The 55,789-nt window shown below is 69.1% G+C and carries 55 protein-coding genes (2 of these 55 cut by a window edge); 23 read left to right on the top strand and 32 right to left on the bottom strand.

The genetic code is table 11. The features are described 5' to 3' along the window. On the bottom strand, nt 1-34 hold the 5' portion of the coding sequence (gene smpB / locus EBE87_RS08330) for an SsrA-binding protein SmpB (RefSeq protein WP_120638029.1). It extends 464 nt beyond the left edge of the window; only the first 34 of its 498 coding nucleotides appear in the window; its start codon is at nt 32-34; its stop codon lies beyond the left edge, outside the window. A 7-nt stretch (nt 35-41) separates the two neighbouring features. Further along, nucleotides 42-920, bottom strand: a complete 879-nt coding sequence (dapA, locus tag EBE87_RS08335; protein ID WP_120638030.1) for a 4-hydroxy-tetrahydrodipicolinate synthase — start codon at nt 918-920, stop codon at nt 42-44. 179 nt (nt 921-1,099) lie between these two features. Between dapA and EBE87_RS08340 the strand changes: the two genes are divergently transcribed. The 7 genes from EBE87_RS08340 (at nt 1,100) to EBE87_RS08370 (ending at nt 8,210) form a co-directional block, all read left to right on the top strand. Next, on the top strand, nt 1,100-3,136 hold the full coding sequence (locus EBE87_RS08340; RefSeq protein ID WP_120638031.1) for a lytic transglycosylase domain-containing protein: 2,037 nt from the start codon (nt 1,100-1,102) through the stop codon (nt 3,134-3,136). Continuing rightward, nucleotides 3,133-3,630, top strand: a complete 498-nt coding sequence (locus EBE87_RS08345) for a phosphatidylglycerophosphatase A family protein (protein WP_120638046.1) — start codon at nt 3,133-3,135, stop codon at nt 3,628-3,630. Before EBE87_RS08340 ends, EBE87_RS08345 begins: the two co-directional genes overlap by 4 nt. A gap of 2 nt (nt 3,631-3,632) precedes the next feature. Further along, nucleotides 3,633-4,145, top strand: coding sequence for a CinA family protein (locus EBE87_RS08350; RefSeq protein WP_120638032.1), 513 nt, complete (start codon nt 3,633-3,635; stop codon nt 4,143-4,145). Between the two features lie 23 nt (nt 4,146-4,168). Further along, a complete protein-coding gene (gene secG / locus EBE87_RS08355) occupies nt 4,169-4,555 on the top strand; it encodes a preprotein translocase subunit SecG (protein ID WP_120638033.1) in 387 nt (128 codons plus the stop codon). A 167-nt stretch (nt 4,556-4,722) separates the two neighbouring features. Continuing rightward, entirely contained in the window at nt 4,723-6,351 is a 1,629-nt protein-coding gene (locus EBE87_RS08360; protein ID WP_120638034.1) for a CTP synthase, read from the top strand. A 138-nt stretch (nt 6,352-6,489) separates the two neighbouring features. After that, nucleotides 6,490-7,767, top strand: coding sequence for a phosphopyruvate hydratase (eno, locus tag EBE87_RS08365; protein ID WP_120638035.1), 1,278 nt, complete (start codon nt 6,490-6,492; stop codon nt 7,765-7,767). 119 nt (nt 7,768-7,886) lie between these two features. Continuing rightward, on the top strand, nt 7,887-8,210 hold the full coding sequence (locus tag EBE87_RS08370; RefSeq protein WP_120638036.1) for an FtsB family cell division protein: 324 nt from the start codon (nt 7,887-7,889) through the stop codon (nt 8,208-8,210). Here EBE87_RS08370 and EBE87_RS08375 read toward each other — a convergent pair. Further along, complete coding sequence (locus EBE87_RS08375; RefSeq protein ID WP_120638037.1) at nt 8,207-9,082, bottom strand: LysR substrate-binding domain-containing protein; 876 nt, start codon at nt 9,080-9,082, stop codon at nt 8,207-8,209. The genes EBE87_RS08370 and EBE87_RS08375 overlap by 4 nt on opposite strands. A gap of 101 nt (nt 9,083-9,183) precedes the next feature. Between EBE87_RS08375 and EBE87_RS08380 the strand changes: the two genes are divergently transcribed. Continuing rightward, a complete protein-coding gene (locus EBE87_RS08380) occupies nt 9,184-10,230 on the top strand; it encodes a YeiH family protein (protein ID WP_120638038.1) in 1,047 nt (348 codons plus the stop codon). Between the two features lie 109 nt (nt 10,231-10,339). Here EBE87_RS08380 and EBE87_RS08385 read toward each other — a convergent pair whose 3' ends face one another. After that, the gene (locus EBE87_RS08385; RefSeq protein WP_120638039.1) at nt 10,340-11,500 is read right to left on the bottom strand and encodes an amidohydrolase; all 1,161 of its coding nucleotides are present in this window, start codon (nt 11,498-11,500) and stop codon (nt 10,340-10,342) included. A 25-nt stretch (nt 11,501-11,525) separates the two neighbouring features. Here EBE87_RS08385 and EBE87_RS08390 point away from each other — a divergent pair, with 25 nt between their 5' ends. The 4 genes from EBE87_RS08390 (at nt 11,526) to EBE87_RS08405 (ending at nt 18,462) form a co-directional block, all read left to right on the top strand. After that, nucleotides 11,526-13,397, top strand: a complete 1,872-nt coding sequence (locus tag EBE87_RS08390) for an autotransporter assembly complex protein TamA (protein WP_120638040.1) — start codon at nt 11,526-11,528, stop codon at nt 13,395-13,397. Further along, nucleotides 13,397-17,185, top strand: a complete 3,789-nt coding sequence (locus EBE87_RS08395) for a translocation/assembly module TamB domain-containing protein (protein WP_147426037.1) — start codon at nt 13,397-13,399, stop codon at nt 17,183-17,185. The genes EBE87_RS08390 and EBE87_RS08395 overlap by 1 nt, the downstream gene beginning before the upstream one ends. 190 nt (nt 17,186-17,375) lie before the next feature. Beyond that, the gene (locus EBE87_RS08400) at nt 17,376-17,564 is read left to right on the top strand and encodes a hypothetical protein (RefSeq protein ID WP_120638042.1); all 189 of its coding nucleotides are present in this window, start codon (nt 17,376-17,378) and stop codon (nt 17,562-17,564) included. A gap of 28 nt (nt 17,565-17,592) precedes the next feature. Continuing rightward, nucleotides 17,593-18,462 (top strand): DMT family transporter, encoded by an 870-nt coding sequence (locus EBE87_RS08405; protein ID WP_233553174.1) that lies wholly within the window; start codon nt 17,593-17,595, stop codon nt 18,460-18,462. Nucleotides 18,463-18,483: 21 nt separating this feature from the next. Here EBE87_RS08405 and EBE87_RS29360 read toward each other — a convergent pair whose 3' ends face one another. From EBE87_RS29360 to minC, 4 genes are all read right to left on the bottom strand, one after another. After that, on the bottom strand, nt 18,484-19,077 hold the full coding sequence (locus tag EBE87_RS29360) for a hypothetical protein (protein WP_199707313.1): 594 nt from the start codon (nt 19,075-19,077) through the stop codon (nt 18,484-18,486). 214 nt (nt 19,078-19,291) lie between these two features. Then, complete coding sequence (gene minE / locus EBE87_RS08415) at nt 19,292-19,582, bottom strand: cell division topological specificity factor MinE (RefSeq protein ID WP_456316271.1); 291 nt, start codon at nt 19,580-19,582, stop codon at nt 19,292-19,294. Then, nucleotides 19,579-20,397: a septum site-determining protein MinD gene (gene minD / locus EBE87_RS08420; RefSeq protein WP_120638044.1), complete on the bottom strand. Its 819-nt coding sequence runs from the start codon at nt 20,395-20,397 to the stop codon at nt 19,579-19,581. The genes minE and minD overlap by 4 nt, the downstream gene beginning before the upstream one ends. Before the next feature lie 35 nt (nt 20,398-20,432). Next, nucleotides 20,433-21,206, bottom strand: coding sequence for a septum site-determining protein MinC (minC, locus tag EBE87_RS08425; RefSeq protein WP_122139949.1), 774 nt, complete (start codon nt 21,204-21,206; stop codon nt 20,433-20,435). Nucleotides 21,207-21,410: 204 nt separating this feature from the next. Here minC and EBE87_RS08430 point away from each other — a divergent pair, with 204 nt between their 5' ends. After that, entirely contained in the window at nt 21,411-21,857 is a 447-nt protein-coding gene (locus tag EBE87_RS08430) for an acyl-CoA thioesterase (RefSeq protein ID WP_120640821.1), read from the top strand. Between the two features lie 143 nt (nt 21,858-22,000). Continuing rightward, nucleotides 22,001-22,798 carry an alpha/beta hydrolase family protein gene (locus EBE87_RS08435; protein ID WP_120640820.1) on the top strand — a complete coding sequence of 266 codons (798 nt, stop codon included), beginning with the start codon at nt 22,001-22,003 and terminating at the stop codon, nt 22,796-22,798. On the opposite strand, the gene gloA is transcribed toward EBE87_RS08435, so the two are convergent. The 21 genes from gloA to EBE87_RS08540 all read right to left on the bottom strand — a co-directional run bounded on the left by gloA (nt 22,795) and on the right by EBE87_RS08540 (nt 45,432). Further along, nucleotides 22,795-23,190, bottom strand: a complete 396-nt coding sequence (gloA, locus tag EBE87_RS08440) for a lactoylglutathione lyase (protein ID WP_120640819.1) — start codon at nt 23,188-23,190, stop codon at nt 22,795-22,797. The genes EBE87_RS08435 and gloA overlap by 4 nt on opposite strands. Then, a complete protein-coding gene (locus EBE87_RS08445; protein ID WP_120640818.1) occupies nt 23,187-24,101 on the bottom strand; it encodes an LpxI family protein in 915 nt (304 codons plus the stop codon). Before EBE87_RS08445 ends, gloA begins: the two co-directional genes overlap by 4 nt. 5 nt (nt 24,102-24,106) lie before the next feature. Continuing rightward, nucleotides 24,107-24,958, bottom strand: coding sequence for an acyl-ACP--UDP-N-acetylglucosamine O-acyltransferase (gene lpxA / locus EBE87_RS08450; RefSeq protein ID WP_233553460.1), 852 nt, complete (start codon nt 24,956-24,958; stop codon nt 24,107-24,109). 16 nt (nt 24,959-24,974) lie between these two features. After that, the gene (gene fabZ / locus EBE87_RS08455) at nt 24,975-25,463 is read right to left on the bottom strand and encodes a 3-hydroxyacyl-ACP dehydratase FabZ (RefSeq protein WP_120640817.1); all 489 of its coding nucleotides are present in this window, start codon (nt 25,461-25,463) and stop codon (nt 24,975-24,977) included. A 5-nt stretch (nt 25,464-25,468) separates the two neighbouring features. Then, a complete protein-coding gene (gene lpxD, locus EBE87_RS08460) occupies nt 25,469-26,536 on the bottom strand; it encodes a UDP-3-O-(3-hydroxymyristoyl)glucosamine N-acyltransferase (RefSeq protein ID WP_120640816.1) in 1,068 nt (355 codons plus the stop codon). A gap of 8 nt (nt 26,537-26,544) precedes the next feature. Continuing rightward, nucleotides 26,545-27,327, bottom strand: a complete 783-nt coding sequence (locus EBE87_RS08465; RefSeq protein WP_122139950.1) for an OmpH family outer membrane protein — start codon at nt 27,325-27,327, stop codon at nt 26,545-26,547. Between the two features lie 122 nt (nt 27,328-27,449). Then, nucleotides 27,450-29,795, bottom strand: coding sequence for an outer membrane protein assembly factor BamA (gene bamA / locus EBE87_RS08470; RefSeq protein WP_199707996.1), 2,346 nt, complete (start codon nt 29,793-29,795; stop codon nt 27,450-27,452). A 167-nt stretch (nt 29,796-29,962) separates the two neighbouring features. Next, nucleotides 29,963-31,063 (bottom strand): RIP metalloprotease RseP, encoded by a 1,101-nt coding sequence (rseP, locus tag EBE87_RS08475; RefSeq protein ID WP_120640946.1) that lies wholly within the window; start codon nt 31,061-31,063, stop codon nt 29,963-29,965. Between the two features lie 44 nt (nt 31,064-31,107). Continuing rightward, a complete protein-coding gene (gene dxr, locus EBE87_RS08480) occupies nt 31,108-32,271 on the bottom strand; it encodes a 1-deoxy-D-xylulose-5-phosphate reductoisomerase (RefSeq protein ID WP_122139951.1) in 1,164 nt (387 codons plus the stop codon). Next, the gene (locus EBE87_RS08485; protein WP_120638913.1) at nt 32,268-33,128 is read right to left on the bottom strand and encodes a phosphatidate cytidylyltransferase; all 861 of its coding nucleotides are present in this window, start codon (nt 33,126-33,128) and stop codon (nt 32,268-32,270) included. Before EBE87_RS08485 ends, dxr begins: the two co-directional genes overlap by 4 nt. 3 nt (nt 33,129-33,131) lie before the next feature. Beyond that, complete coding sequence (uppS, locus tag EBE87_RS08490) at nt 33,132-33,878, bottom strand: polyprenyl diphosphate synthase (protein ID WP_120638912.1); 747 nt, start codon at nt 33,876-33,878, stop codon at nt 33,132-33,134. 43 nt (nt 33,879-33,921) lie between these two features. Beyond that, the gene (frr, locus tag EBE87_RS08495; RefSeq protein WP_120638911.1) at nt 33,922-34,494 is read right to left on the bottom strand and encodes a ribosome recycling factor; all 573 of its coding nucleotides are present in this window, start codon (nt 34,492-34,494) and stop codon (nt 33,922-33,924) included. Nucleotides 34,495-34,540: 46 nt separating this feature from the next. Then, nucleotides 34,541-35,260 (bottom strand): UMP kinase, encoded by a 720-nt coding sequence (pyrH, locus tag EBE87_RS08500; protein WP_120638910.1) that lies wholly within the window; start codon nt 35,258-35,260, stop codon nt 34,541-34,543. A 154-nt stretch (nt 35,261-35,414) separates the two neighbouring features. Continuing rightward, entirely contained in the window at nt 35,415-36,326 is a 912-nt protein-coding gene (tsf, locus tag EBE87_RS08505; protein WP_120638909.1) for a translation elongation factor Ts, read from the bottom strand. A gap of 26 nt (nt 36,327-36,352) precedes the next feature. Continuing rightward, nucleotides 36,353-37,204: a 30S ribosomal protein S2 gene (gene rpsB / locus EBE87_RS08510; protein ID WP_120638908.1), complete on the bottom strand. Its 852-nt coding sequence runs from the start codon at nt 37,202-37,204 to the stop codon at nt 36,353-36,355. A gap of 197 nt (nt 37,205-37,401) precedes the next feature. Further along, complete coding sequence (locus tag EBE87_RS08515; protein ID WP_120638907.1) at nt 37,402-38,058, bottom strand: DsbA family protein; 657 nt, start codon at nt 38,056-38,058, stop codon at nt 37,402-37,404. A 1-nt stretch (nt 38,059) separates the two neighbouring features. Beyond that, nucleotides 38,060-41,485, bottom strand: coding sequence for a DNA polymerase III subunit alpha (gene dnaE, locus EBE87_RS08520; RefSeq protein WP_120638906.1), 3,426 nt, complete (start codon nt 41,483-41,485; stop codon nt 38,060-38,062). A gap of 39 nt (nt 41,486-41,524) precedes the next feature. Beyond that, entirely contained in the window at nt 41,525-42,208 is a 684-nt protein-coding gene (locus tag EBE87_RS08525; protein WP_120638905.1) for an ABC transporter ATP-binding protein, read from the bottom strand. Then, complete coding sequence (locus tag EBE87_RS08530; RefSeq protein ID WP_120638904.1) at nt 42,201-43,454, bottom strand: lipoprotein-releasing ABC transporter permease subunit; 1,254 nt, start codon at nt 43,452-43,454, stop codon at nt 42,201-42,203. The genes EBE87_RS08525 and EBE87_RS08530 overlap by 8 nt, the downstream gene beginning before the upstream one ends. 7 nt (nt 43,455-43,461) lie before the next feature. Next, nucleotides 43,462-44,778 (bottom strand): proline--tRNA ligase, encoded by a 1,317-nt coding sequence (proS, locus tag EBE87_RS08535; RefSeq protein ID WP_120638903.1) that lies wholly within the window; start codon nt 44,776-44,778, stop codon nt 43,462-43,464. A 390-nt stretch (nt 44,779-45,168) separates the two neighbouring features. After that, complete coding sequence (locus EBE87_RS08540; RefSeq protein WP_120638902.1) at nt 45,169-45,432, bottom strand: DUF1467 family protein; 264 nt, start codon at nt 45,430-45,432, stop codon at nt 45,169-45,171. Between the two features lie 154 nt (nt 45,433-45,586). Between EBE87_RS08540 and EBE87_RS08545 the strand changes: the two genes are divergently transcribed. Beyond that, entirely contained in the window at nt 45,587-45,826 is a 240-nt protein-coding gene (locus EBE87_RS08545; protein ID WP_147426093.1) for a hypothetical protein, read from the top strand. On the opposite strand, the gene EBE87_RS08550 is transcribed toward EBE87_RS08545, so the two are convergent. Both EBE87_RS08550 and EBE87_RS08555 read right to left on the bottom strand, forming a co-directional pair. Beyond that, nucleotides 45,823-46,068, bottom strand: a complete 246-nt coding sequence (locus tag EBE87_RS08550) for an LpxL/LpxP family acyltransferase (RefSeq protein ID WP_120638900.1) — start codon at nt 46,066-46,068, stop codon at nt 45,823-45,825. The two genes, EBE87_RS08545 and EBE87_RS08550, sit on opposite strands and share 4 nt — an antisense overlap. Nucleotides 46,069-46,080: 12 nt before the next feature. Then, entirely contained in the window at nt 46,081-46,374 is a 294-nt protein-coding gene (locus tag EBE87_RS08555; protein ID WP_147426092.1) for a lysophospholipid acyltransferase family protein, read from the bottom strand. A 139-nt stretch (nt 46,375-46,513) separates the two neighbouring features. Here EBE87_RS08555 and EBE87_RS08560 point away from each other — a divergent pair, with 139 nt between their 5' ends. From EBE87_RS08560 to EBE87_RS08575, 4 genes are all read left to right on the top strand, one after another. Next, nucleotides 46,514-49,033, top strand: coding sequence for a ligase-associated DNA damage response DEXH box helicase (locus tag EBE87_RS08560; RefSeq protein WP_120638898.1), 2,520 nt, complete (start codon nt 46,514-46,516; stop codon nt 49,031-49,033). 16 nt (nt 49,034-49,049) lie between these two features. After that, nucleotides 49,050-49,589, top strand: coding sequence for a DUF1003 domain-containing protein (locus EBE87_RS08565; protein WP_120638897.1), 540 nt, complete (start codon nt 49,050-49,052; stop codon nt 49,587-49,589). A 60-nt stretch (nt 49,590-49,649) separates the two neighbouring features. After that, complete coding sequence (gene pdeM, locus EBE87_RS08570; protein ID WP_120638896.1) at nt 49,650-50,375, top strand: ligase-associated DNA damage response endonuclease PdeM; 726 nt, start codon at nt 49,650-49,652, stop codon at nt 50,373-50,375. 145 nt (nt 50,376-50,520) lie between these two features. After that, nucleotides 50,521-51,270, top strand: coding sequence for a metallophosphoesterase (locus tag EBE87_RS08575; protein WP_120638895.1), 750 nt, complete (start codon nt 50,521-50,523; stop codon nt 51,268-51,270). Between the two features lie 4 nt (nt 51,271-51,274). On the opposite strand, the gene EBE87_RS08580 is transcribed toward EBE87_RS08575, so the two are convergent. Further along, nucleotides 51,275-52,054 (bottom strand): FadR/GntR family transcriptional regulator, encoded by a 780-nt coding sequence (locus EBE87_RS08580; RefSeq protein WP_120638894.1) that lies wholly within the window; start codon nt 52,052-52,054, stop codon nt 51,275-51,277. Nucleotides 52,055-52,139: 85 nt separating this feature from the next. On the opposite strand from EBE87_RS08580, the gene EBE87_RS08585 reads away from it, so the two are divergent. The 4 genes from EBE87_RS08585 to EBE87_RS08600 form a co-directional block, all read left to right on the top strand. Continuing rightward, nucleotides 52,140-53,336: an alpha-hydroxy acid oxidase gene (locus tag EBE87_RS08585; protein ID WP_120638893.1), complete on the top strand. Its 1,197-nt coding sequence runs from the start codon at nt 52,140-52,142 to the stop codon at nt 53,334-53,336. A gap of 105 nt (nt 53,337-53,441) precedes the next feature. Further along, the gene (locus EBE87_RS08590; RefSeq protein WP_120640163.1) at nt 53,442-53,978 is read left to right on the top strand and encodes a SixA phosphatase family protein; all 537 of its coding nucleotides are present in this window, start codon (nt 53,442-53,444) and stop codon (nt 53,976-53,978) included. 10 nt (nt 53,979-53,988) lie between these two features. Further along, nucleotides 53,989-55,512, top strand: coding sequence for a CYTH and CHAD domain-containing protein (locus tag EBE87_RS08595; protein WP_120640162.1), 1,524 nt, complete (start codon nt 53,989-53,991; stop codon nt 55,510-55,512). Nucleotides 55,513-55,576: 64 nt separating this feature from the next. Continuing rightward, nucleotides 55,577-55,789, top strand: partial view of a thermonuclease family protein gene (locus EBE87_RS08600; protein WP_158601006.1) — the 5' end (the start) only. The gene runs 345 nt beyond the window's last position; the window shows 213 of its 558 coding nt (coding positions 1-213); the start codon lies at nt 55,577-55,579; its stop codon lies beyond the right edge, outside the window.

Raw genomic sequence — 55,789 nt, forward strand, 5'->3', positions numbered from 1 at the left:
GCGAGGATTTCTTCTTTTTGTCCTTGGCGGCCATTACGCTCTCAGTTCAGCAGCCCGGCGGAGACCATGGCGGCCTTCACGCGGGCACGGGTGGATTCCGCCACCGGCGCCATGGGCAGGCGGCAGAAGGCGGAGGACTTCGCCAGCAGGCTGGCGGCGTACTTCACCGGCCCGGGCGAGGTCTCGCAGAACATCGCGTCGTGCACCGGCAGCAGCCGGTCCTGAATGGCCATGGCCTCGGCAAAGTTTCCGGCGGCCCAGGCGGCATGCATCTCGGCGCAGAGGCGCGGCGCGATATTGGCCGTCACGCTGATGCAGCCATGGCCGCCGGCGGCCAGGAAGGCGAGCGCCGTATGGTCCTCGCCCGAGAGCTGGCAGAAGTCGGGGCCGATGGCGGCGCGGGTATGCAGCGGGCGCGCCAGGTTGGCCGTCGCGTCCTTCACGCCCACGATGTTGGGGTGCTTCGCCAGCCGCGCCATCGTCTCCACCGACATGTCCACGACCGAGCGGCCGGGGATGTTGTAGACCACGATCGGCAGGTCCACCGCATCGGCGATGGCGGTGAAGTGCAGGAACATGCCTTCCTGCGTCGGCTTGTTGTAGTAGGGCGTGACGATCAGCGCCGCATCGGCGCCGGCTTCCTTGGCGTGGCGCGTCAGCTCGATGGCCTCATCGGTGCTGTTGCTGCCGGTGCCGGCGATCACCGGCACGCGGCCGGCCGTGGCCTCGACGCAGAGTTCCACCACGCGGCGGTGCTCGTCATGTGAGAGGGTCGGGCTTTCGCCCGTGGTGCCGACGGGAATCAGGCCCTGGGTGCCTTCGGCGATCTGCCATTCGCAGAGTTCCTGGAAGGCTTTCGCATCCAGCGACCCGTCCTCGGCCATCGGCGTGATCAGCGCGACGAGGGATCCCTTGAACATCGGAGCGGCTTTCCTTCCGGGAGAGGCATTGGGTTCCGCCGGCAGTGCTGCCGGCGTCAGAGGCGCGAAGCTAGGCGCGGCGAGGCTCCGGGACAAGCGTTGCGGGAATGTTTCACCGCCCTTGGCAACCCGATGTCTTCGCGACAAGTGGGGTTTGATCGGCTAGGGTCCGCTCCGCCATGCGCCGCCCTTGCCCTGCTCCCGCTCGACGCCCCACCCGCGCCCTGCTGCTGGCGCCCCTGCTCTTCGGCCTGGCATTGCCGGCCGCCGCACAGCCCTGGGCCAATGAAAGCGCCCGCGCCGCCGGGCGCTCCGCCATCGCGGCGGCCAATGCCGGGCGCTGGCCGGATGCCGCGGCCCTGGCGGTGACGGCGGACCCGCTGGCGGCCAAGCTGGTGCAATGGATGCGCCTGCAGGTGCGCGGCATGGCCACGACGGAGGAGATCGCCGCCTTCCTCTCCGCCAACCCGGACTGGCCGATGCGCGCCACGCTGCTGGCCCGCGCCGAGGAACTGCTGCCCCTGATGCCCAGCGACGCGCTGGTGCTGCGACTTTATGAGCATGAGACACCGCGCAGCCTGGGCGCCGCGCAGGCACTGGCCGATGCCCGCCAGCGCCAGGGCGCCGACCCCCTGCCCATCCTGCGGCAGGCATGGCGAGAAGCCTCGGCGGAAGCGCCGGACGAAGCCGTCTTCCTGGCCCGCAACGCCGCCATCCTGACCCCCGATGACCACCGCTTCCGGTTCGAGCGCCTGGCCTGGGCCCGGCAGTTCGCCGCCGCCGCCCGGCTGCTGCCCATGCTGCCCGCCGAGGCCCAGGCCACCGCCAGCCAGCGCCTGGCCCTGGCCGCCGAGCGTCCGGGTGCCGAGGCGGGGTTGCCTGCCCGCCCCACCGACATCGGCATGGCCGCCGAATGGGCCCGCTTCCTGCGGCGCCAGGACCGCGATGCCGAGGCCGCCGCCGTCTGGCAGGCCGCCGAGCCGTTGCAGGAGAACCTGACGCCCCAGGCCGCCAGCGCCATCTGGACGGAGCGGCCGGTGCTGGCCCGCAAGCTGCTGCGGCTGGGCAACCCGCAGGCCGCCTGGCGCGTCGCCGCCCGGCACGGCCAGCCTGCCGATACCGCCGGGCTGCACGATGCCGAATTCCTGGCCGGCTTCATTGCCCTGCGAAGGCTGAACGACCCGGCGCTGGCCGCCCGCCACTTCGCCGTGCTGGGGCAGGACAGCAGCAGCGTCATCACCCGCACCCGTGCCCATTACTGGCGCGGCCGGGCCGCCGCCGCGCTGGGCCGCGCCACCGAGGCGCGCGACCACTATCTGGAAGCCGCCGCCCTGCCCACCGGCTTCTATGGTCAGCTTGGTGCCCTGGCGTTGGGGGAAACGGCGCCGCAGCTTTCCGCCCGCATCACCGCCGTGGTGCCGGCCACCCCCAGCGCCGCCGCCGCTTCCGCCTTCCTGGACAAGGAGCTGGCACGGGCGGTGGTGACCCTGGCGGACCTGGGCGATACCAACCGCGCCCGCACCTTCCTGCTGCGGATCGAGGATCTGGCGCCCGACCCCGCCACCCAGGTGCTGACGGCGCGGCTGGCCAATTCCATCGGGCGGCCGGACCACGCGGTCTGGGTCGCCCGCCGCTCCGGCATCGATGGCGTGATGCTGCTGCCGGAGGGCTACCCAACGCCCTACCCCGTCACCAGCACCGGTCTGGCCGAGCCCGCCTTCATCAACGCCATCAGCCGGCAGGAAAGCAATTTCGACCCCGCCGCCGTCTCCCCCGCCAATGCACGCGGGCTGATGCAATTGCTGCCAGGCACGGCGGCGCAGGTGGCGCGGCAGATGGGCGTGCCGACCCAGGTGGCCTGGCTGACCACGCAGCCGCAGCACAATATCATGCTGGGCTCGCAGTATCTGGCGGACCAGATCGCGCGCTTCGGCAACCTCGCCATGGCGGCGGCGGCCTTTAACGCCGGGCCGCGCCGGGTGGAGGAATGGCTGGTCACCTATGGCGACCCGCGCCTCGGCCCCACCGCCGATGGCGGCGACATGATCGACTGGATCGAGCAGATCCCCTTCAACGAAACGCGCAACTACGTGCAGCGGGTGGTGGAGAATGCCGTCATCTACCGGGCGCTGGACCCCGGCACGGCGGCCCTGGACCATCCGCTGAAGCCATGGCTGCCTTCGGGCAGCCTGATGCCGGCAACGGCGGCACGATGAGCAAGCATGCCGAGCTTCCGGCGAATTTGCCGGAAGCCGCTCCCTCCGCCATTCCTGCCGGCCTGCCGCGCTTCATCGCCAGCATGGGCGGGATAGGCTTCCTGCGCCCGGCGCCGGGCACCTGGGGCTCGGCCCTGGTGCTGCCGGTGGCGCTGGCGGGGTGGGAGGCAAGCCTCGCGCTGGGGCTGCTGCTGTCGCTGCTGGGCTGGTGGGCCCTGGTCCGGCTGCCGGAAGCGCGGCAGGACCCAAGCTGGGTGGTGGTGGATGAAGGCGCCGGGCAGTCCATCGCCCTGGCGGCACTGCCGGCGGCGGGCGTCACGGGCGTGCTGCTGGCCTTCCTGCTGTTCCGTGCCTTCGATATCCTGAAGCCCGGCCCGGTGGGCTGGGCCGACCGCCGCAAGGGCGCCGCCGGCGTCATGCTGGACGACATCATCGCCGGCGCCCTGGCCGCCGCCCTGCTGCTGGCCGCCCGCTGGATGGGAGTGACCCTGTAGCCATGCTGCCCCCCGAGATTCTGGAACAGGCCGAGCTGCTGCTGCAGATCCTGCAATCGCGCGGCATCACCCTGGCCACCGCCGAATCCTGCACCGGCGGGCTGGTGGCGGCGGCGGTCACGGCCGTCCCCGGTTCCTCCGCCACGCTGCTGGGCGGCTATGTCACCTATTCCAACGAAGCCAAGGCGAAGTCGGTGGGCGTGGACCCGGCGCTGATCGCCCGCCTCGGCGCCGTCAGCGGCGAGGTGGCGGCGGCCATGGCCGAAGGCGCGGCGCGCGAGTCGGGCGCCACTATGGGCATCTCCACTACCGGCATCGCCGGGCCTGGCGGGGGCACCGATACCAAGCCTGTCGGGCTGGTCTATATCGGCTTGGCCATGGCCGGGCGCCCGACGCGGGTGGAGCGCCATGTCTTCCCCGGAGACCGCACGGCGGTGCGGGCGGCGACGGTCGCCACCGCTTTCCGCATGGCGGCCGAAGAAGCCGCTGTTACTTCCCCTGGCAAAACGCACTGATCGCGGCTAGAAGCGGCCCCGCCATGATGACAGTCCTGCTGGTCCTGCACCTTATCGTCACCCTCGCGCTGATCGGCGTTGTGCTGCTGCAGCGCAGCGAGGGCGGCGGGCTCGGCATTGGCTCCTCCGGGGGCATGGGCTCGTTCATGACCGGGCGCGGCACGGCCAACCTGCTGACCCGCACCACCGGCGTGCTGGCCACGCTGTTCATGGTGCTGGCGCTGGCCATGGCGCTGCTGGGCCGCGGCCAGTCCCGCCCCGGCTCCATCCTGGACCTGCCGCCCGGCCCCGCCATCCCCTCGGTGCCGACCAGCCAGGCGCCGGGCCCGAACCCCAGCACCACGCAGCAGCCGACGACGACCCCGGCCCAGCCGGCGGCTCCGGCGCAGCCTTCGGTGCCGACGAACTGACATCGCCGCAGGCGGCGAGGTTTCCGGGCGCGGGAGGCGATGCCTCCGGCGCCCTTTTTGTGTGAGCAAGGCGCAGCGGGACCCGGGAGCCCGATGCGGCGCAGCAGAGCAGCGTTGCCGTTCTAGCGGGTTCCCGTGACCCCTGCGGCTTGGTAGAAAGGTGGCCCATGACGCGGTTCGTTTTCATCACCGGCGGCGTGGTTTCCTCCCTCGGCAAAGGTATCGCGGCGGCCAGCCTCGCTGCCCTGTTGCAGGCCCGGGGCCACAAGGTCCGCCTGCGCAAGCTCGACCCCTATCTCAACGTCGATCCGGGCACGATGTCCCCGTATCAGCACGGTGAGGTCTTCGTCACCGACGACGGCGCCGAGGCCGATCTGGACCTCGGCCACTATGAGCGCTTCACCGGCGTGCATGCGACCAAGGGGGACAGCTACACCTCCGGCCGCATCTATGCCGAGGTGATCGCGAAGGAGCGCCGGGGCGACTATCTCGGCGGCACCGTGCAGGTCATCCCGCACATCACCGATGCCATCAAGGAAGCCGCCACGGCCGACACGGACGGGCTGGACTTCGTGCTGATCGAGGTCGGCGGCACTGTGGGCGACATCGAGTCCCTGCCCTTCCTGGAAGCCCTGCGCCAGTTGCACAACGAGCTGGGCCCGCAGCGCAGCCTCTTCATGCACCTGACGCTGGTGCCCTACATCCCCTCGGCCGGCGAGCTGAAGACCAAGCCGACGCAGCACAGCGTCAAGGAGCTGCTGGGCCTGGGCATCCAGCCGCAGATCCTGCTCTGCCGCTGCGACCGCCCGATTCCCGAGAACGAGCGCCGCAAGATCGCGCTGTTCTGCAACGTGCGGCCCGAGAGCGTGATCCCGGCCCTGGATGCCAGCAGCATCTACGCGGTGCCGCTGCAGTACCACCAGGAAGGCCTGGACCGTGAAGTGCTGCGCCACTTCGGCATGTCGGTCTATGGCGAGCCGAAGCTGGACCGCTGGAACCGCATCGTCCATCGCCTGACCAACCCCGAGGGCGAGGTGAACATCGCCATCGTGGGCAAGTACATCTCGCTGCTCGATGCCTATAAGTCGCTGGCGGAAGCCCTGGTGCATGGCGGCATCCAGCACGGGGTGAAGGTTAACCTGAAATGGGTGGACAGCCAGGTCTTCGAGACGCCCAACGCGGTGGACCGCCTGGCGGGCATCCACGGCATCCTGGTGCCCGGCGGCTTCGGCGAGCGTGGCGCCGAGGGCAAGATCGAGGCCGTGCGCTTCGCCCGCGAGCACAAGGTGCCCTTCCTGGGCATCTGCTTCGGCATGCAGATGGCGGTGATCGAGGCGGCGCGGAACCTGGTGGGGCTGGAGAAGGCCTCCTCCACCGAGTTCGGCCCCTGCGAGGAGCCGGTGGTCGGCCTGATGACCGAGTGGCTGCGCGGCAACGAGCGTGAGAAGCGCGGGGCGGAGGGCGACCTGGGTGGCACCATGCGCCTGGGTTCCTACCCGGCCACGCTGGCCGAGGGATCGCTGGTGCAGCGGGTCTATGGCACCTCGGAGATCATGGAGCGCCACCGCCACCGCTACGAGGTGAATATCGGCTACCGCGAGCGGCTGGAGGAAGCCGGCCTGAAGTTCTCCGGCCTGTCGCCGGACGGGCTGCTGCCGGAAATCGTGGAATATCCCGATCACCCCTGGTTCATCGGCGTGCAGTACCACCCTGAGCTGAAGTCCAAGCCCTTCGATCCGCACCCGCTCTTCGCCGGCTTCGTCGGTGCCGCGGTGAAGCAGGCGCTGCTGGTCTAAGGGCCGATATCCGCGCAAAGGCGGCCAAGGGGCCGGGGGATTTGATCTCCCGGCCCTTTCTCTTGCCCGGCCTGCCCTTGCCCTTGCGGCGATACCGCCTTATCCGCCGGGTACTTCCACCATGAAGGAATCGCCGGAATGACCGCCATTGCCGACATCATCGCGCGCGAAGTGCTTGATTCGCGCGGAAACCCCACTGTCGAGGTCGATGTCGTGCTGGATTCCGGCGCGGTGGGCCGCGCCGCCGTGCCCTCCGGCGCCTCCACGGGCGCCCATGAGGCGGTGGAACTGCGGGACGGCGACAAGGCCCGCTTCCATGGCAAGGGCGTGCAGAAGGCCATCGCCAATGTCGAGGGCGAGATCTTTGACGCGCTTTCCGGCATGGACGCGACCGAGCAGGTCAAGATCGACGAGACGATGATCGAGCTGGACGGGACGCCCAACAAATCCCGCCTGGGCGCCAATGCCATCCTGGCCGTGTCGCTGGCGACCGCCAAGGCGGCCGCGAACCACTACGACACCCCGCTCTACCGCTATGTCGGCGGCGTCTTCGCCCGCACCCTGCCGGTGCCGATGATGAACATCATCAACGGCGGCCAGCATGCCGATAACCCGATCGACATCCAGGAATTCATGATCATGCCGGTGGCCGCCGGCACGATGGCCGATGCCATCCGCATCGGCTCCGAGGTCTTCGCCAGCCTGAAGAAGGCGTTGCACGACGCCGGCCACAACACGAATGTCGGCGACGAGGGCGGCTTCGCCCCCGACCTGAAGTCGGCCGAGGAAGCGCTGAACTTCATCTCCAAGGCCTGCGAGGCCGCCGGCCACCGCGTGGGCGAGGACGTGATGTTCGCGCTGGACTGCGCCTCCACCGAGTTCTTCAAGAACGGCGTCTATGACATGGAGGGCGAGGGCAAGAAGCTCGACGCCGGTGGCATGGTCGATTACCTGGCCGGCCTCTGCTCCAAGTTCCCCATCATCTCCATCGAGGACGGCTGCGCCGAGGATGACTGGGACGGCTGGAAGCTGCTGACCGACAAGCTCGGCGGCAAGGTGCAGCTGGTGGGCGACGATCTCTTCGTCACCAACCCCGAGCGCCTGCGCCAGGGCATCGAGAAGAAGACCGCCAATTCCATCCTGGTGAAGGTCAACCAGATCGGCTCCCTGACCGAGACGCTGGAAGCGGTCGAGATGGCGCACCGCGCCGGCTACACCGCCGTGATGTCCCACCGCTCGGGCGAGACCGAGGACTACACCATCGCGGACCTCGCGGTGGCCACCAACTGCGGCCAGATCAAGACCGGCTCGCTCTCCCGCTCCGATCGCCTGGCCAAGTACAACCAGCTGATCCGCATCGAGCAGCAGCTTGGCCCGGCAGCCCGTTACGCCGGCCGCACCATCCTGCGGCGCTGAAGCAACAGCCGGGCGCAATTCTGTTGCGCCCGGCACTCCTGCCTTGCGCCCGCCGCAGGGCTGATTTTTACCTGACATCGTGAACGGCCATTCAGAATCGGCCGTGAAAGAGGATGCCGATGCGGGCGATCAAGCGAGTGCTGAGCGTGCTCTTCGTTCCGGCGGTTTTTGCCGGGCTGTGCTGGCATTTCGCCTGGTATGCGGTGCATGGGCCGCGCGTCGGCTCGCTGGCGCGGGAAGCCAAGGCGGCCGAGATCGCTTCGGCCAAGATCGACCTGGCCAAGGCCGAGGCGCAGCGCGACAGCATGGAACGCCGCGTCGCTGGCCTGCGTGGCGACCTGATCGACCGGGACCAGCTGGATGAACGCGCCCGCGCCCTGCTGAACATGGTCGGCAAGGACGAGTTCGTCGCCCCCTACGGCCCCGGCAAGCAGCTTTTCTAGCCCGCCAGTTCCAGCAGTGCCCGCGCGGCGCTGCTGGCATAGCGCTCCCGGTGCCGCAGCGCCTTGAAGCTGCGCGGCGGCAGTGACACCCCTGCCCTCGCCAGCAGCCCTGCGGCCAGATGCGGCGCCGCCGCGCGCTCCGACACCACCGCCGCGCCGCCGCCGCCTTCCACCGCCGCCAGCACTGCCTCGTTGGAGGGCAGTTCCAGCGCAACCTCCACATCGTCCAGCGACAGGCCGAGGCGCGGCAGCAGCACCTCGAAGGCCGCACGGGTGCCGGAGCCGGGCTCACGCATGATCCAGGCGGTTTCGGTCAGCCGGGCATGCGGCACAGGCTCGCCAGAACCCCAGGAATGGTTCAGCCCCACCACCACGATCAACTGGTCCGCCGCCAGTGGGATCTGGATCAGCGCCGGTTCCTCCACCTCGCCTTCCACGAAGCCCAATTCGGTGGAGCCATCCATCAGCGCCTGCACCACGCTGGTGGTATTGCCGGCGGTGACGCGCACCTGCACCCCCGGATGGCTGGCGCGGAAGCGCACCAGCAGCGGCGGCAACCAGTAGCTGGCCACGGTCTGGCTGGCCTGCACCGCCAGCGTGCCGCGCCGGGCGCCGCCCAGTTCCGACAGCACCAGTTCCGCCGCCTGGGCACGGGCCAGTACCCGCTCCGCCTCCGTGCGGAAGATGCGCCCGGCCTCGGTGAGTTCGATCCGCCGACCGACCCGGTGGAAGAGCGAGATGCCATGCCGGTTCTCCAGCGCCCGGATGGCGGCGCTGACGGCTGATTGCGTGAGGTTCAGGGCCTCGGCGGCGCGGGTGACATGCTCACGCTCCGCCACCGCCACGAAGATGCGGAGCTGATCCAGGGTCATGCGCCATCAATCGAATTTTTCGAACGGAATGACAAGAACATCCCGTTGGATTGATAAGTCTCCCTGGCCCAGAAGGTCCCTGAAACGAAACGGTTACCTGCATGTCCTCCGCTGCTACGCGTCCCCGGGACGTCTCCCTCCCCTGGCTCGACAAATCCCGAGAGTTGCTGCCCGGCCTGCTGCTCTGCGCCGCTGTGGTGCTGGTGGCGGAGCTTCTGCAAGCCGCCGAGGTCGCGCTCTTTGGCCGCGCATGGCTGGAAAGCCTGGTGCTGGCCATTCTGATCGGTACGGTCGTGCGCAGCGTCTGGACGCCGCCGAAGCGCTTCAATGCGGGCATCGCCTTCAGCGCCAAGATGCTGCTGGAGATCGCGGTTATGCTGCTCGGCGCCTCGCTCAGCCTGCGGGCGATGCTGGCCGCCGGGCCGGTGCTGTTGCTGGGCATCGCCGCGGTGGTGGCCGTGTCCCTGGCCTTTTCCTTCGGCATCGGCCGCATGCTGGGGCTGCCGACCAAGATGGCCGTGCTGGTGGCCTGCGGCAATTCCATCTGCGGCAATTCGGCCATCGCCGCCGCCGCGCCGGTGATCGGGGCGGATGCCAAGGATGTCGCCTCTTCTATCGCTTTCACTGCGGTGCTGGGCGTGCTGGTGGTGCTGTTGCTGCCGCTGCTGATGCCGCTGCTGGGGCTCAATGAGCTGCAATACGGCGTGCTCGCCGGCCTAACTGTTTATGCCGTGCCGCAGGTCCTGGCTGCCACGGCCCCCGTCGCGGCCCTGAGCGTGCAGATTGGCACCCTGGTGAAGTTGGTGCGGGTGCTGATGCTCGGACCTGTGGTGCTGGGGCTGTCGCTGGTGGCGGGCCGCACGGGTGGCAAAAAGCCGCCGCTGTCGCGGCTGGTGCCATGGTTCATCCTGGGCTTTCTGGCCCTGGCCGGGCTGCGGGCCGCCGGCCTGCTGCCGGAAGCGGCGCTGGGCCCGATCTCCACGATGGCTGGCGTGCTCACGGTACTTTCCATGGCGGCGCTGGGGCTTGGTGTCGATGTGCGGGTGGTGGCCCGGGCCGGCGCGCGCGTGACGGCGACGGTCGTGCTTTCCCTGCTGGCGCTGGGCGCCGCGGCGCTGGGGCTGATCCACCTGCTGCCGCCTGTTTGACGGAACCAGAGCGCCGAGGGGCGGTTATTCCGCCCCTCGGCGCGCAACCGAAGCCGGGGCGCGCGGTTCTGGCTTTATGCTGGCCCTCACCCCTCGCGCCCCAGCCTCCTCAATCCTCCTTCGCCAGGGCGCGGCGGGCGGTCTCGGCCAGGAAGCCGCTGGCCACCGGCAGGACCTCGTCATTGAAGTCGTAATGCGGGTTGTGCAGTTCCCGCCCGCCATCGGCCGGACCATTGCCGATCCAGACAAAGGCGCCGGGCACATGGTGCATGAAGTGCGAGAAGTCCTCGCCCGTCATGGCCGGCGCCATGTCGCGCCGCACTGCCGTCACCGCGCCGGCCGCCGCCGCGGCCATGTCGGCCTCGGCCTTGTGGTTCACGGTTACCGGCACGCCACCCTGGATGCTGGCTTCCGCCTGCACGCCGAAGGTGGCCGAGATGCCTTCCGCCACGCGCTTCAGCCCGTCCCGGATCTGCTGTCCCACCTCCTCGCGGATGTAGCGCATGCTGCCCTGGATCAGCACGCGGGCGGCGATCTGGTTCTGCGCCTCGCCGCCATGGATGGTGGTCAGGCTGACCACGCCGGTATCCATCGGGTCCAGCGCACGGGCGACAATGGCCTGGCAGGCCACGATGGCATGCCCCGCCGCGACAATCGGGTCCCGCGCCAGATGCGGCAGCGCGGCGTGGCCGGCATGACCTTCGATGGCGATCTGGAAGCGGTTGCCAGCGGCCATCACCGCGCCGTCATGCACCGCCACGGTGCCGGTGGCCAGGCCGGGCCAGTTGTGCCAGCCGAAGATGCGGTCCATCGGGAAGCGGCTGAAGAGGCCGTCGCGGATCATGGCCTGGGCGCCACCGCCACCTTCCTCGGCCGGCTGGAAGACCAGCCGCACGGTGCCGGTCCAGCTTTCATCCCGCAGCAGCTCGGCCGCAGCACCCAGCAGGGCGGTGGTGTGGCCGTCATGGCCGCAGGCATGCATCACGCCCGGCACGGTGGAGCGCCAGGGCAGGTCCTTGGCCTCGGCGGCTTCCTCGATCGGCAGGGCATCCATGTCGCCGCGCAGGCCGACGCTGCGGTTGCTGCCGGGGCGGTGCAGCGTGGCCACCACGCCATGGCCGCCGATGCCCTCGTCGATGTCGGTGACACCCAGCTCGCGCAGCTTTTCCACCACGAAGGCGGCGGTGCCACCTTCATTGAGGGTCAATCCGGGGTTGGCGTGGAGATGCCTGCGCCAACGCGTCAATGTTTCGGCAAATACGGAGTCCATGTGCTAGGGCATAGCCCGTAAGCCCATGCGTCTCAAATACAGCCTCCTCCTCCTGGGCCTGGCCGCCCCCGTTGTCACGATCATTCCGGCTTCCGCGCCCGGCCAGGAGACACCACCAGCCCAGGCCCCGGCGCCTGCTGACGCGGTGCGCAGCTATGAGGTCAGCTTCAACAACACCGGCGACGAAGCCCTGAACGCCGCCCTGCGCCGCGCCTCGGCCCTGCAAAATCTGCGGGAAAGCGTGACGGTGGATGCGGATGGGCTGATCGCCCGCGCCATCGGCGATGCCGGCAATCTGCGCGATGCCATGCGATCGGAAGGCTATTACGCCGGCAGCAGCAGCGTCACCCTGGCTGGCGAGCCCCCGGATGCGCCGGGCCTGGCGCAGCGGCTGGCCGCCATGCCGGGCCCGGTGCCCGTGGTGGTGCGGGTGGAGAAAGGGCCGCAATACCACCTTGCCCCCGTGATGCTGCGGGCCGAGCCGGCCGGCGCCTCCCTGGCCGATGCCGGAGAGGTGCCCTTGAAGCCCGGCGAGCCTGCCCGCGCCCAGCCCATCATCGATGCTCAGAACACCTTGGGCAGCCGGCTGCGTGACGCCGGCCATCCCTTCGCCGCCATTACCCGCCGGGTGGTGGTGGACCACGACACGCGCGAGATGGAGGTGACCTTCAACATCACCCCCGGCCCCGTGGCGCAGTTCGGCATGCCTGAGGTCACCGGGCAGAGCCAGGTGAAGGACAGGCTGCTGGCCAAAGTGGTGCGTCCCCTAGCCGGCAAGACCTACAGCCAGGAAGAGCTGAACAAGACCCGCAAGAACCTGATGGACCTGGGCGTCTTCTCGACCGTGCGCGCCCGGGCGGCGGAGCGGCTGGATGAAGGCGGCACCCTGCCCGTCACCTTCACGGTGGTGGAGCGGCCGCGCCGCGCCTTTAGCTTCGGCGCCGCTTATGAGACCCGCTACGGCCCCACCTTCGATGCTTCCTGGGAACACCGGAACCTCTTCGGCGGTGCCGAGAAGTTCCGCCTGGAGGCCGAGATCAACCGCCTTGGCACCGGGGACGGCGTGGGCAACACCGGCGGCAAGGTGGAAGTCAGCCTGACGCAGCCCTGGTTCCTGGGCATCAACCAGACCATCACCTACGACATCGCCGTGCTGCGGGAGAGGCTGAAGGCCTATGACCGTGATGCCTTCGTCGCCTCCATCCTGCTGGAGCGGCCGGTCAGCGAGCATCTGACCCTCTCCTATGGCCCGCTGGCCGAGATCAGCCGCGTGAAGCAGGACGGTGCCACCACCAATTACCAGCTGCTGGGCGCGCTCGGGCAGGTGCGGTGGGAGGATGTGGACAACCTGCTGAACCCCACCCGCGGGCTGCGCGTCACTGCCCTGGCCAGCCCGATCTACAATTTCACGGATAGCGAACTCTTCACTCGCACCCGGCTGCAGGCCAGCACCTATATCGACATGTCCGGCGACAAGGGCAGCATCCTGGCGCTGCGCGGCGTGGTGGGCAGCATCCTGGGCGCCAACAACAACAGCGTGCCGCCCGACAAGCGCTTCTATTCCGGCGGCGGCGGCTCGGTGCGCGGCTACGACTACCAGTCCATTGGCCCCCGCACGCGCAACGACGAGCCGCGCGGCGGACTCTCGCTGGTCGAGGCCAGCGTGGAACTGCGGCAACGGATCAGCGGCGCCTGGGGCATAGCGGCCTTCGTGGATGCCGGCTCGGTGGGCTCGGACCCCACGCCCAAATTCAATAATTTCAAGGTCGGCGCCGGCCTTGGCGTGCGTTACCAGACGATCATTGGGCCCATCCGGGCGGATGTTGCCATCCCCCTGAACAAGGAACCGGGGGATAGCGCCTTCGGCCTCTATATCGGTATCGGGCAGGCTTTCTGATGAAGCGCGTATTGAAGTGGGTCGGCGGCGTTCTGGCCGTCCTGATCCTGTTGCCGATTCTGCTGGTGGGCGGCGTGCTGCTGGGCGCCAATACAGCACCCGGCCAGCGGGCCATCGCCGGGCTGGCGGCGCGCTTCGTCCCCGGCCTGGCCATCGAGGGGCTGAACGGCCCCATTCCCGACAGCCCAGGCTTCGACCGCCTGACCATGGCCGATGCCAAGGGCCCCTGGCTGGTGGTCGAGAATGCCAAGATCAACCTGGACCTGCTGGCCCTGCTGCACCGGGAGCTGCTGATCGAGCGCGTGGCCGCCAGCCGCGTGGCGCTGCTGCGCCTGCCGGAATCCGAGCCCAAGCCGCCCGAGCCGCCGCCCACCGAGCCAACCTCGCTGATCCCGACCCCACCGGCCCTGCCCGTGGCGGTGCGCCTGCGCGCCCTGGACATCGCGCGCATCGAGATCCCGCGTGAGCTGGTTTCCGCCACCGTCGAGGAATCCGGCCCGCCCGAAGGCTTCGCGCTGAAGGCGGAGGGTGATGCCAGCCTGGTGGCGCAGGCCCTGGCGGCGCGGCTGCGGCTGGAGCGGATCGGCAAGCCGGGCGAGCTGACGCTGGAAGCAGGGCTGGACCCCAAGGCGGACCTGAAGCTGAACCTGCGGGTGCAGGAGCCGCCGGGCGGCGTGCTGGCCACCGCCATCAAGGCGCCGGACCAGCCTACCGACCTGAACCTGACGCTGGATGGCCCGGCCAGCGGCGCCGCCCTGCGCGCCGAGGGCACGGTGGGCGATGCCGCCCGCTTCGCCGCCCATGGCACCATCGGCATGAACCCGGACAATTCCGCCCGCATCGCGCTGGAAGGCGACGCCGCGCTGCCGACGGTGCTGCCGCCCCCCATCGCCCAGGCCGAATTCGCGCTGGATGCCAGCCAGACCTCCGCTGGCGGCCTGAACCTGGCAAGGCTCTGGCTGCGCGCCCCGGGCGGCGAGGTCAGCGCCCAGGGCAGCCTGGAGCTGCTGAATGTCGAGGGGCATATCAACAACTCCGCCAGCCTCGGCCCGCTGGTGCCGGAGGTGCTGGGCTGGGAGGCCATCGCGCTGAACGGCAGCATCGCCAACGGGCAGGATTTCAAGCTGCGCGTGGTGCCGCAGGGCCTGCGCCTGCCCGCCCCGGCCGATGCCGCGCTGGGCCCGGCACCAGTGGTGGACTATGCCGGCACCATCTCCCGGATCGACAGCCTGACGGTGGACGGGGCGGCGACGCGGCTGGAAGCCTCCGGCACCTTCGGCGACCAGCTCGACCTCGCGCTGCATCTGGTTGTGCCGGAAGCTTCCCGCATCAGCCCCGAAGTGGCGGGGCCGCTGGACCTGCGCGCCACGGCCAAGGGGCCGATGGCCGATCCGGCAGTCACGGCGCATCTGACCAGCCCTGGCCTGACCGTCGCCGGCCGCCGCCTGGAGGCGCCGGACCTGCAGGTGGAAAGCCCGGCTGTGATGGGCCTGACCGGCAGCGCGCGGCTCAACGCACGCGCCGAGGGCCTGCCCGTGACCCTGGCCCTGCGCGCCGCTGCGGAAGGCACGCTGATCCGTTTGCAGGAAGCGCGCGGCCAGTTCGGCCCAGTGGATATCGCGGCCGACGGCACCTTCGACACCGCCACCACGCTCTTCGACGGCACCGCCTCCGCGAAGTCCGAGAATCTGGCGCCGCTGAGCGCCCTGGCCGGGCAGCCAGTGGCGGGCAAGCTGGATATCGGCGCCAAGCTGGTGCCGCAGGATGGCCGCCAGGGCATCGACGCCCATGCGCGGGTGCAGCAGCTTCAGGCCGCCGGCCAGACCATCGCTGCCGAGCTGACCCTGCGCGGCACCGATGCGGCCCTGGACTTCGCCGCCAAGGCCAGCCTGCCGCAGGCGAATGTGGATGGGCGCGGCCGCTTCTCCCGCGGCGACAACGGCATGCGCTTCGACCTCGCGGCGCTGGACGTGGCGCAGGGGCAGTACGGCATCCGCCTCGCCGCCCCCGGCAGCATCCTGCTGCCGCCCGGCGGCGCGGTGGAAATTCCCGGCCTGCGGCTGGCGGCCCGGCCCGCCGGCAATATCACCGTCTCCGGCCGCTGGGGGCCGGAACGCGCGGACCTGCGGCTGGCGCTGGCCGCCCTGCCCGTCTCGGTGGCCAATCTCTTTGTGCCGGAGCCGCAGTTCGGCGGCACGGTGGTGGGCGATGTGCGCGTCACCGGCCCGACCTCGGCACCCGAGGTGAATGCCGTCATCAACGGCACCGGCCTGACCGTCACCGCCCCCTGGTCGCGCGGCTGGCCTGCCGCCACGCTGCGGGTGGAGGCCACGCGCAACGGCGCCGGTGCCATCCGCGCCAATGCCAGCCTGCGCGCCGGAAGCCTGGCCAATGTCACTGCTGAAGCGAACCTGCCGCAGGGGCCTGGCACGGATGCGCCGCTCTCCGCCACCATCAAGGGCAATGCCGATCTCGCGACCGCCCTGGCGCCCACGCTGGGCGGCGGCGCCAATCAGGTGAATGGCCGCATCGTGATGGATGCCAGCGCCAGTGGCACGCTGGGCGCCCCGCAGCTTGGCGGCACGGTGGACCTCACCAACGGCACGGTGCGGAACCAGCTCTACGGGCTGCGCCTGACCAACATCACCGCCCGGCTGCGCGCCCAGGGTGAGCGCATCCTGCTGGAGCGGCTGAACGCCCGCGCCGGCCGGGGCAGCATCAATGCCCAGGGCTTTGTGGACCCCTTCACCGCCGGCATCCCTATCGAGATCTCCGTCACCGCCCGCAACGCCGAGCCGCTGCAAAGCGAGCTGGTGACGCTGCTGACCGATGCCGACCTGCGCTTCACCGGCCCCTTGCAGGTGTCTCCCGCCCTGGCCGGCACCATCCGGCTGCGCCGCGTCGTCATCAATATCGCGCAGCAGCTTCCCGGCGGCGGCGTCCCCACGCTGGGCGACGTGCAGGAACGTGGCGGTCCTAATTCCCGCCCGGCCACGCGCGTTACGCCGCGCCGCAACGTGGCACCGCCGGCGCCGAACCTGAAGGCCACCCCCGCCGCGCCCATCGCGCTGAACCTGCAGGTGCAGGCGCCGCAATCCATCCTGGTGCGCGGACGCGGGCTGGATGCCGAATTGGGCGGCACTGTTCATATCGGCGGCACGGTGGCCGATCCGGCGCCGGACGGCACCTTCAACCTGCGGCGCGGCACCTTTCAGCTGCTGGACCGGCAGCTGACCTTCAGCAACGGCGCCCTGGTCTTCGACGGTGCCGGGCTGCTGCCCTCGCTGGACTTCACCGCCACGACCACGGTGCAGAACGTGACCATCACCGTCACCATCAGCGGCCAGCCCAACGCGCCGAAGGTGGAGTTCACCTCCTTCCCCGAGCTGCCGCAGGACGAGGTGCTGGCGCGGCTGCTCTTTGGCCGCTCGGCGGACAAGCTCTCCCCCTTCGAGGTGGCGCAGCTGGCAGCCAGCCTGGCCGGCACGGCGGGCGTGCTGCCGGGCGGCGGCGGCCAGGGCTTCCTTGGCCGGCTGGCGAACCGGCTGGGGCTGGACCGCCTCGGCATCGGCAATACCAACGACACCGGTACCGGCGATGTGAACTCCTCCTCGCTGGAAGCTGGCGGCTATGTCGGCAACGGTGTCTATGTTGGCGTCGAGCAGGGGCTGGAGGGCGGACCGCGCGTCGGCGTCGAGGTTCAAGTGACGCCGCGGCTGAAGCTGGAAAGCAGCACGGGCAGCGAGGCGGGGGAGCGCATGGGGCTTTCCTACGAATTTGAATATTAAACCAGGGTCTCGACTTCTGCCGCCATCTGCCTGAAAAAAGGCGATGGCGGGCCTGAGCCGTGCCGGCTCCGGCTCTCCGCCGGCGCATGGCCATCCGTCGCCCTTTCCTCAGATTCGGTAGCCTCCGCCGCACCCATGCGGCCGGAAGGCCGCGCGGCTGGGGAGTGAACAGTTGAGGATTTCACACACCATGCGTGCCTTCGACGGCCAGATGTCCGGCAATCGCCCCATCCAGCGCTCCACAGAGGAGAAGAAGAAGCAGCTGCGCGACCTGAAGGAGGCTCTGGCGGCCCTGAAGCCGCATGCCGCCCCCAGCCTGCGCGAATCCCTGACCGCCAAGATCAAGGCCCTGGAGACCGAGCTGACTCCGCGTCGCTGAAGTTTCGTTGCTACCAGGGCAGCCCGCCGTGCAGCGCCCCGCCGTCTCGCCTATCGCCGCCGCTTCGCTGCACGGCATGGGGATCATGTCCATCGCCACGCTCTGTGGCGCTGGCGTCAATACCTGCTACCGGCTGGCCATTCAGGATGGCATGCCGGTTTCCATGGTGACCTGCGCGCGCGGGCTGATGACCCTGGGCTTCCTGATGCCCTGGTTCCTGCGCGCCAGGCCCTCCGCCCTGGCGACGCGGCGGCCCTGGCTGCATCTGGGCCGCTGCGCTGCGGGCACCGTGACCTTCCTGCTGCAATTGCTGGCCATTGCCTGGCTGCCACTGGCGGATGCGGTGGCGCTGATCAGCGCGCGCCCGCTCTGGGTGCTGCCGCTGGCGGCGCTGCTGCTGCATGAGAAGGTTCGGCGCTCCCGCGTGCTGGTCACCTTGGTCGGCTTTCTGGGCGTGCTGCTGATCGCCCGGCCGGAAGGCGAGTTGTCGCTGGGCACACCCGCCGCGCTGGCGGCCGGGCTGGGGGCCGGGCTGGTGCTGATCACCTTCCGCGCCCTGGCGGCGACCGAGCCGGCGCCACGCGTCATCGCGTGGTACGCCATCGCTTCCGTGCTGTTCTGGGGACCGGTGACGCTTTGGAGCTGGCAGGCGCCCAGCCTCTTCGCGGTGGCCATGGTGGTGATGGGCACCGCCTTCGCGATGGTCATCGACCTTTGCGCCTCCGCCGCCGCGAGGCGGGCGGAGGTGGGGCTGCTGGCACCCATCGAATACCTGCAGATCCCGGCCAGCGCCGTGATCGGCTGGCTGCTCTTCGCGGAGCAGCCAGGATGGGCGTTGCTGGCGGGTGGCCTCATCATGATGGGCGCCACGCTCTATCTGGTGCGGCGCGGCGGCTGACGGGCCTGACTGGCTGTCAGGTCAGCGCATGTTGCCGATGATGCTGGCCCGGCTTTCCTGCATTTTCTTGACGAAGTTCGTCATGACGTCGAAGGCTTCGTTGCGCTTGTTCGACAGCGACTGCAGGCGGAGCATGTCCATCTGCTGTGAGTTACTCAGACTGTGGATATGCCCTTTGGTGGACACGATGGCAGCGTCAATTTCGCCCTTTTCCACCCGGCCATCTTTCAGAATGTCCTCACCGCGGGACAGGCCCTTCAGGATCTCGCCCACGGTGGACTCCCGATCGCCAACCGAGACCTTGGTTTCCAACGCGATGGACGTGTGGGCACTTGCATCGCTCCCGAACTTCGAAGCGACCGCGTTCAGTTGGCCCAGTTCGCCGTTCGCATGGGCGACGGCGTCGTTCCTGGCCTGAACGCCTTCGATCTGCGCCTGAAGCTGGGAATCCAGGAGTCGCACGCGCTCGCTCTGCACAGTCATCAGCGCCGTTTCAAGATCCATGTTTTGCAAATTCATCTGGTTCACGCCAGTGAGACCGGTTGTCCCATTGCCGCCGGAAACCTGATTCAGATCCTCTTCGGAAAGCTGGGTCAACTTCGTGTTGTCGCTCATGGTCGTCCCTTCGAAGAAAGCAGAAATGCTGGCCTTCGAGAGCGAGGGATCAGGCGTTCCGCGAGCTATCCATAGCGGCCAGTGCGGCCGCATGCGCTTCCAGCGGCCGTTCTGACCTTAAGCGTAACTATAATCTGGCCGCAACATAGTCTCGCTTGCCAAGGCTGGGCCCCAGCAGTCATCCGGACCGGCGGGACGGGCCGGCCGGTGACGTTCAGGATGCCGCCTGCCGGCGTGGCTCCACCTTCGGGCCGGGCAGTTCCACCTCGATGGCCAGGGTGGACATGTCGCCCCCCCGGTCGAGCGAGACGTTCACCGCCTTGGCGTCGATCGCCACATACTTGGAGATCACCTCCAGCAGGTCCTTCTGCAGCTTAGGCAGGAAATCCTCGCCCGTGCGGCTGATGCGCTCATGCGCCAGGACGATCTGCAGCCGCTCCTTGGCCGCGCCGGCCGTCGGCGGGGGCTTGCGATTGCCTCGGAAGACGTCGAGCCAGCTCATCATGCCGCCCTTCCACCAAAGAGCCGGGACAGGAAGCCCTTCTTCTCGGGGTCGATGAAGCGGTGCGGCCGGTCCTGCCCCAGGAAGCGTGCCACCGCGTCGGAATAGGCCATGCCGGCGTTGGAATTCTCGTCCAGGATGACGGGATTGCCGGTGTTGGAAGCCTTCAGCACGCTCTCGCTTTCCGGGACCACGCCCAGCAGCGGAATGGCCAGGATCTCCCGGATGTCCTCCAGCTTCAGCATCTCGCCGCGCTCGACGCGGGCGGGATCGTAGCGGGTGACGAGCAGGTGCTCCTTCACCGGGTCCCGCTTCTCCTCGGCGCGCTTGGACTTGCTCTGCAGCACGCCCAGGATGCGGTCGGAGTCGCGGACGGAGGAGACTTCAGGGTTGGTCACGACCACCGCCTGGTCGGCGAAATAGAGCGCCAGCAGCGCGCCCTTCTCGATGCCGGCGGGGCTGTCGCAAAGGATGTAGTCGAAATCCTTGCTCAGCTCGTCGATGACGGTCTGCACGCCTTCCTTGGTCAGCGCGTCCTTGTCCCGCGTCTGGCTGGCGGGGAGGATGGACAGCGTGTCCACGCGCTTGTCACGGATCAGCGCCTGGTTCAGCCGCGCCTCGCCGTTGATCACGTTCACGATGTCGAACACCACGCGGCGTTCCACACCCATGATCAGGTCCAGGTTGCGCAGGCCGACGTCGAAGTCGATCACGACAGTCTTCTTGCCGCTCTGGGCGAGGCCGGTGGCGAAGGCGGCCGAGGTCGTGGTCTTGCCAACGCCCCCCTTGCCGGATGTCACCACGATCACTTGCGCCATAGGGTCAGTCTCCTCTCCGCCGGGCCGCGGCCCAGTCAGCCCAGCTTGTCGAAACGCATGCTCTCACCGATCAGCCTGACCTGAACAGGCTTGCCGATCGGTGCTTCAGTCAGGCCCTCACGCACGGCGTAGTAGCCCGCGATGGAGACCAGTTCGGGGTCGAAATTCAGCGCGAAGACGCGTGCATCGGTGTTGTCCGCTCCCCCAGCAATAGCCCGCCCCCGCAAGGCACCATAGACATGCAGATTGCCATCAGCGATCACCTCGGCGCCAGCATTCACCGTGCCGGTGACGATCAGATCTGCATTTTGGGCCCAGACGCGCTGGCCGGCGCGGACGGAGGTATCGACCACCATGGTCGGCCGCGCCATGCCCTCGGGCAGCGGGGGCGGCGGTGGGGGCTCGGCGCTGGCGGCGGGGGCCTGGGGCGGCGGCTGCGGCGCGGGCTGCTGCACCGGCACATCCTCCTCCCGCCCGCCGGCGGCGCGCAGCGGCGGCAGGCCGGCGGATTGCGCCAGCGACCTCATTTCCGGCGTGCCGCCGGTGGTGCCGATCGGCATGATCTCGATGTTGCGCAGCTCGGCCACCAGGCGGGCGAAGTCCACCTCATGGGGCGCCGCCGCGATGTCATCGAGGCCGATGACGATGGGCGCGAAGCGCAGGAAGCCCGGCGCGCGGCGGAACTGGTCCCCCAGCGCGGGGACGATCACCTCGGGCCGCGCATCCAGCAGCCGCAGCACCAGCAGGTTGAAATTGGCGCCCCGCAGCCGGAACGGCTCGAAGCGGGGCTGGGCGGCGGGGGCTGACATCGGCTGCGGTGCGAGTCCTGTTTTTCGAGGGCGCATGGCCGGCGCCAGACATGGTCGCCACCATCCCCATACCTATACAGGCCAGACGCGCCGCGGCGAAGCCCGGGTGGGATAAACCCTGCGGATTCCGTGGTTTTTCCGCCGCAATGTGGCCGAATCGGGCGCCCGCCCCTACCCTGCCGCCGCACTGAGCAGGAGCGAGCGATGCCGAAGCAGATCCCCCGCCGCGCGGAATACCGTCACTTCATCCAGGTGCCGACGCGCTGGGCGGACCAGGACGCGCTGCAGCACATCAACAACGCCGTCTACTACACCTACTTCGACACGGCGGTGGCCAGCTTCCTGCACGGCACCGGCATCCTGGACAATCACGCCTCCGCCGTCACCGCCGTGGTGGTGGAGACCACCTGCCGCCACCATGCCCCCGCCTTCTTCCCGGATGTGCTGGATGTCGGGTTGCGGGTGGCCCATGTGGGCAATTCCTCCATCCGCTACGAGATCGGCATCTTCCGCGCTGGCCAGGAGACCGCCTGCGCCGAGGGCCACTTCATCCATGTGCACGTGGACCGGCAGGACATGAGCCAGACACGCCCGGTGCCGGAGGCCCTGCGCGCCGCCGTGGCACCGCTGATAGTCACGCCTGCCGGCTGATTTTCGCCAGCGGGAGGCGCAGCCTGCCCAAGCCGGCGGCGCCCGCCGCCCAGGCTCTGGGCAGCAGAGGATGGCGGGCGGAGCTCGGCAGGCCCGGCACGGCAGTTGCAAGACCGGCAAGGCCGCAACCGCCAGGATATGCCGTGACAATCCTCCCGACATCCGGCCAGCCGCTCGGCAGCCGTGTCTCCGCCACCCGGCTGCCCACGCCAGCCTTGTGGTTCAGGCTGCTGGCCCAGGATTCGGCGGCACTGCGCCAGGCACGGCCGGGGCAGCTCGACCTGCCCTATGCGTCGGCGGAATGGTGCCGCTGGGACCTCTTTCCCGCCGCCGACCCCAACCGCCCCTGCCTGATCCTGCTGCATGGCGCCGAGTCACCCGATCGGGAATGGCGCGGCGGCAGCCCACGCGAATGCTCCGCCCTGGCGGAAGGCCTGCGCGCCCATGGCTGGGCCGCCGCGCTGCCAGGGCGCGGCCTGGCCCCGGCGGTCACGCCCAGCCGCATCGTGCACGAGACGCACAAGGCCCTGGGATGGCTGGCGGCACAAGGCCCACGGCATGGCATCGCGGGGCCGCTGGTGGTGGCTGGGTGGGGGGCCGGCGCGCATCTGGCGGCACTGGCGCTGGACCACCCGCATGTCGTTGCCGGCATGGGCATCTGCGGCGCCTACGAGCTGGATGCCGATGGCGCGGATGCGACCGAACTGGAAGTCGCGGTGCTCTCGCCCCTGCACCTGCCGGTGGTACGGAAGCCATTCGTCCTGGCGCATGAGGGGGCGGAAGCCGCGGCGGCCTCGGCCGCCTTTCATGCCGCACGGCAGGCCGGCGGCGGCTCGGGCAGGCTGATCGCCCTGCCCGGCCAGGGCACCACTCGGCTGCTGGATGAGCTGCGCGCGCCGGATGGCGCGCTGTGCCGTGCGGTGCTGGAGTTGGCGGGTTAGGCCGGCTTCCGCTCGATCAGCTCGATCTTGTAGCCGTCCGGGTCCTCGATGAAGGCGATGACGGTGGTGCCGAACTTCACCGGGCCGGGCTCGCGCGAGATCTTCACGCCCTCGGCGCGCAGCTTGTCGCAGGTGGCGTAGATATCGGGCACGCCGATCGCCAGGTGGCCGAAGGCATTGCCCAGCTCGTACTTCTCGACGCCATAGTTGTAGGTCAGCTCGATCACCCCCGCGCCCGTGCTCTCCGGCGCGAAGCCGACGAAAGCGAGGGTGTACTTGCCGTCCGGCACGTCGTTGCGGCGCAGTTCCTTCATGCCCAGGAGGCGGGTGTAGAAGTCCACGCTGCGGTCCAGGTCGCCGACGCGGATCATGGTGTGCAGGAAGCTGCTCATGCCGGGTTCTCCGTTTGCTCGATAGGCGCCCATTCAGGCGCGAAAGGGTCCAGGGCCAGCACGAACATGCCGGCAGCCTCGGCGGCGGCCAGCGTCGCGGGGCGGTCGATGACAATGGTGCCGTCCGCCTGGATGGCAATGCCCCGCAGGCCGGCCGCGGCGGCGGCGGCCACGGTATCCGGCCCGATGGTCGGCAGGTCCACCCGCCGGTCCTGCCCAGGCTTCATCACTTTCACGAAAACGCCGCCGGGGCCTTCGCGCTGCAATGTACCGGCGCGGGCCAGCATGGCGTCAGTGCCCTCGATGGCCTCCACCGCCAGCACCAGCCCCTGCTGCACCACGCAGCCTTGCCCCACATCGGCGGCGCCGATGATGCGCACCACATGCAGGCCACGGCGGATATCCAGCACCGCCTGCTCATCCGGCTGCACCGAGGTCAGCACGCCGGGCTGGTCCACGAGGATCTCGGTCATGATCTGGCGGGCTTCCAGCGGGTTGAAGCCTTCCTCCCGCAGCACCTGCACCACGGCCGTCAGCAGCGAGTCATCGCCGCCGAAGGCCTTCATGCCGACGCGCGGCAGCAGGCGGGCGGCGCCGGCATCCGGGCGCAGGGACAGGAAGCTGGGCCGGCGCACGGCACCGGCCAGGATCAGGTCCCGCACCCCGGCGGCACGCAGCCAATCCAGCATGCGCCCGGCGGCGCCCATGCGGCAGACAATATGAGGATAGGCAGCATAATCGGCCGGATTGGCGAAGCCCTCCAGCACGACAACATGCACAGGCCGGCCCGCCGCCTGGGCGGAGGCCGCCGCGCGCTGCGGCAGCAGGCCGCCGCCGGCGATGATGCCCAACGGCCCGCCCAGCGGCGCCCGGAAGCCCAGCTTGGCCACGGTGGCGGCGGAAAGCGCCATCCCGCTCAGCCCTCCGCCGAGTCCTCGTCGTCCACGATCTCGCGCCCGGCCTTGCAGAGCCCGCGGCGGCTGTCGGCGCGGACGAAATCCAGGATCTCCCGCACCACCGGGTCGGCGCCATGCTGCGCCTCCACGGCGGCCAAGCGGTCCTCGAAGACGCCGGGAGAGCGGAACAGCGTGCGATAGATGCCGCGCAGCACATGGATCTGCGCGCGCGGGAAGCCCCGGCGCCTCAGCCCGATCAGGTTGAGCCCGGTCAGACGCGCCCGGTTGCCCATGACGGCACCGAAGGGGATCACATCCGCCTCCACGCCGCTCATGCCGCCGATCACGGCCTGCCGGCCGATGCGCACGAACTGGTGCAACGCTGCGCCGCCGCCCACGAAGACGGTGTCCGCGATCCGCACATGGCCGCCGAGCATGACGTTGTTGGCCAGGATGACGTGGTGGTCCAGTTCGCAGTCATGGCCGATATGGGCGACGCACATGATCAGGCAGTCCGCGCCCACCCTGGTGACGCCATGGCCGCCGACGCTGCCACGGTGGATCGTGGCATGCTCGCGGATCACGGTGCGGGCGCCGACCTCGACGCGGGTCGGCTCGTCCTTGTACTTCAGGTCCTGCGGCGGCAGTCCGACGCTGGCGAAGGACATCACCTGCACGCCGGCGCCCAGATGCACCCGGCCATCGATCACGGCATGGGACTGCAGGAAGACGCCTTCCTCCAGCACCGCCTCGGCGCTGACGATGCACCAGGGACCGATACGGCAATTGGGGCCGATGCGGGCGCCCTCGGCCACCACGGCGGTGGGGTGGATCACGGCGCTGGGGTCGATGCCCTGCGCCAAGCTGGTCACCTGGTCTGGCACCGGCTCAGGCGCCCACGATCATGGCGGTGATGACCGCCTCGGCCACCACGGCTCCATCGACGCGCGCGACGCAGCCGAACTTCCAGACATTGCCGCGCTGCCGCTCCTTGTTCACATGGATGCGCAGCTGATCGCCAGGGCCCACGGGCTTGCGGAACTTCGCGTTCTCGATGCTCATGAAATACACCAGCCGGCCGCGCGCGGAGGCGCCCAGCGTCTCGACCACCAGCACGCCGGAGGTCTGCGCCATGGCTTCCACGATCAGCACGCCCGGCATCACCGGATGCGCCGGAAAGTGGCCCTGGAAGAAATTCTCGTTGATGGTGACGTTCTTGATGCCGATGGCGCTCTCGCCCAGCACCACATCCACCATCCGGTCCACCAGCAGGAACGGGTAGCGGTGTGGGATCGCCTGCATGATGCGGGCGATATCGACCGCCTCGATCCGATCTCCACCCGCTCCTTCCGGAGTTGCCTGTTCTTGCTGGTCCATGGTTGTCAGTCCGTCTTGTCTGGCCGGGTGCGGCCGGATTGCGCCGTCGCGGGCTTCCCGCCGCGGGCGCCGATGTTGCGCTGCTGGATGGAGGCACGGAGCCAGTCGCGCAAGGGCATTGCGGGCGTGCCGGCCATGTCCATACCGTCCGGGATGTCCGAGAGCACCCCCGCCTGAGCGCCGATCCGCGCCTTAGAGCCGATCTTGAGATGGCCCGCGAAGCCCGCCTGCCCGGCTGCCGTCACGTAATCGCCCAGCACGGTGGAGCCGGAGATACCGACCTGCGACACGATCACGCAGCCCCGCCCCGTCGCCACGTTGTGGCCGATCTGCACCAGGTTGTCGAGCCGCGTGCCCGGGCCGATCACGGTGTCGTCCAGCGTGCCACGGTCGACGCAACTATTGGCGCCGATCTCCACCTCATCGCCCAGAATGACACGGCCAAGCTGCGGGATGGTGACGAAGCGGCCCTCGGGCGTCGGCGTGAAGCCGAAGCCCTCGTTGCCCACCCGCGCACCACCATGCAGCGTGACGCGATGGCCGGCGATGCAATGGCTGACGCTGGCATGCGGATGCAGCCGGCAATCATCCCCGAAGATGCAGCCGGGGCCGATCACGACATGGGCGCCCACGGTGCAGCGGGCGCCGAGCTTCACGCCTGCGCCGATCACCGCATGGGGGCCGATCTCGCAGCCCTCGCCCAGCTCGGCATCCGGCGCCACCACGGCGGTGGGATGGATGCCCGGCTGACGCTCCGGCCCTGGATGGAACAGGGCCGCGATGCGGGCGAAGACCAGGTGCGGCATGGGCGAGACCAGGGCCGCCACGCCCTCCGGCACGGAAGCAAGGAAGCCCTCGGCCAGCACCACGGCGCCGGCCCGGGTCTCGCGCAGCGCCGCGAGGTGGCGGCGGCCGTCGAGGAAGGAGACATCCCCCGCCCCGGCCGAGCCAAGCGGCGACACGCCCTGCAGCAGCCGCGCGCCATCCCCCACCGCGCGCGCCCCGGTGGCCTCGGCAAGCCGCGCCAGGCTGTGCGGCCCGGTGCCGGGATGGAAGCGCGGATCGACGGGCATGGCCCGGTTCAGTTCCGGCGGTTCTGCTGGCCCTGATTGCCGTTCTGGGCCGGTCGCTGGTTGTTGTTGGCGGCGGGGGCCGGGGCATCCTCGGCCGGCACGCTCACGCTCTTCAGGATCTTGTTGAGCTGCACGGCCACTTCCGGCGTCAGGTCGAAGGGCGGCTCATTGAAGATCACCAGCGGGCGCGGCAGCACCAGGTTCACCTTGCGGCTGGAAGCCACCTGACGGATCACCACCGCCAGCGCCTGCTCGATCTCCATCAGGCTGCCCTGGGCCGCCTGCTCGATGGCGCGGGAGCGGTCACGGAAGATCTTCTGGGCGTCCTGTACGCGGTCCTGCAGGTCACGCTCCTTAGTGCGCAGGTCCTCGGGCGAGAGACCGGCGCGCTGGGCGGCCAGGGCCTGCTGCTCGTCGCGCCAGCGGGCCTGCTCCTTCTGCAGGTCGTCGTTCAGCTTGGCGCGGCGCTTCTCGATCTCTTCCCGCACGCCGTTGAAGGCGGTGGACTGGCGCTGCACTTCCGGCACATCGACAATGCCGATGACGGCAGCCGGCGGCTGCTCGCCGGGCGGCAGCGGCGCCGGGTTCGGCTGCACGGCGCGCTGCGCCGGGCGCTGCTGCTGTTGGGCCGGGCGCTGGGCCGGGGCCTGCGCCGGGCGCTGCTGCTGGGCACCGCCCTGGCCCTGGCCAGGAACGAACCACTCCTGCTGTTGCTGGGCCATGGCGGCGCCGCCGAGGCTGGAAGTGGAAAGCAGAATCGCCGCCAGGGCGACCGTTGCGCGTCGCGCCATCGTCGGAATACTCCGTGCCGGCCAGGGTTGGGCGTGGTCTTCGCCGCGCGCCGACACCCGGGCATGGTTGGCGGGGGGCGCCTTGCCGCCCCCCGGTGGCTGATTAGGCAGCCGGAACAGGATCAGAACCGGGTGCCGAAGCCGAAGCGGAAGACCTGCGTCTCGTCGTAGGACTTCTTCACCACGGCCTGCGCCAGGTCGATGTTGATGAGGCCGAAGGGGCTGCGCCAGGAAATGCCGACGCCCACGCCTACACGCGGGCTTGCGCTGTCCCGCACGCCTGTATCGGCATCGACATCGCTGAGCGAGCCCACATCGACGAAGGCACGGCCGAGCAGCCCGATCTCGGACGGCAGCGGCAGCGGGAAGCGCATCTCGGTGCTCTGCGTCCAGATCACGCGGCCACCCAGCGAGTCGCGGGTGGGGGTGCTGAGGTCGCGCGGGCCGGCGCCGGCGATGGCGAAGCCACGCAGGTTCTCGCCGCCCAGGAAGAAGCGGTCAACGATGCGTTCCGGCTTGTCGTTGAAGGAACGCATGATGCCGCCGCTGGCGGAGAGCGAGAGCACGTAGTCCGGGTCACCCAGCCAGCGCTCGAAGGGAATGAAGTAGTTGCCGTCCACCCGGGCGCGCACATAGGCCACATCGCCGCCCAGGCCGGCGAGATCGGTGCCGAGGCGCACCACATAGCCGCTGCGTGGGTCCAGCCGGGAGTCGCGGGTGTCGTAGGTCAGCGTCTGGCCGATCTGCGACAGCCAGGTCACGCCCTTCTGCTCGGCGATGTAGCGGCTGACGCCCTCGTCGATGTTGAAGACATTACGGCGGGAGAGCGTATAGGCCCAGCTCTGCCGAAGGCGCTCATTGAACTCATAGCCAGCCCGCAGGGCGCCACCGGCGCGGCGCTCCTCGTAGCCCGAGTATTCGCGCAGGTCGCGCTGGACGTAGAAGAGGTCCAGACCCACCGAGAGGTTGCGGTCCAGGAAGGACGGATCGGTGACCGAGAGGTCCACCTGGCTGCGGCGCTGCGCGATGGTTGTGTTGATGCGGGCATCAATGCCCGTGCCCACCAGGTTGCGCTCACGCAGGCCGATATCCGCCAGCGCACCGGCATCGGTGGAATAGCCACCGCCCAGCGACAGCTCACCCGTCGCGCGCTCCGTGACATTGGTGGTCAGCACCACCTGGTCCGGCTGCGAGCCCGGCGTGCTGTTGATGGTGACATCCGGGTTGAAGTAGCCCAGGTCGCGGATGCGCTGACGCGAGCGCTGCACGGCGGCGGCATTGAAGGCATCGCCTTCCGCCAGCCGCATCTCGCGCCGGATCACGCGGTCCTGCGTGCGGGTATTGCCGGTGATCTCGATGCGCTCGACATAGGAGCGCGGCCCCTCGGCCACGTCGAAGGTCAGGTCGATGGTCTTGCCGGCGACATCGCGGTTGATGCGCGGCTCCACGGCCACGAAGGGCGCGCCCTGCAGGTTGGCGCTGTCCTCGATCGCCTGCACGGTGCGCTCGATGGCATCGCCGTCGTACCAGTCGCCGGAATGGACCTCCAGCACGTCACGGAGCTGGTCGCCCGTCACGTTGCGCAGGCTGGAGTTGATGTCCACCTTGCCGACGCGGAAGCGCGGGCCTTCCTTGATGGTGTAGGTGACAAAGAAGCCGCTGCGGTCCGGCGCCAGCTCGGCGGTGCTGCTGGTCACCTCGGCATCGGCGAAGCCCTGGCGCTGGTAGTAGCGGCGGATCAGCTCGCGATCGAAGTTCAGCCGCTCCGGCTCATAGGTGTCGGAGGAGGAGAAGGGCCGGTACCAGGCTTCCTCACGCGAGGAGACCACTTCCTTCAGCCGGCTGTCGGAGAAGGAGTCGTTGCCGACGAAATTGATGCGGGAGATCAGGGCGGTATCGCCCTCGGTGATCTCGTAGACCACGTCCACGCGGTCGTTGCCGCGGTCGATCACCTTGGGCTCGATGCGCGTGGCGAAGCGGCCACGGCGGGCATAAAGCTCCAGCAGGCGGGTGCGGTCGTTCTGCGCGGCGGCATCGGTATAGACCGAGCGCGGCTTCAGCAGCGACGCCTCGCGCAGGTTGTCGTCGGAGATCTTGCGATTCCCCTCGAAGACCACCTGGTTGACGATCGGGTTTTCCACCACCGTCACCACCACGCGGTCACCGTCGCGCCCGATCTGGACATCGCGGAAAAGGCCGGTGGCGAAAAGGGTGCGCAGGCTGCGGTCCTGGCGGTCCGTGTCGTAGCGGTCGCCGGGCTGCAGCAGCATGTAGGAGCGGATGGTATCCGCCTCGATGCGCTGGTTGCCGCGCACCTCGATGGCGCGGATTACCTCACCCGTCGGGCGGGCGGCCGCCGGCGCCGCACGGCGTGCCGGAGCACGCTGCGGCTGTGCTTCCGCCGAGGGCGGCAGCAGCACCGGAATGAGGCAGGTTGCGGCGAGCAGGATGGCGCGTGTGGCGTGCAAGTGCTTCGGTCCCAGGACCTGGAGAATGGATCGAGGCCTCATGACGGGCCGGGAGCGGCCGGAGACTAGCGGGGAAGGTCCTCCCCCGCCAGTCCCACGGGACCTTTGCCGTTTATGCAGCCTTCACCTTCGATTGCAACAGGTTGCACACGCGGGATGTGAGCTTGTCAGCCGAAGAGCCTGGAAACCCAGCCCATCGGGATCAGGCGGGTGATGTCATTCCAGGTGGTGAAGATGAACAACGCCGCAAGCACGGCGATTCCCGCCCGGAAGCCGTATTCCATGGCGCGCGGCGACAGCGGGCGGCCACGGATGGCCTCGGCCGCGTAGAAGACCAGGTGGCCACCATCCAGCACCGGGATGGGGAAGAGGTTGATCAGCGCCAGATTCACCGAAAGCACGGCGATGAAGGTGATCAGGCTGGCGAGGCCGAGCTGGGCCACCTGCCCCGAAAGCTGCGCGATGCGCAGCGGCCCGCCCAGGTCCTCGGTGCCACGGCGGCCCGTGATCATCTCCCAGATGCCGGCGAAGGTCTGGCCGGTGATATCCACGGTCTGAGTGACGCCGGCGACCATGGCACTGATCGGGTTCAGCCGGCGGAATTCCGGCGCGCCGCCGGTGACGCCCAGCACGCCCACCCGGTTGCCCTCCGATTCGCGGGCGGCGGGGGTAACGGTCAGGGTCTGCTCCCCACCCTCACGCGCGACGCGGACCTGCACCGGCTGGCCGGCACGCGGCTGGATGTGGCGCTGCACGTCCTCGAAGCGGCGCACCTCCTGGCCGTCCAGGGCCAGGATGCGGTCGCCCGGCTGCAGGCCGGCGCTGGCGGCGGCGCTACCCTCCATCACCGTGCCCACGGTGGCGCTGGGCAGCGGCTGGCCGATGCTCATGTAAAGCCCGGCGAAGAGCACGGCGGCCAGGATGAAATTGGCGGCGGGCCCGGCGGCGACCACGATGGCACGGTCCCGCACCGGCTTATTGTGGAAGGTGCGGCCCTCGATCCAGCGCGCCATCTGCTGCTCGGTGGCGTCGCCAGGGCCTTCCTGGCCGTGCAGCTTCACGAAGCCACCCAGCGGCAGCCAGGAAAGGCGCCATTCGGTGCCCTGGCGGTCCGTCCAGCTCTTGATGACCTTGCCGAAGCCGATAGAGAAGACCTCGACATGCACGCCGCGCCAGCGGGCGGCGAGGTAGTGGCCCATCTCATGCACGAAGACGAGCACGCCCAGCACCACGATGAAGGCAATGATGCTGCGCAGTCCGTCGGACAGGAATTCCAAGATCGTATCTCCGCCCCCCGGCGGGGCTTAATGGGTCAGGCCGCGCGGCGGGCCGCCCGGTCGGTCGCATCCTGCCGCGCCGCGGCATCCAATGCCAGCACGGCGGCGAGGTCCGGCACGGCGGGCGAGCCCAGCGAGGCCAGCACTTCCTCCACCACCGCGGCGATGTCGAGGAAGCCCAGCCTGCGGCCAAGGAACAGCCCGACAGCCACCTCGTTGGCGGCATTCAGAATGGTGGTGGCCCCCTGCCCGGCCCGCAAGGCTTCGCGGGCCAGACGTAACGCGGGGAAACGCACGGTATCCGGCGCGTAAAACTCCAGCTTCGCCAGGGCCGCCAGATCAAGGCGCGGCACGTCCACATGCATCCGCCGCGGCCAGGCCAGGGCATGCGCGATGGGCGTGCGCATATCCGGCGAGCCGAGCTGCGCCAGCAGCGAGCCATCGGCATACTGCACCAGCCCGTGCACCGCCGATTGCGGATGCACCAGCACCTCGATACGATCCTCGGGCACCGGGAAGAGGCGCGCGGCCTCGATCAGCTCCAGCCCCTTGTTCATCATGGTGGCGGAATCGACGCTGATCTTGGCGCCCATGGACCAGACCGGATGGGCCACTGCCTGCTCCGGCGTGACGCGCGCCATGTGTTCCAGGCTGGCCTGCCGGAAGGGGCCGCCGGAAGCGGTCAGGATGATCTTCTCGACCACCGAGGGGTCGCGGGCGTCCAGCGCCTGGAAGATGGCGTTGTGCTCGGAATCGACCGGCAGGATGGTGGCGCCGGAAGCACGGGCGGCGGCCAGCACGATCTCGCCGGCGCAGACCAGCGCTTCCTTGTTGGCCACGGCCAGGGTGCCGCCGCGCGCCAGGGCGGCCAGCGCCGGCTCCAGCCCGGCTGCGCCGACGATGGCGGCCATGGTCCAGTCCGCCGGCATGCCGGCGGCGGCCAAAACGGCGTCCCGCCCGCAGGCGGAGGCGATGCCGCTGCCCGCCAGGGCCGCTTCCAGCGCCGGGCCGGCGGCGGGGTCCGCCAGCACCGCGATGCGCGGCCGCAGCCGCTTCGCCTGCTCGGCCAGCGCGGCGGCATCGCGGCCGGCGACCAGCGCGACTACCTCGAATTCACCCGGCGCCGCCGCGTCCAGCAGCGCCACGGTGCTGCGCCCGACCGAGCCGGTGCTGCCCAGGATGGAAACCGTGCGCGTCATCGCCAGAGAACCACCCCGTAGCCCATAAAGGAGGCCAGCAGTGCCGCAAGCGGGGCGGCGGCGATCAGCCCGTCCAGCCGGTCCAGCAATCCGCCATGGCCGGGGATCAGCGCGGAGCTGTCCTTCACGCCAAAGCGACGCTTGAAATAGCTTTCAAACAGATCGCCCAACTGGGTTGCGATGCCCAGCACCGCGGCGATGCCAGCGGCCTTGAGCATGTCGTCCGGATAGGGCGTGGCCCAGGCGGCGACCAGCGCGCCGAACACCATGGTGCAGGCCAGCCCGCCCAGGGCGCCCGACCAGGTCTTGCCGGGGGAAATGGCAGGCGCCAGCTTCGGCCCGCCCAGCATGCGGCCGAACATATAGGCGCCGATATCGCTGGCCCAGACCACGGCGATCAGGAACAGGACATTGTCGCGCCCGGCTTCGTTGTCATGCCGCAGCGTGATCAGGCTGATGCCGGCGATGCCGACGTAAAGCACGCCAAGGGCCAGCCAGCCGACCGGCGCCGGGCGTCCGTCGCGCCGGCGCATCCAGCCGGCGCCCACCAGCGTGGCCAGGAAGCCCAGCAGCAGCAGCAGCAGCGCCAGCAGCGTATGATCGAAAACAGCGAAGGCGCAGGCCACGAAGACCGCCAGCGGCACCGCCGCACCCGGCAAGGCACGGTTCCGCAGGCCGCAGAGATGCACCCATTCCCAGACCAGCCCGGCAATGGCCACCGCCATCAGGGCCGTCCAGGGCAGCGCACCCAGCCAGATGCAGAGCAGCGCGCCCGGCCCCAGCACGGCGGCGGAAATGGCGCGCTTCTTCAGGTCGCGCCAGCGCTTGGCTTTCTCCTGCGCCTCAGCCGTCACCATCAATCAGCCTGCCCCGTAGCGCCGCTCACGCCGCGCGTAGCTGCCCACAGCCTCGGCGAGCTGGGTGGCGCCGAAATCCGGCCAGAGCGTTTCAGTGAACCAGAGCTCGGCATAAGCAGCCTGCCAGAGCAGGAAGTTGGACAGGCGCTTCTCGCCCGAGGTGCGGATGATCAGGTCCGGGTCCGGCATGCCAAGGGTGAAGAGGCGGCGTGTCAGCATCGCCTCATCCACCGCCGCCGCATCCAGACGCCCGGCGGCGACATCCTGCGCCAGGGAGCGCGCGGCCGCCGCGATCTCCGCCCGGCTGCCATAGGACAGCGCGACGGTGAGGTTGAGGCCGGTATTATTGGCCGTCAGCGCCTCGGCTTCCCGGATGGCGGCTACAGTCTCCGGCCCGAAGCGTTCCCGCTCCCCGATCACGCGCAGCCGCACCTTGTTGCGGTGCAGGGCCGCGATCTCATGCCGCAGGTAGAAGCGCAGCAGGCCCGTCAGGTCCCGCACCTCATCCTCCGACCGCCGCCAGTTCTCGGAAGAGAAGGCGAAGAGCGTGAGCCAGCCGATGCCCGACTTGGCCGCCGCCTCGACGGTGCGGCGCACCGCGTCGGCGCCAGCCTTGTGACCCAGGGCACTGGGAAGGCCGCGGGCACGTGCCCAGCGGCGGTTGCCGTCCATGATGATGCCAACATGGACAGGCACGCAGGAGGGCGTACCGTCCTTCAGTGCCGGGGCCGCTCCGGACGCCGCGCTCATTCGATTGCCGTTCCGCCTGGCTGGAGAAAGGAAGGTAGGGACGTCAGACGGTCTTGATGTCCTTTTCCTTCTCGGCCAGCAGCTCATCCACCTTCTTGATGGTGCTGTCGGTCAGCTTCTGCACCTCATCGGACCAGCGCTTGGCGTCGTCCTTCGAGATCTCGGACTTGGTTTCCCAGCCCTTGATGGTCTCCATGCCGTCGCGGCGCACGCCACGGGCGGCGACCTTGGCGGATTCGGCGTATTTGGCGGCCTGCTTGGCCAGCTCGTTGCGGCGGTCAGCCGTCAGCGGCGGCAGCGGCACGCGGATGGTCTGGCCTTCGGTCTGCGGGTTAAGGCCCAGGCCGGAGTCGCGGATGGCGATCTCCACCGCCTTGGCGGCCGAACGGTCCCAGACCTGCACCTGCAGCATCGAAGGCCCGCCCACCGAGATATTCGCCACCTGGTTCAGCGGCTGGTTGGCGCCGTAGATCTCGACACGGATCGGCTCCAGCAGCGCCGGCGAGGCGCGGCCGGTGCGCAGGCCGTTGAATTCCTTCTTCAGCGACTCCAGCGCGCCATCCATGCGGCGCGAAAGGTCCTGCTTCAGGTTGGGGAAGTCTGCGGGAGCGGCCATGGCGGGGCGTCCTTCTTCTACTTCTCTACGACAACGGCGACAGGCGTTACTGGTCTACGACCGTGGTGAAACGGCCCTCGCCCTGCATCACGGCGGTGAAGGCGCCGGTTTCATGGATGTTGAACACGATGATCGGCAGCTTGTTCTCGCGCGCCAGGCTGATGGCGGCAGCGTCCATCACGGCCAGGTCGCGGGCCAGCATGTCGAGATAGGTCAGGGTGATGTAGCGCTCGGCCTGCGGGTTCTTGCGCGGGTCGGCGGAATAGACGCCGTCCACCTGCGTACCCTTGAACAGCGCGTCGCAGTTCATCTCAGCCGCCCGCAGCGCGGCGGCGGTATCGGTGGTGAAGAAGGGGTTGCCCGAGCCGCCGGCGAAGATAACCACCCGCCCCTTCTCCATGTGCCGCTGAGCGCGGCGGCGGATGAAGGGCTCGCAGACGCTGCTCATCGGGATGGCGGACTGCACCCGGGTGGGCACGCCGATCTTCTCCAGCGCGTTCTGCATGGCCAGTGCGTTCATGACCGTGGCCAGCATGCCCATGTTATCGGCCTGCGCCCTGTCCATGCCGGAGGATGCGCCGGAGACGCCGCGGAAGATATTGCCGCCGCCCACCACCACGCAGACCTCGACGCCCAGCGCCACGGCGCCCTTGATATCCTCGGCGATCGCTTTGACCGTGGCATTGTCGAGGCCATAGTCGCGGCCGCCCATCAGCGCCTCCCCCGAGAGCTTGAGCAGGACGCGCTTGTAGATCGGGGCGGGCATTGAGGCGAGGCTCCATCAGAAAGCCGAGGCGAGGCAACTGGCACGATAGGCAGCCGGCCCCGATGCGGCAAGGCCGGGCAATCCGGCCTTTACACAAGAAGACGGGGGCGTCGGCCATGCCAACACCCCCGCCTGACGCTTCAGACCTGAGCGATCAGACCGTACCGGCGGCCGCGGCCACCTCGGCGGCGAAGTCACCGGTCTGCTTCTCGATGCCCTCGCCGAGCTGGAAGCGGGCAAAGCCCGTCAGCTTGGCGCCGGCCTTCTGGACCACGGACTTCACGCGGCTCTCGCCGTCATGCACCCAGACCTGCTCCAGCAGCACCACTTCCTCGTAGTACTTGCGGACGCGGCCCTCGACCATCTTCTCGATGATGGCATCCGGCTTGCCGGAAGCGCGGGCCTGCTCGGTCAGCACCGCCTTCTCACGCTCCAGGGCGGAGGGGTCCACCACGGAAACGTCCAGCGCCTCCGGGCGCGCGGCGGCGACGTGCATGCCGATCTGGCGGCCCAGCGTCTCCAGCGCCTCGATCTCGGACGGGGCTTCCAGAGCGGCCAGCACGCCGATCTTGCCGAGGCCCGGCTTGACGGCGGAGTGCGTGTAGGTCGCGACCACGCCCGACGGCACCGTCAGGCGCTTGGCGCGGCGGATGCTCATGTTCTCGCCGATGGTGGCGATCAGGCGCGTCAGCTCTTCCTGCACGGAGTGGCCGGTGCCGGGGAAGGTGTAGGCCTTGATCTGCTCCACGTCGTCGCCGACCACCAGCACGATGCCGGCAACCTCGGAGACGAAGTTCTGGAACAGCTCGTTGCGGGCCACGAAGTCGGTCTCGGCATTCACCTCGACCATGCCGGCGACCTGCGGGCCGCTGGCGACACCGATCAGGCCCTCGGCAGCCACGCGGCCGGACTTCTTGGCCGCGGCGGCCAGGCCCTTCTTGCGCAGCCAGTCGACGGCGGCCTCGATGTTGCCATCAGCCTCCACCAGCGCCTTCTTGCAATCCATCATGCCCGCGCCGGTCTTCTCGCGCAGGTCACGCACCATCAGGGCAGTGATCTCAGCCATATCGGATCTCCTTGCTCTGCCGCGTCTCAGACCTTGCCGGCCGCGTTGCCGTCGTCCTGGTTGGCCTGGACCATGGTCTCAACGGTCTCGGTGTCAAGGCCGACGCCCGGGCTGGTCTGGGCATTCTCGAGCACCGGCTCTTCCTCCGGCAGCTCCTCGGAAGCGCCCAGGTCGACGCCGGAGGCCTGCAGCTCGGCGGAGATGCCGTCGAACACGGCGCCAGCCACCAGGTCGCAGTAGAGGTTGATGGCGCGGATGGCGTCATCGTTGCCCGGGATCGGGTAGGCGATGCCCGAGGGATCGGCGTTGGAGTCGAGCACGGCGACAACCGGGATGCCCAGCTTGTTGGCTTCCTCGATCGCCAGCTTCTCCTTCACCACGTCGATGACGAAGATGATGTCCGGCAGGCCGCCCATGTCACGGATGCCGCCGAGCGCGCGGTCGAGCTTCTCCTTCTCGCGCGTCAGCATCAGGATCTCTTTCTTGGTGAGACCCTGGGTGTTGCCGCCCAGCTGCTCGTCCATCTGCTTCAGGCGCTTGATGGAGCCCGTGATGGTCTTCCAGTTGGTCAGCATGCCGCCGAGCCAACGGTGGTTCACGTAGTACTGGCCGCAGCGGGTCGCGGCATCGGCCACGTATTCGGCGGCGGACTTCTTGGTGCCCACGAAGAGCACGCGGCCACCGGCGGCGACGACATCACGGACGGCGCGGAGCGCGCGGTCCATCAGGGGGACGGTCTGCTGCAGGTCGAGGATGTGGACCTGGTTGCGCACGCCGAAGATGTACGGCGCCATCTTCGGGTTCCAGCGGCGGGTGTGGTGGCCAAAGTGGACACCGGCCTCAAGCAGCTGACGCAGGGAAACTTCGGGCATCGCCATGGCGGCGTTCCTTCCTTCAGATCGTAGTCCGGTTGAGCCTCCGCGGCGCTAAGCCCCCTCTCGGGGGACCGGACCCTGGCACCATGTGGGTGGAAGGGCGCGCCGCGTGCGGATTTGCCCGTCCCGGGCGCATCCCGGGGCGGACGCGGCGGCATATGGCATGCCCCGCCGGCCGGGGCAAGCTTGGCCTGCCGGAACTAGCGGATATCGTCCTCCGCATCCGGCCGCAGCCCCAGGCGCACCGGCAGCGTTGTCGGATCATCGAAGAGGATGGCGTTCGGCAGCGGGACGGGCCGCCCTTCCTCCAGCCGCACCAGGGCCGGCACGCCGCGGATGCCGAGGCCCTGCATCAGCTTCTCCGCCATGGCCTGGCGGGTGGCCATGGCCTCGTCCAGGCCGGGGTCGTCCGACTCCAGCAGCGCCACCGCCTCATCCAGCCCCAGGTCCCGCAGCACGGCGAGCAGTTGCGCCGGGTCGGTGTTGTCCTGGCCGTCCACGTAGCGCAGCAGCTGGATGCGGTGCAGCGCCTCCAGCTCCTTCGCCGGCTCGGTCAGGTGCACGGCGGTCAGGGCCCGGGTGGCGGCGGTGGAGTCGAAGCGCCCGGCTGGGTTGCCCAGCACCTTCTCCCGATAGGCTTCGGAGAATACCTGGCCCGTCAGCTGCGCGATGCGCTGGTCGTTCGTCCAGGCATAGGCCGCGAAATCCGGCGTCATGCTGCGCTCGCCCCCGGCGAAGAGGCCGGTGGCCAGGGGGTGCAGCAGGGCCGAGGGCTCCAGCTCCAGCTTCACCACGGCGGGCGTGGCGCCGTAGCACCAGCCGCAGAGCGGGTCGTAGAGATAGAAGAACTCATGCATCTCAGCCGGCCTCCACATGGGCGACACCAGGCACGACCTTCATGGCCTGCGCCATGCGGGGGGAGACATTGAACAAGCCGGGCAGCAGCACCTCGATCTCCTGCCCCGGCCCGGTGCGCGGGATCAGCGCGACCTTGCCCTTGCCCGGCCCTTCCCGCTCCAGCAACGTGCGGATCGGCTCCACGGCGGCAATGTCGTCGATGGTCAGGCGCAACATCTGCCGCAGCCCGGCCGCTGCCTTGTCCAGCCCCTCCAGGTCCTGCGCGGTCAGGCGCAGGGTCTCGCCTTCCATCCGCGCCTCGCAGGTGACCAGGATGGCATTGCCCTCCTTCAGCATCTCGCGCGAGCGCAGCAGCACCTCGGAGAAGAGCGTCACCTCGGTACTGCCGGAGGAATCGGAGATGCGCACCCAGGCCATGCGGCTGCCGGTGCGGGTGGTGCGCTCCTTGCTGTTCACCACGGTGCCGGCCAGCTTCAGGCGCCCGACGCCCGCCTCCGCCCGCGCCTGGGCAAGGGCGATGGAGGTCGCCCCCAGCTTCCGCAGCGCTTCCTTGTAGGTGTCCAGCGGATGGGCGGAGAGATGGAAGCCCACCGCCTCCGCCTCATGCGACAGGCGCTCCAGTTCCGGCCAGTCCGGGATCTCCGGCAGGCGCAGCGGCTCGGGCCGCGCGTCGCCACCGCCGAAAAGGCCGATCTGGCTGGAGGCACGTTCCTCCGCCTTGGCCTGAGCGCGGCGCAGGATCACCTCGGCACCCGTCATCACCCTGGCGCGGTTCTTTTCCAGCGTATCGAAGGCGCCGGCGCGGGCCAGGTTCTCCAGCTGCATCTTGTTCAGCAGCTTAGGATCGACGCGACCGGCGAAATCGGCAACGGATTCGAAGGGCCGGTCGCGCGCGGCCACTAGGTCCTTCATCGCCTGCAAGCCGACGCGCTTCACTGCCGCGAGGGCGAAGCGGATGCACTCGTTGCCCTCGGCGTCCTTCTCGACCCGGAAATCGGCGGCGGAACGGTTCACGTCCGGCGGCAGCACCTTGATGCCAAGGCGCGAGGCCTCCTGCATGTGGTTCGCCAGCTTCTCCGTCTTGTCCATGTCGAAGGTCATGGAGGCAGCGATAAAGGCCACCGGGTGGTTCGCCTTCAGATAGGCGGTGTGATAGGCAACCAGCGCATAAGCGGCGGCGTGAGATTTGTTGAAGCCGTATTCGGCAAACTTCTCCATCAGGTCGAAGATCTCGCCGGCCTTGCCTTCCGGCACGCCGTTCTTCACCGCACCGTCCACGAAGATCTTGCGCTGCGCCTCCATCTCCGAGCGGATCTTCTTGCCCATGGCGCGGCGCAGCAGGTCGGCGCCGCCGAGGCTGTAGCCGGCCACGTCCTGGCTGATCTGCATCACCTGCTCCTGGTAGACCAGGATGCCATAGGTTTCCTCGACCAGGTGGCGCATGGCCGGATGCACCGGCTCCCAGGCCTCGCCATGCTTGCGGGCGCAATAGGCCGGGATATTCGCCATGGGGCCCGGACGGTAGAGCGAGACGGCGGCGATCAGATCCTCGAAGCGGTCGGGCCGCATCATGCGAAGGCAGTCCCGCATGCCCTGGCCTTCGAACTGGAACACGCCGGCGGAGTCGCCGCGCGCCAGCATGTCGTAGGTCTTCTTGTCGTCCAGCGGGATGCGGGTGAGATCGACCTCGTGGCCCTGCTCCGCCAGGATCTCCACCGCGCGTTGCAAGACCGTCAGCGTCTTCAGGCCGAGGAAGTCGAACTTCACCAGCGAGGCATTTTCCACGTATTTCATGGAATACTGCGTCACCAGCATGTCGGAGCGCGGGTCGCGGTAGAGCGCGACGATGTCGATCAGCGGCTTGCGCCCGATCACCACGCCGGCCGCGTGGGTCGAGGCGTTGCGGTAAAGCCCTTCCAGCACCAGGGCCGTTTCCATCAGCCGGTCTACCGTCTCGTCCGCGCGCATGTCCTGCAGGCGCGGCTCGCCGTCGAGCGCCTGCTGCAGCGTCACGGGCTTGGCCGGGTTGAAGGGAATCAGCTCGGCGATGCGGTTCACCTGGCCATAGGGCATGCCCATGACGCGCCCCACGTCGCGCACCACCGCCTTGGCCTGCAACCGGCCGAAGGTGATGATCTGCGCCACGCGGTCCTCGCCATATTCACGGCGCACATACTGGATCACCTCGTCACGCCGGTCCTGGCAGAAGTCGATGTCGAAGTCGGGCATCGACACGCGCTCGGGGTTCAGGAAGCGCTCGAAGAGCAGGCCGAAGCGCAGCGGGTCCAGGTCGGTGATCAGCAGCGCCCAGGCAGCGACGGAACCGGCGCCCGAGCCACGCCCGGGGCCCACGGGAATGCCCTGCTGCTTCGCCCACTGGATGAAGTCGGCCACGATCAGGAAGTAGCCGGAGAAGCCCATCTTCTCGATGACGTTGAGCTCGAATTCCAGCCGGTCGTGGTAGACCTTGCGTTCCGTCGTGCCCTGCGCGTCCAGCCGTGCTTCCAACCCGCGCCGGGCCATGTCGCGCACCGTTTCGGCCTCGGTCATGCCGGGCTGCACCTTGGGGCAGATCGGCAGCTCGGGCTTGCGGTTCTCCGCCATGATGTGGCAGCGGCGGGCGATGGCCAGCGTGTTGTCGCAGGCTTCCGGCAGGTCGGCGAAGAGCTTCCGCATGGCCGCGGCGGACTTGAAGTAATGCTCGGCCGTCAGGCGGCGCCGGTCGGGCTCCGCCAGGGTGCGCCCCTCGGCGATGCAGAGCAGCGCGTCATGCGCCTCGTACATCTCCGGCTTGGCGAAATAGACATCGTTGGTGGCGACCACCGGCAGGCCGGCGGCATCGGCCAGGGCCAGCATCGCCGGGTCCAGCCCGCGCTCGACCGGAAGGCCGTGGCGGGTCAGCTCCACCGCCAGGCGGTCGGAGAAGCTTTCCTTCAATGCATCCAGCAGATGCGCGGCGGCCTCCTTGCGGCCTTCCGACAGCAGCCGGCCCAGTGGCCCGGCTGTGCCGCCGGTCAGCAGGAAGACGCCCTCGGAATGGCTGCGCAGCAGGTCCAGCGTGATGGTCGGCTTGCCGGAAGGATCGTCCCGCAGGAAGCCATGCGAGGACAGGCGCTGGACATTCTCCAGCCCCTGCGCGTTCATCGCCAGCACTACCAGCGGGTCAGGCAGCAGGCGCGCCTGTTCCGGCCGGTCATCCGTCGCCGCGCGCGTCAGGTTGAGCTGGCAGCCGATGATCGGCTGCACGCCCTTGCCGGAGCAGTAGTTCGAGAATTCCAGGGCGCCGAACATATTGGCGGTGTCGGTCAGCGCCAGGGCCGGCATGCCGGCCTCCTTGGCCAGCACCGCCAGCTTGTCCGCCTTGATGGCGCCCTCGGCGAGGGAATAGGCGGAATGGGTGTGCAGATGGACGAAGGAACCGGACATGGGAGGGATATAGCACCTCCCCTGCCCGGCTTCACGCCTTCAGGCCGGGACGACGTGGCCTTCGCGCAGCGTCACCACCCGGTCCATGCGGGCGGCGAGGTCGGGATTATGTGTGGCGATCAGCGCCGCCACGCCGGCATTGCGCACGGCATCCAGCAGTTCCGTGAACACCAGGTCGGAGGTGCCGACATCGAGGTTGCCGGTGGGCTCGTCCGCCAGCAGCAGGCCGGGGCGGTTGGCCAGGGCGCGGCTGATGGCCACGCGCTGCTGCTCGCCGCCCGAAAGGCGGCCAGGGCGGTGCCCTTCCCGCCCCGCCAGCCCGAAGGAGGCCAGCAGTTCATGCGCCCGCGCCTCGGCAGCCGGGCGGGCGGTGCCGATGGCCATCTGCGGCAGCACCACATTCTCCAGCGCCGTGAACTCGGGCAGCAGGTGGTGGAACTGGTAGACGAAGCCGATGGTCTTGCCGCGCAGCCCGGTGCGGGCCTTGTCGGCCAGCCCGGTGGTGTCCTGGCCGTTCACCAGCACCTGCCCGCCATCGGGCTTTTCCAGCAGCCCCGCCAGATGCAGCAGCGTGGACTTGCCGGTGCCGGACGGCGCCACCAGCGCCACGATCTCACCGGCGTACAGGTCCAGATCGGCGCCGCGCAGTACCGGCAATTCGCCGGCCTCCGTGCGGAAGGAACGCGTGACGCCGGAAAGGCGCAGGCGCGGCATGTCATTCATTGCGCAGGGCCTCCACCGGGTCCGTCTTGGCCGCGCGCCAGGAGGGATAAAGCGTCGCGAGCAGCGAGAGGCCGAGGCCCATCAGCACCACCTGCGTGACCTCGTTGGGGTCCACGATGGCCGGCAGGCGCGTCAGGAAATACACCTCCGGGCTGAAGAGCTGCGTGCCCGTCAGCGATTGCAGGACCTGCCGGATGCGCTCGATGTTCAGGCAGAAGACCAGCCCTAGCCCGAAGCCGATCAAGGTGCCCAGCACGCCGATCGAGGCACCGCAGAGCAGGAAGATCCGCATGATGGCGGCGGAGCTCGCGCCCATCGTGCGCAGGATGGCGATGTCGCGCCCCTTGTCCTTCACCAGCATGATGAGGGAGGAGATGATGTTGAAGGCGGCCACGACGATGATCAGCGTCAGGATCAGGAACATCACGTTCCGCTCCACCTGCACCGCCGCGAAGAAGCTGCTGTTGCTGGCCTGCCAGTCCAGCACGCGGAAGGGCAATGGAGAGAGCGTGCGGATGATCTCCTGCGTCACCGGCCGCACCTGGTCCGGGTTGTTGACGAAGACCTCGATCTGCGAGGCCGCGTCCCGCAGCTGGAAGTAGGTCTGCGCCGAGGCCAGCGGCATGAAGATATAGCCGCTGTCGTACTCGTTCATGCCGGTGTCGAAGAGCGCGACGATGTTGTAGGTCTTCAGCCGCGGCACCATGCCGATGACGGTGGTGCGGCCCTGCGGCGAGACCAGCGTCAGCTTGCCGCCGACACCCTGCCGCAGCTTCTGCGCCAGCCGCGTGCCGATGATGATGCTGTCGTCGCCGCCGAACTGATCCAGGCTGCCGCTGACGATATTGCCAGCCAGGATCGGCCGCGCCTTCAGGTCCTCCGGCCGGATGCCGCGGGCGAAGCCGCCGGTGGCGCCACCGCCCTCGCTGGTCACCAGCACCTGCCCTTCCACGATGGGCGCCGCCGACTGGATGCCCGGCAGCCCCCGCACCTTGGCCAGGATGCTGTCGAAGTCCCGCAGGCCACCGCCATCGGCGGCATAGATGCCGAGATGGCCGTTGAGCCCGAGGATGCGGCCGAGCAGTTCCTGCCGGAAGCCGTTCATCACCGACATGACGATGATCAGCGTGGCCACACCCAGCGCGATCCCCACCAGGGAGAAGGTGGCGATGACGGAGACAAACCGCTCCCCCTTCCGCGCCCGGAGGTAGCGGAAGGCGACCATGCGTTCGAAGGCGCCGAACATGCGGTGCTCAGCCCGCCATGATGCGGTGCAGGGCTTCTTCCAGCGACACTTCCGCCCGCTCGCCCGTAGCGCGGCGCTTCAGCTCGATCTTCTCGTTGGCGGCGCCGCGCGGGCCGATGATGGCCTGCCACGGGTAGCCGGCGAGGTCGGCGTCGTTGAACTTCACGCCCGCGCGGTCCGGCCGGTCGTCATAGACGGCATCGCCCCCCAGGGCAGCGTAGAGCTTCTCGCTGAGCGCATCCGTCGCCAGGTCGCCCGGCTTCAGGTTGAGGATGGCGCAACGGAAGGGTGCCACCGCGTCCGGCCAGATGATGCCGGCCTCGTCGTGGCTCGCCTCGATAATGGCGCCGAGCAGGCGGGAGACGCCGATGCCGTAGCTGCCCATCTGCGGCACCACGGGCTGGCCGTCGGGGCCGGCCACCGTCAGGCCCATCTTCTCGGAATACTTGGTGCCGAAGAAGAAGATGTGGCCGACCTCGATGCCCTTGCCCTCGCGCTGGCGATCCGCCGAGACCTGGGTCCAGGCGGCCTCGTCGTGCATCTCGTCCGTCGCGGCATAGAGGCCGGTGACCTGGCTGAAGAAGTTCTCCAGATCCTCCGGCTTCTCGTAGCTGTAGTCGGCATGGGAGAGCTTCAGCTCCTCGAAAGCGGCGTCGTAGAAGACGGTGCTTTCGCCGGTCGGCGCTAGGATGATGAATTCGTGGGAGAGGTTGCCGCCGATGGGGCCGGTATCGGCGCGCATCGGCACCGCGCGCAGGCCCATGCGCTGGAAGGTGCGCATATAGGCCAGCATCATGGCGCGGTAGGAACGGGTCGCACCCTCCACATCCATGTCGAAGGAATAGGCGTCCTTCATCAGGAACTCGCGGCCACGCATCACGCCGAAGCGGGGGCGCACCTCGTCCCGGAACTTCCACTGGATGTGGTAGAGGTTGCGCGGCAGATCGCGGTAGGACTTGGCGTAGCCCTTGAAGATGTCCGTGACCATTTCCTCGTTGGTCGGGCCGAAGAGCATCTCGCGGTCATGCCGGTCGCGGATGCGCAGCATCTCCTTGCCGTAGTCGTCGTAGCGGCCGGACTGGCGCCAGAGATCGGCGCTCTGGATCGTCGGCATCAGGATTTCCTGGGCGCCGGCGGCGTCCTGTTCCTCCCGCACGATCTGCTCGACCTTCTTCAGCACGCGCAAGCCCAGTGGCAGCCAGGCATAGATGCCGGCGCTGGTCTGCCGGATCATTCCGGCGCGCAGCATCAGCTTGTGGGAAGCGATCGCCGCCTCGGCGGGGATTTCTTTCAGGGTCGGCAGGAAGGCGCGGGAGAGGCGCAAGGGAAAGGCTCCGGTCCAAAGCTTTGGCGCGGAACGTAAGGGGGAATGGCCCAGGATACCAGGGAGGGGCCCTGCTTCAGCATGGCCTCATGGTGCGCCGCAACAAAAAGTCGTTGTGAACGGCCTGGACGAAACTTTCTACAGATTGTTCTTGGCGCGCCTTAACGCAGGCGGTACAAAAAAAAGGCCGCACCAAGGTGCGGCCCGAGTTTAGGGAGGAAACGCCAGTCACACGGCAGGAAGAGAACCAGCTCTCTTCCTGAGGAAAACTTTGCCTGCCCGCTGACTGGCTATCAACGTAAAAGCCTGACGAAAAAGCCGAAAAATCGGGCGATCAGGCAAGATGTGGTGCATTTTTGCGCAATGCCACTTTAAAACGTGGATTGCTGCCTATTTCGGCGTCATCGCCAGCCAGCCGTGGCGGAAGCTCAGCCAGTCGCTGGTGACCAGAAGATAGATTCCCAGCCAAACCACGGTCGCCACCACCGTCGTCCAAATCACCTTACTGACGATCAGGGGCTGACGAGGCGCGCCACGCCAGCCGCCGGTCTGGTGCGCGCCGTCGGCATCGGGCTGGATGCCGAAGGGCAGGATCGCGAAGAGCACGGTCCACCAGCACAGGAAGTACACCATGATTCCTGTTACCCAGCCCATTGCGGTTCCTCCTGCCTTGCTGCGGCGGCAATAGGCCTATCGGGCAGGCAAGGCCAGAGGGTGGCGCAGGCATGTGTCTGGCGCTGACCTGATGCCGCGGGAATGTCGTCGGCCCTTCATATTCCGGAAACCAACCGCTGCGATGTTCCGCGCCATGTTAACCGCCACCGCCACACGCCCTTCCCTCGCGTCCGAAACGCTGCGCGGCCCCTGCGCCGTCGAGGCACCGCTGATCGCCCTCTATGAGAATGAGGCTGCGGCCGAAGCAGCCCTGCCGCGCCTGGGCAGCATCCGGGTGCTGGGGCAGTCTTCCTCCGGCGTGCGAATGCTGGCCCCTGCCCCCGGACTGCGCGAAACGCTTTATGCCTCCGGCGCCCTGCTGGTGGTGGGTTAGCGGCGATACATGGCCTTGGAACAGCGGCGGTGCAGCCAGAGCCACCGGCACAGGTTGCCGCGAATCCAGGCCTCGATCCGCCCATTCACCGCCAGCATCAGGCTGCGGATATCGGCGGCCATGTCGCCGCTGTTGGGCAAGGGTAACGGCGGCTCCACCACCACCCGGAAGCGGCCAGGGCCGATGCGCTGGGTATAGCCTAGCACCAGCGGGTTACCGGGAGCATGGTAGAAGCTGCCCATCACGAAGCCCTGTCAGGAGCTGGCGCGCGGCAGCACCTCCCAGTTTCCGATATGGGCGGAGAAGCAGATGGCGCGGGTGCCGGGGGACGGCAGATGCTCCCGCCCGATCACTTCCCAACCTGGCCCCTCGGCGGTTTCATCCAGCGCCGCGACCAGGGGCAGCTCCAGCACGGTGCTGCCCAGGCTGGCCCAGGCGTCACGCACCACGGCCTCACGCCAGGGCGAATCGCTCTCCAGGAAGGCCGGGGAGAGGTGGCGGCGGGCGACGTTCGAGACCGGTAGCAATGGCCCAATGCGCCGTGCCATAGCACCGCACCCAGATACCTCCAGCCGAAAAACGGCGGCCTTCTGCGATATCATGCCCGTCTTGCGGCGGCAAAATGCACATCTGCTGAATCTCGCGCCCTTCCGCCCCCGCCCACCCTGCCCCATATCCGCCCCACAGATGCGAACATTGCCAGAACCTTTTGCGGGGTGGTTCGCCGCACGCGGCTGGCGCCCCCGGCCGCACCAGATGGAGATGCTGGCGGCGGCCGAAGCGGGCGAGAGCGCGCTGCTGATCGCCCCCACCGGTGGCGGCAAGACCCTGGCGGGCTTCCTGCCCAGCCTGATCCAGTTGCACCGCGACCCGCGCCCTGGCTTGCACACCTTATATGTGTCGCCGCTGAAGGCGCTGGCGGTGGATATCGCCCGCAACCTGACAATCCCCGCCGAGGAAATGGGCCTCGACCTGCGGATCGAGACCCGCACCGGCGATACCCCGGCCAACCGCCGCGCCCGGCAGCGGCAGGACCCGCCGCAGATCCTGCTCACCACGCCCGAAAGCCTGACCCTGCTGCTCTCCCTGCCGGATGCGGGCGAGATCTTCGGCAACCTGGCCTGCGTTGTCATCGACGAGATCCACGCCCTGGCCGGCACCAAGCGCGGGGACCAGCTCGCGCTCTGTCTGTCCCGCCTTTCCACCCTGGCGCCGGGCCTGCGGCGGGTGGGGCTTTCCGCCACCGTGGCGCATCCGAAGGCGCTGGCCGCCTGGTGCGCGCGGGATGCCGATCCGGACAAGGTGCGGCTGGTGCGCGCGGCCGGCGGCGCGGCACCGGAGATCGGCACCATCCTGCCCGCCGGGCGGCTGCCCTGGGGCGGGCATATGGGCCTTTCCACCATGCCGGAGGTTTATGAGCGGCTGCGGGAAGCCGGCGTTTCCATTGTTTTCACCAATACCCGCGCACAGTCGGAGCTCTGCTTCCAGGCACTGTGGCGGCTGAATGAGGACAACCTGCCCATCGCGCTCCACCACGGCTCCCTCACCGTGGAACAGCGGCGGAAGGTGGAGGCCGCCATGGCGGCGGGGAAGCTGCGCGCCGTGGTCGCCACCGCCTCGCTGGACCTGGGCATCGACTGGGGCGCGGTGGACCAGGTCATCCAGGTGGGCGCGCCCAAGGGCGTGGCGCGGCTGCTGCAACGCGTCGGCCGCGCCAACCACCGGATGGACGAGCCTTCCCGCGCCGCGCTGGTGCCCGCCAACCGCTTCGAGGTCATCGAATGCCGCGCGGCCATCGAGGCCGTGGCCGAGGGCGAGGTGGATGGCGACCCGCCCCGCCCCGGCGGGCTGGACGTGCTGGCGCAGCATATCCTGGCCATGGCCTGCCACGCCCCCTTCTTCCCCGATGACCTTTATGCGGAGGTGAAGGGCGCCGCCGCCTATGCCACCCTCTCCCGCCGCGACTTCGACGACACGCTGCGCTTCGTCGAGGATGGCGGCTACGCCCTCTCGGGCTACGAGCGCTTCCGGCGGCTGTTCCGCGACTATGAGGGCCGCGTGCATGTGCGCGGGCCGCAGGTGGCGCGGCAGTTGCGGATGAACCTCGGCACCATTGTCGAGACGCCGCTGCTCAAGGTGCGGATGCGTGGCGGACCCATCCTGGGCGAGGTGGAGGAATGGTTCGTCTCCACCCTGGAACCCGGCGACAACTTCATCTTCGCCGGCCAGGTGCTGCGCTATGAGCGGCTGGACCCCATGGCCGTCATCGTCTCCCGCGGCGGCGAGGGTGAGCCGCGCGTGCCCGCCTATGCCGGCAGCAAGCTGCCGCTCTCCACCAGCCTGGCGCTGCGGGTGCGCGAGATCCTCTCCAATCCTCGCCACTGGAAGGCGCTGCCGGAGCCAGTGCGGGAATGGCTGGCCATGCAGCGCAAGCGCTCCGAGCTGCCGCCGCTGGAGGGGCTGCTGGTCGAGGTCTTCCCGCGTGGCAACCGCTGGTTCCTGGTGGCCTATTGCTTCGAGGGACGCTTGGCGCACCAGACGCTGGGCATGCTGGTGACACGGCGGATGGAGCATATGGGCTTGGGTCCGCTCGGATTCCTCGGCACCGACTACGTCATGGCGGTGTGGTCGGCCTTCGAGCCCACGGATGTGGAGCACCTCTTCGAGGAAGACCTGCTGGGCGAGGAGCTGGAGGAATGGATCGCTGAAAGCTCCATGCTGCGGCGGACCTTCCGCAACATCGCCACCATCGCCGGGCTGCTGGAGAAGAACCATCCGGGCCAGGAGAAGTCCGGGCGGCAGATGAGCATGTCGGCGGACCTCATCTACGACGTGCTGCGCAAGCACGAGCCCGACCATATCCTGCTGCGCGCCACCCGTGCCGAGGCCGCCTTCGGCCTGACGGACGTGGCGCGCATCGGCAGCCTGCTGGAACGCGCCCGGGGCCGCATCCGCGTGCGGCGGCTGAACCGCGTCTCCCCCTTGGCGGTGCCGGCATTGATCGAGGAAGGGCGCGAATGGGTCTCCGGCAGCGCCGAGGATGCGCTGCTGGCCGAGGCCGTGGCCCTGGTGGAAGAAGCCACCGGCGGCGAGGATAGCTTCACCGGTGATCTTACCGACGGCACGCCGGAAGCATCCGCGCCCAAGGAACACCCACCCCGCCAGTCCCGCTCCATGCGCCTCGCGCGCCGGCGGCCACGGCGCTAACGACGGCTGGACCCAGATGAAAAGCACAGATCAGAGTGTCACGCTGCTGGCGCAGCAGCTTCTCGACAACGGCTTCGAGCGGTTCACCCCGCGCGAGCGGCGGGTCCTGCTGCAGATCGCCAAGCGCCACCCGGTGACGCGGAACGTCAACCACGCCGTGGCGGATGCGGACAGCCTGGGGGACCGCATCGCGGACAAGGTGGCGCGCTTCGGCGGCTCCTGGACCTTCATCAACCTCTTCGTGGGCACCATGGCGGCCTGGGTTCTGGCCAATACCGTTATCCTGACCCGCTATGGCACGCCCTTCGACGCCTATCCCTTTATCTTCCTCAATCTCGTGCTCTCGATGATCGCGGCCTTGCAGGCGCCGCTGATCATGATGTCGCAGAACCGGCAGGCGGAACGTGACCGCATGACGGCCTCCCTCGACTACGAGGTCAACCTGAAGGCCGAGATCGAGATCATGGCGTTGCACGAGAAGCTGGACGCCCTTCGCTTCGATCAGTTGGAGCGGAAGCTGGACATTATGCTGGATCGGCTTGCTTCAAGATCTTGACAGCCGGCAGCAGTTTGCACCTTCCCGGCTCTTCCGCCCTCCGCTAACCCGTTGTTGAACATGATCTCCGCACCCGTGCATCTGGCCGGCGAGCGTCTTTTGCTCGATCCTTCCGGCGCCCTGTTCTGGCCCAGCCGGCAGATCCTGGCTGTTTCCGACCTGCATCTGGAAAAGGGCAGCCACTTCGCCCGGCACGGCCGCTTCGTGCCCCCCTACGATACCCGTGAGACGCTGTCCCGCCTCGCGCCTCTGATGCGGCGCTACACGCCGGGGCGCATCGTTTTCCTGGGCGACAGCTTCCACGACGCCGAGGGCGCCTCCCGCATGCAGGCGGCGGACCGCGCGGCGCTGATGCACCTGCTGGGCAACCGGCTGGTCACCTGGGTGCTGGGCAACCACGACCCGGTGGCGCCGGATGGCCTGCCGGGTGAGGCGGTGGAGGAATTCCGCGAAGGCCCCTTCGTGTTCCGCCATATCGGGATGGCGGGCAAGGAGGTCGGCTTCGAGTTCAGCGGCCATTTCCACCCCAAGGCCAGCCTGCCCACCCGCTGCGGCCCGGTGACGCGCCCCTGCTTCCTGGCCGATGCGCGGCGCGTGATGCTGCCGGCCTTCGGCGCCTATACCGGTGGGCTGGAAATCACGGCCCAGCCCATCGCGGCGCTGTTCCCGCGCGGCGGCCGCGCCTTCCTGCTGGGCAAGGACCGGCTCTACAGCGCCGCTGTCGGGCCGATGAAGCATCTTGCCGCGGTGACCGGAAGGCCGGCTGAATCGTTACAGCCGACATGAAAGCTTCATCATTCTCCGCCACCCCCGGAAGCCAGGGAGCGCTCCGGCCGGCAACTCACCCGAATCCCCCAGCAGCCGCAAAGGGCTTTGCACAGGCCAGGCCCGCCAGCGGCGGCACGGTACCGGCGGGGGAGCGGCCCGCCTCATGAACGTCGCCAGCACCTCGACGCAGGTTCCCTCGCTGGCCGCGCTGCGTGCCGGCTTCAAGGGGCTGCGCGTGGTGGGGGATGTGCATGGCGACGCGAATGGCTTCGGCGCCGCCCTGGCCGGGGCAAAGGACAAGCGGCTCTTCACGGTGCAGCTTGGTGACCTGACGGACCGGGGGCCGGACAGCGCCGCCACCCTGCGCATGGCGCTGGAGATGGTAACCGAGCACCAGGGCATCTTTCTGCTGGGTAACCACGACCACAAGCTGCGGCGGGCGCTTTCCGGCGCCCTGGTGCGGCCGGACCCGGAAGGGTTGGGCGTGACGCTGAAGCAGATCGCCGCCGCCCCGGATGCCGAGGCGCTGCGGCAGGGGGCGCTGGATGTCATCGGCCGCGCCCCGGCCTGGCTGCGGCTGGGACCCTGGCTGTTCGTCCATGGCGGCTTCCACCCGCGCATGCTGCGGGAACCACCGCCGCCACACGCCGGCAGCAGCAAGCCGGAAGGGCTGGTTCCCCGGGCGCTGTTTGGCCAGGTCACCAGCCGCACCCGCATCGACGGCTATCCGGAGCGGCTGCACAACTGGGTGCACCGCATCCCTTCCGGCATCACCGTCTATTGCGGGCATGAGACCCGCAGCGCCGATGGCCGGCCTTATGTCGCCGTGGCGGCGGCCGGCGGGCGGGCGGTGTTCCTGGATACCGGGGCCGGCAAGGGTGGCCATCTCTCCTGGATCGACCTGCCCTGGTAGGGGCTCAGCCCCCTGCCCGATCCTCCGCCACAAGCCCCTGGCGGTCCCGCTTCCGCAGCGATTCCGACAGCCGCCCGGCTTCCGCCCGCAGCGACCGGAAGGCGCGCTCGGTGAAGCCGATATGGTCGCGCATGGCTTCCGCCGCCGCCTCGGGCTGGCCTTGCAGGATAGCGGCGGCGATGGCGCGGTGCTGCGCCAGGATCTCGCCGCGCAGGGTGTCGCGCTGCCAGTATTGCTCGTGGCTGAACAGGATGCCCCGCCGCAGCAGCACGGCGAAGACCCGCAGCACATGCAGCAGCACCAGGTTGTGGCTGGCCTCATGCACCAGCAGGTGCAGCCGGGTATCGGCCTCGGCCTCCTCCGCCGGCTGGGCGCGGGCATGGGCGGCTTCCATGGCCACCAGGCATTCCTCCAGCGCCGCGCGCTCCGGCGGCGTGATGCGGCTGGCGGCCAGGGCGGCGGCCTGCGGCTCGATCAGGCGGCGGTACTCGAAGTAATCCTCGGCCATGCGGGGGCTGGTGCCGAAGAGCCCGGCTAGCGGCGCGGAGAGCGGCGCCATGAAATCCGCCACCTGCGTGCCGGCGCGGGAGGATTCCAGCAGCCCCTTTTCCTCCAGCGCCGCCAGCGCCTCCCGCAATGAAGGGCGGGAGACGCCCAGCCGTTCCGCCAACTCACGCTCCGGCGCCAGACGGTCCCCCGGGCGCAGCACGCCTTCCAGCACCAGCCCTTCCAGATGCGCGGCGACGGCACTGGCCAGCGGCGGGGGCCGGATGGGATCGGGCATGGCCTGCGGTTCTCCTGGTCAAAACTCTTTACCAAAACCGGACGCGGGTGGAAACTGGCCGGAAAGAGGCCACCGAGGACAGATCATGCCCACCGTCACCAATATCGAGGACCTGCGCCATGTCGCGCGCCGGCGCATCCCCCGCGCCATCTTCGACTATGCCGACCGCGGCTCCTACGACGAGGCCAGCCTGCGCGCCAACCGCGAGGACCTGCAGGCGCTGAAGCTGCGCCAGCGCGTCATGATCGATGTCTCGGACCGCAACACCGCCACAACCATGCTGGGCGAGCCGGTGACCATGCCCGTCGGCATCGCCCCCACCGGCCTGACCGGGCTGTTCCACGCGGATGGCGAGATCCTGGGCTGCCGCGCCGCCCATGCCTTCGGCGTGCCCTTCACCCTTTCCACCATGTCCATCTGCTCGATCGAGGATGTGGCGGGCGCGGTGGACAAGCCCTTCTGGTTCCAGCTCTACGTGATGCGGGACCGTGGCTTCTCCCGCTCCCTGGTGGAGCGGGCGATCGCCGCCAAGTGCTCGGCGCTGGTGCTGACGCTGGACCTGCAGATCCAGGGCCAGCGGCACAACGACATCAAGAACGGCCTGGCGGTGCCGCCGAAACTGACGCTGCGCAACATGCTGGACGTTGCCACCAAGCCGCTCTGGGCGATGAAGGTGCTGCAGGGCAAGCGCAAGAGCTTCGGCAACCTCGCTGACGCGCCCGGTGCCAAGGAAGGGCTGAACACCCTGTCCCACTGGATCGCGGGGCAATTCGACCCCTCGCTCTCCTGGAAGGACGTGGAGTGGATCCGCTCCATCTGGCCCGGCAAGCTGATCCTGAAGGGCGTGCTGGATGTGGATGACGCCCGCATCGCCGCCAGCATGGGCGCGGATGCCATGGTGGTGTCCAACCATGGCGGCCGGCAGCTCGATGGCGCGCCTTCCTCCATCTCGGTCCTGCCCTCCATCGTCGAGGCGGTGGGCGACCAGACCGAGATCATGATGGATGGCGGCGTGCGCTCCGGCCAGGATGTGCTGAAGGCGCTGGCGCTGGGCGCCAAGAGCTGCCTGATCGGCAAGGCCTGGCTCTACGGCCTCGCCGCCGGCGGGCAGCAGGGCGTAACCCAGGCGCTGGAGGTGATCCGCAAGGAGCTGGACATCAGCATGGCGCTGACCGGCACCCGCGACGTGCGCGAGGTGACCTCCGAGGTGCTCTATGCGCCCCGCCATGGCGACGTGGTGCGCCCGGCCGGCGGCCGCCCGACGGCCGCGGCGGCGGAATGACGCGCGCGGGCGCCGCCCCTGGCAGGGGCGGCGCCCGCAGCTTGTCACAATTCGAAAGGCGCCTTCCCCCGTTACAGCCGCTGCGCGGCGTGCCACATTGGCGCCATGCGGCAACTGATTCTGCTGCGGCACGCCAAGTCGTCCTGGGACGACCCCGCGATGCCGGACCACGCCCGCCCCCTCAACGCGCGTGGCAAGCGCGCGGCCGTGGTGATGGCGGCCGTGATGCGCGACCTCGGCCTGGCGCCGGATGCCGTGCTCGTGTCCTCTGCCCGCCGGACGCTGCAGACGCTGGAGGCGCTCTCGCCCCTGCTGGACAGCCCGATCATCGAGCCGATGGACGACCTCTACCTCGCGCCCTGGGAGCGGATGTTGCAAACGCTGCGCGGCATACCTGAGACGGTGCGCAGCGTGCTGCTCATCGGCCATAATCCCGGCATGCACGACCTCGCGCTGGCCCTGGCCGGGCATGAGGCCATGGAACGCGGCACCGCCCCGGGCACCAAGCGCCTCGCCGGCGGCTATCCCACCGCGGCGCTGGCGGAATTCGCGGTGGCGACGCCCTGGGCGGAGCTGGCGCCGGGGGAGGCCAGGCTGATCCGCTTCATCGCGCCCAACGACCTGCCCGAGATGGCGGCCTGAGCCGCACCCCATGACCGAGCCGGAGCCCCTGCCCGAGCCTGCGCCGCCACCCGCGCCGGAACCTGCCATCGTGCCCGCCGGTCCGCTCCTGGAGCTGGAACTGGCCCTGCCGCCGGAGAGCGTGGCGCAGCTCTGGCGCCATCCCGCCCTCGTCCGCCGGCTGGCGGGGCGGCCGCGCGGCGTGGCGGAAAGCTGCGTCTGGCTGGATACGGCCGATGGCCATCTGGCCAAGCTCGGCCAGGCGCTGGAAGCGCCGCGCAAGGGTCCGCGCCGCCACCTGCAGGCGCTGCCGCCACCCGGCTTCACCCCGCCCGGCGCCGCGCCGGCGATGCTGGGCGAATACGGTGCCGGGAACGCGCCCGATGCCGCGAAGGGCGAGGCACTCCTACCCCTGGCAGCCTTCGAGGGCCGGCGGGTGGAGGCGGAATGCGGCTCGGTACGTCTGGTGCTGCGGCATGGCAACCTGCGGTGCGTGGCGGCCGAGGCGCCCGTCGCGCGCCTGCTGCTCAGCGGCCCGGCCACGGAGGTGCTGCCGCTGGCCCAGGCGCTGGCGCAGGACCTGCCCTTGCTGCCGGCCGTTGCGGGCATGGCGGAAACCGCCCGGGCCCTGTCCCGCCAGGACAGCCCCCGCCCCCGCCGCCTGGGCCCGCCGGACCTGCATGAATCGGGCACGGTGGAGGAGGCCCTGAGCCTCGCCATCGCGCATCTGGCCGAGGTGCTGGTGGCGCAGGCCGAACGCGTGCGGCGGATGGAAGGACCGGAAGGCGTGCACCAGTGCCGCGTCGCCACGCGCCGGCTGCGCTCCTGCCTGAAGCAGTTCCGGCCGGTACTGGACGGCATCCGGTTGCGCGAACTGGACGCCATGCTGCGCGACTTCGCCCGTGCCATGGGCGAAGCACGCGACCTGGATGTCTTCCTGAAGGACCTTGGCGCCGATCTGGCCACGGCCGCCGGCCCCGGGGAGCGGCGCCTGGAGGCCCTGCTGCGCACCGCCCGGGCACGGCGGGACGCCGCTTACACCAAGCTCCGCACCATGCTGGATGGGCCGGAGTTCCGCCGGCTGATCTGGTCCGCCACCGAGTTGGCTGTGCTGCGGGACTGGGGTGCGGAAACGGCGGTGGAGGCCGCGACGCCGCTGCGCGCCTTTGCCCTCACCACCCTCACCCGCCGCTGGAAGAAGCTTCGGAAAAAGGGTGCCGATATCGGGTCGGCCGATGCCGAGGCGCTGCACGAGATCCGCCTGGAAGCCAAGCGGATGCGCTACGCCGCGGAACTCTTCGCGCCGCTCTGGCCGGGCAAGGCCGCGCGGCGCTTCATCAAGCGGCTTTCCGCCGTGCAGGATGCGCTGGGTATCGCCAACGATACCCATGTGGCGCGTGCCCTGGTGGCGGGGCTCGGCGGCCGGGGCGGCGCGGGACCCTGGGCCGTGGGCCTGGCGGAGGGTTTCGCGCTGGCGCAGGGCGCTGGGGTGCGGGAGCAGGCGGTCAAGGCCTGGGCGAAACTGCAGCGCCAGGATGTATTCTGGCATAGCTGAGGCTTGACCAGCCTACTCCCCGCTTGAACCAGCCCCTGTGCCTGGTTTAACGCTTGGCGGCGTGTTGTCCCGTCGTCGCATCTTTCGATCTTCCTCCCATTCCGCCCCCAGCCGCTGGCGTGGCGCGCTGCTGGTCGCCGCCTTTTCCCTTGGCGCCGTGGCACTGGCCGGATTAGGGCTTCCCGCCAACCTCTTCGGCTCCGCCCCATCTGAGCAGGACTGGACCGCCGCCGCTGCCAGCGTGCGCGTGGTGGACGGTGATACACTGCGCCTGGGC

It is taken from the genome of Teichococcus wenyumeiae (assembly GCF_003696345.1).
Taxonomy (GTDB): domain Bacteria; phylum Pseudomonadota; class Alphaproteobacteria; order Acetobacterales; family Acetobacteraceae; genus Pseudoroseomonas; species Pseudoroseomonas wenyumeiae.

Excerpts from the sequence above, each read along its gene's own strand:
- dapA (WP_120638030.1), bottom strand. The coding sequence starts at position 920 with ATGTTCAAGGGATCCCTCGTCGCGCTGATCACGCCGATGGCCGAGGAC.
- EBE87_RS08340 (WP_120638031.1), top strand. The coding sequence starts at position 1,100 with ATGCGCCGCCCTTGCCCTGCTCCCGCTCGACGCCCCACCCGCGCCCTG.
- EBE87_RS08345 (WP_120638046.1), top strand. The coding sequence starts at position 3,133 with ATGAGCAAGCATGCCGAGCTTCCGGCGAATTTGCCGGAAGCCGCTCCC.
- EBE87_RS08350 (WP_120638032.1), top strand. The coding sequence starts at position 3,633 with ATGCTGCCCCCCGAGATTCTGGAACAGGCCGAGCTGCTGCTGCAGATC.
- secG (WP_120638033.1), top strand. The coding sequence starts at position 4,169 with ATGATGACAGTCCTGCTGGTCCTGCACCTTATCGTCACCCTCGCGCTG.
- EBE87_RS08360 (WP_120638034.1), top strand. The coding sequence starts at position 4,723 with ATGACGCGGTTCGTTTTCATCACCGGCGGCGTGGTTTCCTCCCTCGGC.
- eno (WP_120638035.1), top strand. The coding sequence starts at position 6,490 with ATGACCGCCATTGCCGACATCATCGCGCGCGAAGTGCTTGATTCGCGC.
- EBE87_RS08370 (WP_120638036.1), top strand. The coding sequence starts at position 7,887 with ATGCGGGCGATCAAGCGAGTGCTGAGCGTGCTCTTCGTTCCGGCGGTT.
- EBE87_RS08375 (WP_120638037.1), bottom strand. The coding sequence starts at position 9,082 with ATGACCCTGGATCAGCTCCGCATCTTCGTGGCGGTGGCGGAGCGTGAG.
- EBE87_RS08380 (WP_120638038.1), top strand. The coding sequence starts at position 9,184 with ATGTCCTCCGCTGCTACGCGTCCCCGGGACGTCTCCCTCCCCTGGCTC.
- EBE87_RS08385 (WP_120638039.1), bottom strand. The coding sequence starts at position 11,500 with ATGGACTCCGTATTTGCCGAAACATTGACGCGTTGGCGCAGGCATCTC.
- EBE87_RS08390 (WP_120638040.1), top strand. The coding sequence starts at position 11,526 with ATGCGTCTCAAATACAGCCTCCTCCTCCTGGGCCTGGCCGCCCCCGTT.
- EBE87_RS08395 (WP_147426037.1), top strand. The coding sequence starts at position 13,397 with ATGAAGCGCGTATTGAAGTGGGTCGGCGGCGTTCTGGCCGTCCTGATC.
- EBE87_RS08400 (WP_120638042.1), top strand. The coding sequence starts at position 17,376 with ATGCGTGCCTTCGACGGCCAGATGTCCGGCAATCGCCCCATCCAGCGC.
- EBE87_RS29360 (WP_199707313.1), bottom strand. The coding sequence starts at position 19,077 with ATGAGCGACAACACGAAGTTGACCCAGCTTTCCGAAGAGGATCTGAAT.
- minE (WP_456316271.1), bottom strand. The coding sequence starts at position 19,582 with ATGATGAGCTGGCTCGACGTCTTCCGAGGCAATCGCAAGCCCCCGCCG.
- minD (WP_120638044.1), bottom strand. The coding sequence starts at position 20,397 with ATGGCGCAAGTGATCGTGGTGACATCCGGCAAGGGGGGCGTTGGCAAG.
- minC (WP_122139949.1), bottom strand. The coding sequence starts at position 21,206 with ATGTCAGCCCCCGCCGCCCAGCCCCGCTTCGAGCCGTTCCGGCTGCGG.
- EBE87_RS08430 (WP_120640821.1), top strand. The coding sequence starts at position 21,411 with ATGCCGAAGCAGATCCCCCGCCGCGCGGAATACCGTCACTTCATCCAG.
- gloA (WP_120640819.1), bottom strand. The coding sequence starts at position 23,190 with ATGAGCAGCTTCCTGCACACCATGATCCGCGTCGGCGACCTGGACCGC.
- EBE87_RS08445 (WP_120640818.1), bottom strand. The coding sequence starts at position 24,101 with ATGGCGCTTTCCGCCGCCACCGTGGCCAAGCTGGGCTTCCGGGCGCCG.
- fabZ (WP_120640817.1), bottom strand. The coding sequence starts at position 25,463 with ATGGACCAGCAAGAACAGGCAACTCCGGAAGGAGCGGGTGGAGATCGG.
- lpxD (WP_120640816.1), bottom strand. The coding sequence starts at position 26,536 with ATGCCCGTCGATCCGCGCTTCCATCCCGGCACCGGGCCGCACAGCCTG.
- EBE87_RS08465 (WP_122139950.1), bottom strand. The coding sequence starts at position 27,327 with ATGGCGCGACGCGCAACGGTCGCCCTGGCGGCGATTCTGCTTTCCACT.
- dxr (WP_122139951.1), bottom strand. The coding sequence starts at position 32,271 with ATGACGCGCACGGTTTCCATCCTGGGCAGCACCGGCTCGGTCGGGCGC.
- EBE87_RS08485 (WP_120638913.1), bottom strand. The coding sequence starts at position 33,128 with ATGGTGACGGCTGAGGCGCAGGAGAAAGCCAAGCGCTGGCGCGACCTG.
- uppS (WP_120638912.1), bottom strand. The coding sequence starts at position 33,878 with ATGAGCGCGGCGTCCGGAGCGGCCCCGGCACTGAAGGACGGTACGCCC.
- frr (WP_120638911.1), bottom strand. The coding sequence starts at position 34,494 with ATGGCCGCTCCCGCAGACTTCCCCAACCTGAAGCAGGACCTTTCGCGC.
- pyrH (WP_120638910.1), bottom strand. The coding sequence starts at position 35,260 with ATGCCCGCCCCGATCTACAAGCGCGTCCTGCTCAAGCTCTCGGGGGAG.
- tsf (WP_120638909.1), bottom strand. The coding sequence starts at position 36,326 with ATGGCTGAGATCACTGCCCTGATGGTGCGTGACCTGCGCGAGAAGACC.
- rpsB (WP_120638908.1), bottom strand. The coding sequence starts at position 37,204 with ATGGCGATGCCCGAAGTTTCCCTGCGTCAGCTGCTTGAGGCCGGTGTC.
- EBE87_RS08515 (WP_120638907.1), bottom strand. The coding sequence starts at position 38,058 with ATGCATGAGTTCTTCTATCTCTACGACCCGCTCTGCGGCTGGTGCTAC.
- dnaE (WP_120638906.1), bottom strand. The coding sequence starts at position 41,485 with ATGTCCGGTTCCTTCGTCCATCTGCACACCCATTCCGCCTATTCCCTC.
- EBE87_RS08525 (WP_120638905.1), bottom strand. The coding sequence starts at position 42,208 with ATGAATGACATGCCGCGCCTGCGCCTTTCCGGCGTCACGCGTTCCTTC.
- EBE87_RS08530 (WP_120638904.1), bottom strand. The coding sequence starts at position 43,454 with ATGTTCGGCGCCTTCGAACGCATGGTCGCCTTCCGCTACCTCCGGGCG.
- EBE87_RS08540 (WP_120638902.1), bottom strand. The coding sequence starts at position 45,432 with ATGGGCTGGGTAACAGGAATCATGGTGTACTTCCTGTGCTGGTGGACC.
- EBE87_RS08545 (WP_147426093.1), top strand. The coding sequence starts at position 45,587 with ATGTTAACCGCCACCGCCACACGCCCTTCCCTCGCGTCCGAAACGCTG.
- EBE87_RS08550 (WP_120638900.1), bottom strand. The coding sequence starts at position 46,068 with ATGGGCAGCTTCTACCATGCTCCCGGTAACCCGCTGGTGCTAGGCTAT.
- EBE87_RS08555 (WP_147426092.1), bottom strand. The coding sequence starts at position 46,374 with ATGGCACGGCGCATTGGGCCATTGCTACCGGTCTCGAACGTCGCCCGC.
- EBE87_RS08560 (WP_120638898.1), top strand. The coding sequence starts at position 46,514 with ATGCGAACATTGCCAGAACCTTTTGCGGGGTGGTTCGCCGCACGCGGC.
- EBE87_RS08565 (WP_120638897.1), top strand. The coding sequence starts at position 49,050 with ATGAAAAGCACAGATCAGAGTGTCACGCTGCTGGCGCAGCAGCTTCTC.
- pdeM (WP_120638896.1), top strand. The coding sequence starts at position 49,650 with ATGATCTCCGCACCCGTGCATCTGGCCGGCGAGCGTCTTTTGCTCGAT.
- EBE87_RS08575 (WP_120638895.1), top strand. The coding sequence starts at position 50,521 with ATGAACGTCGCCAGCACCTCGACGCAGGTTCCCTCGCTGGCCGCGCTG.
- EBE87_RS08580 (WP_120638894.1), bottom strand. The coding sequence starts at position 52,054 with ATGCCCGATCCCATCCGGCCCCCGCCGCTGGCCAGTGCCGTCGCCGCG.
- EBE87_RS08585 (WP_120638893.1), top strand. The coding sequence starts at position 52,140 with ATGCCCACCGTCACCAATATCGAGGACCTGCGCCATGTCGCGCGCCGG.
- EBE87_RS08590 (WP_120640163.1), top strand. The coding sequence starts at position 53,442 with ATGCGGCAACTGATTCTGCTGCGGCACGCCAAGTCGTCCTGGGACGAC.
- EBE87_RS08595 (WP_120640162.1), top strand. The coding sequence starts at position 53,989 with ATGACCGAGCCGGAGCCCCTGCCCGAGCCTGCGCCGCCACCCGCGCCG.